The organism is Bacterioplanes sp. CLAM21 (genome assembly GCF_059641015.1).
The window spans coordinates 3775391-3830594 of record NZ_CM184929.1 but is presented as its reverse complement, the minus strand read 5'-3'; the positions used below and the strand labels follow the sequence as shown (position 1 = coordinate 3830594).

Below are 55204 nucleotides of genomic sequence, written 5' to 3'. Positions count from 1 at the left end.
TTGCCCTGCACGTAGTCGCTGTACCTCTGGTTATTATCATGCTGGTCGTACTGCACTTGTTGGCGCTGCATGAAGTGGGCTCTAACAACCCAGATGGTGTTGATATCAAGAAACTGGTAGACGAAGAAGGCAAGCCGTTGGACGGCGTACCTTTCCATCCGTATTACACCGTGCACGACATGGTCGGTATTGTGGTGTTCCTGTTTGTTTTCTGCGTGGTGCTGTTCTTCTTCCCAGAAGGCGGCGGTTTCATGCTGGAATACGCCAACTTTGAGCCCGCTAACGGCCTGAAAACACCTGAGCATATTGCCCCGGTTTGGTACTTTGGCGCTTTCTACTCCATCTTGCGTGCCTTCCCGGATAAAGCGGCTGGTGTAATCGCCATGGGTGGCGCTATCGCCATTCTGTTTGTATTGCCATGGTTGGATCGTAGCCCGGTTCGCAGCTGGCGCTATAAAGGCTGGATTAGCAAAATCTCCATTGTTGTGTTTGCCATTGCCTTCGTCATTTTGACTTGGCTGGGTACACAGCCAGCAACGGGTCCGAATACTTTGATGGCGCGTATTGGTACCGTTATCTACTTCGCGTTCTTCATTCTCATGCCGTTCTACACCCGCATGGAGAAGACTAAGCCAGTACCTGAGCGCGTAACCGGAGGCCACTAAGAATGAAGAAGTTATTTGCTTTGCTAGCAGCTGCATTTCCGGCCCTAGCCTTTGCTGCGGGTGGTCATGTTCATTTGGATGAACATCGTACTGACTTGCATGACACAGCGTCGTTGCAGCGCGGTGCAAAAACCTACATGAACTACTGCATGGGTTGTCACTCGCTGGAGCACTCACGTTACAACCGTGTTGCGCGTGATCTGGATATTCCAGAAGAGCTGATGATGGAAAATCTGGTGTTTGCCGATAAGAAAATCGGTGAGCTGATGACTAACGCTATGCGTAAAGACGACGCCAAAGACTGGTTTGGCGCAACGCCTCCAGACCTGACGTTGGTGGCTCGTGTTCGTCGTCCAGATTGGTTGTATACCTATCTGCGCAGCTTCTACGAAGATCCTAAGCGTCCTTGGGGCGTGAATAATGCGGTCTTTAAAGACGTGGGCATGCCACACGTATTGGCGGACTTGCAAGGTCGTCAAGTGATGGGTACTGCGCAAGTAGCGGTTGGTATTGACACTTTAACGGGCCAAGAAATCACCGAAGAACGTGATGGCGTTCTGTATTTGGCGGAAGAAGGCCAGTTGTCTGCAAAAGAGTATGACAAACTGGTGTTCGACCTGGTGAACTTCCTGACCTATGTAGCAGAGCCTATCGCCACTGAGCGTCAAAGCTTAGGCTGGTGGGTTCTGGGCTTCTTGCTGATTTTCTTTGTTCCTGTATATATGTTGAACAAAGAATACTGGCGGGATGTAAAATAACGCTGCTGCCCTGGGTGATGGCTTCACCCAGTGACAGATGTGATCTCAATGCCCGGTACGCACTGCGTCCGGGCTGTCTTCGTTTTTGAAACAAGTGAGGAAACTATGGGGGTTGTAGCTAAACGCTCTTCCATGACGTTTTATTCTGATCCTGCGGATCATTTCAGTCATCGTGTGCGCATCGTATTGGCTGAAAAGGGAGTCGCGGTTGAAATCCACGACACCGATCCAGACAACACACCTGAGGATCTGTCGAGCCTCAACCCGTATAACTCGCTGCCAACTTTGGTAGATCGCGATCTGGTGTTGTATGACCCGAACGTGATGATGGAGTACCTGGATGAGCGTTTTCCACATCCACCATTGCTGCCAGTGTATCCGGTAGCTCGTGCTCAAAGCCGTTTGTGGATCAAGCGCATTGAGCAGGACTGGTGTGGTCTGATCAACACCATCTTGACGGGTAAAGGCAAAGACGTAGACGCTGCACGCAAAGAGCTGACTGACAGCTTGGTAACGGTAGCGCCTATTTTTGCTGAGCTGCCATTCTTTATGAGCGAAGAATTCTCCATCGTTGATTGCTGTGTTGCGCCTATCTTGTGGCGTTTGCCGGCCTTAGGTATTGAATTACCTGAAGCCCAGTGCAAAGGCATGCTGCAATACATGGAGCGTTTGTTTGAGCGCGAAGCTTTCCAGGCCAGTTTGTCGGAAGCAGAACGCGAGATGCGCGACTGATATGCAGCATAAGATGAGCCCCAGTCGCCCCTATCTAGTTAACGCTCTCAACGAGTGGATTCTGGATAACAACTGCACCCCCTACGTACTGGTTGATGCCAGTTTGCCAGGAGTGCAGGTGCCGCAGGACTACATCAATAATGGTCAAATTGTTCTTAACATCAGCCCGACGGCGGTGCAGGGACTGACTATTAATGGTGATGGATTGTCCTTCAGTGCCCGCTTTGGCGGAGTGCCGATGACCATCTACGTGCCTGTGGTGGCTATTTTGGCGATTTATGCGCGTGAAAATGGTCAGGGCATGGTGTTTGGCTCAGAGGCGGGCGCGCCTGATCCGGAAGATCCAACGCCACCACCTCAGCAGCCCGATCCGGAGCCTAGTGGCAGCCGGCCGTCGCTGAAAGTGGTTAAATAAAAAAACGCCCGCAATCGCGGGCGTTTTTTTAGGCGCTTGCAAGTGAGTTCAGCCTATAAGCCGCCATGGGTTAGTTTTTCTGGATTTAACAGCTCTTCAAGCTGCTGGCGGGGTAAGTCAGTATGCTCAACGGCAACGTCGATAACAGGACGCTGTTGCTGGTAAGCCTGTTTAGCAATAGCAGCCGCCTTTTCATAGCCAATAATTGGGTTTAATGCCGTTACCAGAATCGGGTTGCGATCCAGTGTCTGCTGTAACTGATCGGTATTGACGCTAAAGCTGGCAATGGCTTTATCTGCCATGAGTCGACTGATGTTGCTGAGTAATTGGATGCTACTCAGCAAGTTGTCGGCGATGACGGGCAGCATGACATTGAGTTCAAAATTGCCCGACTGGCCTGCTATCGTAATGGTGGTATCGTTGCCCATCACCTGAGCGGCAACCATGGTGCAAGCCTCGGGAATAACCGGATTGACCTTGCCTGGCATTATCGATGAACCGGGTTGCAGTGCTTCCAGCTCGATTTCCCCTAAACCTGCTAGCGGGCCAGAGTTCATCCAGCGCAAATCATTGGCTATTTTCATTAAGCTCACGGCTGTGCTTTTCAGCAAACCGGATAAACGTACCGCGGTATCCTGGCTGGATATGTGACTAAAGCAATTATTGGCTGGATAAAATGCCGCACCGGTTTGCGCATTGAGTGCCTGACAAAACTGATGAGCAAAATCAGGATGAGCGTTCACTCCTGTGCCAACCGCAGTGCCGCCCTGCGCTAGTTGCTGCAATTGTGGCTCTAGCGCTTTTAGCGCCTCAATGTTGCCTTTAATTTGATCCGACCAGGCCGACAGCGATTGATCCATGCGAATTGGCATAGCATCCATTAAATGGGTGCGGCCGGTTTTTACGTATTGATTCAGCTGTGTGGCTTTATTGTCTATGCATTGCTCTAGATGCAGCAATGCAGGCAACAGTTGCTGCTGCAGCTCAACAGTGGCACTGATATGGATTGTCGATGGAATGATATCATTGCTGCTCTGACCATAATTCACATGATCGTTTGCATTGACCGTATGGTTGCAGATTTTACTGGCCAGAGTAGCCAATACTTCATTGGCATTCATGTTGCTGCTGGTGCCAGAGCCGGTCTGAAAAACATCGACAGGAAAGTGCTGCATTAGATCGTCTTGTGACAATAACTGGTCGCAGGCCTGAATAATGGCATCAGAGATCTTTATTGGGACTAGCTGCAATGCCCCGTTGGCCTGAGCAGCGGCTTTTTTAGCTTGTATTAGAGCTGTGATAAAGGATTCGGGCAGAGGGCGGCCGCTGATTGGAAAGTTATTAACGGCACGCTGGGTTTGGGCGCCATACAAAGCATCTTCGGGCACTTGTAGTTCACCCATGCTGTCGTGTTCCAGTCTAACTGTCATATCGGGGCCTCCCTTATTTGATTATTGGGTAATTGGGCGAAATCCGTAGGCTTTGGTGCCCCATAATGGCACAGTAGAAAGAGCGTGCTTATGACTGCCATTTACTTCCTTAGTGGAGTACGACAGATACATTAAGGTTTCAGATTGGGGGTCGTATATACGACGAACCTTCAGTGCTTTAAATAAAATGCTTTTCGATCGTTTAAACACCACTTCGCCAGACTTAGATAAATCGATCGACATCAGCATCTCTGTGGTGATTTCTCCGGTTTGACGACAAGCAATGCTCATATCGCTAGGATCAGCAAAATCCAGGTCTGCCTCAATGCTGGCAATATGACAGGTAATACCGGTAACAACCGGATCTTGCAGTACTGAAATTTTGACATCCTTGGTGGTAAACCAACCCAAGGAAACATCACCCACTTCTTTGTCGTTGCTGCAGCCAGAAATGAGGCTAGTCAAGAGCGTCATTGATACTATCCAGGATGTGCGCATTTTTTCTCCGGTTCTTCTAAGTGGTAGATATGTTAGTTTATTGCTTTATTTTTCATTAAGTATTCGGCCACGGCCTGATAAGCGGGCAATGAGGTAGGGTCATTGACGGAATTTTTAGCTTTGGGGTGAGAGGCAAAGCGTACAATAACCATATTTGCGGTTGGATCGATATACAGAGTTTGCCCATGAACACCGCGCGCAGCATAGGCGTCATGATCATTGTGAAGCACCCACCACATGCTTCGATAGCTGCCGTTTGGAATACTGTTATAGCCTGCTTCGGCAAAGACTGCTTTGTCGCCGCCTTGGCGGATGTTATCAATCACAGATTTATGTATCAGTCGCTTCTTATTCCACACGCCATCATTTAACAAAAGCAACCCCAGCCGAGCCATATCACGCAGGCCCGCAGAGAGTCCGCCGCCAGCAAATGGGGTTCCAATGGCATCTACCGTCATATAGGCGTCTTGTTCCGCACCCAGGTGGCGCCATAAACGTTGTGACAGTAAGCTGGCGATATCTTGCCCGCTGACCTTTGCAAGAATCCATCCAAGAACGTCAGTATTGACGGTTTTATAGCCGAACGCTTTGCCATGTTGCCCCGCTGGTTGGACGGTTTTTAGATATTCGAAATAGCCATTGGGACCTTGGTAATCTTTGCCTTTGGGCAGTGGGCTGGCTGCTTTAGAGTATTTCCAGATGTCGGCATTGGGATCGGCGTAGTTTTCACTGTAAGCCAGAGAGGTCGTCATATCCATCACTTGGCGAACACTAGCCTGGGCAAATGCGCTGTCTTTAAGCTCAGGAACAAGGCTTTCAACCTTAGCATTAGGGTCTAGTTGTTTGTCAGCGATAAGAATCTCTGCCAGTAGTCCAATTAACGACTTTGTCATCGACATCGCTGCATGTTTGCCATCTTGTTGCAGGCAGCCAGAGTACTTTTCGTAAACTATGTGGTTGTTGTGAAGGATTATGAAGCCGTCGGTGTAATTGGTGCTTAATGACGCATCCCAGCGCATTGTTTCTGTGCTGCCTATGGGTGTAAACGTGATGGCATCAATGGCGGGATCTAAAGCGTAAGAGAGTGCCGATGGCGCTGCCAATCCGCGACTGACTTGCTTGGTTGGCATTAGTTCTCGAATATGACAAACGCTCCAACGCATTTTAGGAAAACTAAAAAAATCGCTTTCTGGCTGCTGTATGCGCTTTTCTGCAGTTGGCGGAAAGCCCTGCATCCAACCCAGGTGGGTAGGGTCCGATTGCTTTGCAGATAATGATGCAGCGGCATGAGCAAAAATAGGTAAGATCAGCAAGCCGTTAAGCAGAAGGCATTTAATCATCGATAAGTACATTGAAAACGCTCCATGTTTTGCTCCAGCGATGGATGGGTACATCTACTGACAGATGTTGGGCTCAATTATTGTCTCGGCCTACTACTGTAGCCTTTGCTAAGGTTTGCTGGCAATGCATGACGCGAGTACTGCTGATAGCCTTAGTTAAATAGCTGGCCAGTGCCAACTAGGAGCATCGAGCAGGCCTTGATCCTTGATACAGGTCTGTCCCAGCTCTTTGCTTAAATGAATGGCGTTGCAATGGGCATTGTCATTTAACTCGTTAATCATTAGGCGGGCATGGGACACCACCCACACTTGAGTACGCTGCGCGGCTCGCTTTATTAGGCGACCTAATGCTGGCAATAAATCTGGATGCAAACTGGTTTCGGGCTCATTTAATACCATTAAGGTCGGTGGGCGTGGTGTTAATAACGCGGCCACCCACAGCAGATAACGTAATGTTCCATCTGATAGCTCTGCTGCACTGAGCGGCCGTAAAAGACCGTGTTGATGGAAGTGCAGTATAAAGCGGCCGTCTTGTTGCACTGCAATGCTGATATGTGCGCCTGGAAATGCATCGCTGATGGAATCTTGCAAGGCTTGGCGATCACCGATTTCAATAATGGTTTGCAGCGCTGCAGCTAAATCATGGCCATCCTGACTGAGTACTGGCGTACGAGTTCCCAGATTGGGTTGGCGTGCTGGTGCGTTATTATCGCTGCGAAAGTGATCGTAGAATCGCCAGCCGCGAATGCAGTCGCGAATATGATAAATTTCCGGCGCGCGCTGTAGATCAGCCACTTCGCTCAGCATGCTATCAAAGCTGTTTACATGCTGCGCTATCACCTGCCAGCGTCGGCCTTCTTTGACTTTGACCATTGGGCCTTTGCGTTCAACCAGCACACTGGCAGGGCGGTAACTCGGGCCAGCCCAAATGCACTCGCGCTTGATTTCTGGATCTAATGCAAAAGCGGATGTTGACGGTGTGGGTAAACCTAAATCAATGCAATATCCAAAGTCTTCACCTGAAAAGCCTAGGCGTAACCGATAGGCTTGCTGACGCGGTCCTCCCTGTACCTCAACGTCACCGTTTAGCATGCGTGAGGACAGCTTTTCTGGCCCGGCCCAAAAGGCAGATTCTAAACCGCCTTCGCGGGCTAAAGCATTGACGACGCCGCCATTGGCTGTTTCAGCTAGCAGACGCAAAGATTTGTACAGGTTGGATTTGCCACTGCCATTTAATCCGGTAACCAGGTTTAACGGCTCAAGTGGCATCACCAGGTTAATCAGTGAACGGTAATTGGCAATGGCAACGGTGGTCAGCATGATGTATTGGGCTCAGCGAATAAGACTGTGTTGGAGTGTGGCAAGTTGATACCTTACGTTGAGCGGAGGGCGGTGCCAAGCAGTGGAGAAAATGGATTGGAGAGCAGAGTGACGTAGGGCAGAACTGAGCGGATATAAATCCGCTCTGACGAGATTATTGCGGCTGCAATAGCTCGGCGATGGTTTCCTGTAAGGTCAGTTTACCCGAGCGGCGTTCAATTCTGGCGTCGTTTTTAAAGGCAATGTGACCGGAATTTAGGCCGTGCGTCATTTCAGTAAAGCCTTTGATTGCTGCTGTAGAAAAGCCTTGCCCTGCAATGGCGGCTGGCCAGTCTTTTTCTGGAATTTCAGCGACACTAATCTCTTTGTTAAGCAACTTGGATGCGTATTGAGCAACATCGTTAGGGGAATATGGCTGTGGGCCATCCAGGTCCAAAATGCGGATGCCTTGCCAGTCTTCACATAATGTCTCGGCGGCTATGCGCCCAATATCTGCCGTTGCGATCATGGGTAATGTTCGCTCAGCTGGGGTTAAAAAACTGGCCAAGCTTTGTTGATCTTGTGCCCGTTTGAGCATCGGCGACCAGTTCTCCATAAAGTAGGCGGCGCGCAAAAAAGTAACCGCAATATCTGTGTTAGCCAGCCTTGTTTCAAGCATGCGGTTCATCCTTATCCAACCCGTTGCGTGTTGTTGCTCTGCACCCACTGATGACAGCACCACCAGTTTCTCCAGCTGCGCGCTGTGCGCAGCGTGTGCGATGTTGTCTGCCATGGTTTGTGCTTGTTCAAACAACTGCTCAGAGTGATATTGCGGTGGGCTTACAATATAGGCGCCGTGGGCACCTTTAAATGCGAGCGCCAGTGCGTTTGGGTCGCAGTAGTCGGCAATAGCCACCTCAGCACCCAGAGCTTGCCAGTAGTCACTGTGTTGCTGGTTACGCAGCACAACACGTACCTGTAGGCCTTGTTGTAAAAGTGTTTGTGCGGCCACTTTTCCGGTGCGGCCGCTGGCGCCGGTGACGATATAGAGCTTGGTATTTTCCATCTGGTTTCTCCGCTATTTGAGGTTTTGATTCAACAGCCGAGATGCTATAGCCTCGATATCCATATTAAAAATGCATGAAGTTAGTAATGAGTATGCAAAAAGTGGATGTGTCTAAGGTGGATCTTAATCTATTGAAGCTGTTTGATGCCTTATTGAAAGAGGGCAGTGTCACCGCCGCTGGAGCGCGGATAGGACTCAGTCAGCCAGCGGCCAGTCGTGGTTTGGCGCGCTTGCGGCGGCTGTTTAATGATCGCATTCTGGTGCGTAGCGCCAATGGCTGGCAGCTGACACCACGGGCACTGTCACTCTCTGCTGCCGTTGCGCGGTTATTGGACGACGCCAGTGCCATTATGGCCCCCTCCGAGTTTTCACCAGCAACGGCAACAGGGCGTTTTACCCTGGCCTGTGGCGATCATTTGGCCAGCTTATTAGTTCCGGATTTGGTGGCACAGCTGGCACGGCAGGCTCCAGCGCTTGATCTCACTATTGCATCGCCTGCGGGCGATAATGTGGCGTTAATTGCGCAAGGCGGGGCGGATCTGGCGATAGGCGTATACGATAAGTTACCGGCACGTTTTTATTGCAAGCAATTGTACGAAGAAGACTTGGTTTGCATCGTGCGTCAGGGCCATGCCCTGTTAACTGAGCCGTTAACCTTGCAGCGTTTTGTTCATTGGCCCCATATCGCCATATCGATTACTGGCCTGGGAGGCAGCGCCGTTGATAATGCTTTAAAGCAGCACGGGCTCAAGCGCCGTGTGGCGGTCAAGGTGCCTTATTTTTTATTGGCGTCTTCATTGGTAGTTGAGAGCGACATGATATTAACCTTGCCACGGCGCCTTGCCCAAAAGCTGTCTGCTTCCTTACCGATAACCTTATGTGAATTGCCATTATCCGTGGCTTCCTTTGCGCCTTCCATTATTTGGCATGAGCGCCAGCACTATGATCCTGCCCATGTGTGGCTGCGGCAGCAAATAGTGGGTCTCGCCGCTGTGTGACTGGAAACGCCAATAATGCCTTAGCCAAAGTGTCTGGCTGGGCTGTCGTGATATCGGCTAATCAGCAAATGTCGATGGTCGAAATTATCAACTAGGTTGTCAGTATTTGTTTCGATGAGTATTTACACAATTATGACGTGGCATTACCATCTGGCGGGAAGTCAATAATTCTTAATCAGAGGATCTGATATGAAAATGCAATTGCTGATGACTCTGCCTTTTTTATCGGCAGCGGTATGGGCGAACACTAACCCACATCTGGAAATTTACAATAAGCCAGTTGGCTTAACGATTTATAAAGGTCAAAGGGTCAATATCCCGGTTAACTTTGCTTTGCCAGCGGACCGTCGTCACTTGGTGACTCTGGGTTTTGATAATAATCAACCGCGCTCGATGGATTGCAAAATCAATATCTATGATAGTGCCAATACCTTAAAACATCGCATCGACTGCCGAGCTGGCATTGGTTTGCACACCTTTGCAACACCAATTGACTATTGGCAGGATGGCTATCGTGCGCAGATTTCTTTGTACAACGGCGACTTTTCTCAATCGAGTCAACGTTTTGAAGGTAACTTCCGCTTTAACTATGGCGAGAGCACTCGAATCGACAACGACCATCTGCCAACCTGGTGGAAAAAGACCTACGACCTTGTTGGGCTGGATGCCAATACCGACTACGACGGTGATAACTTTAGCCTGATTCAAGAATACTATGGCAATAGCAAGCCCAATGATGCCGACAGCTATCCGGCTCATCCTCCTGTTATCGACTTTGATGAGACACATTCCGCGGGCGCTACATTGAGTGTTGGCTTTGGCCAGGCAGTTACTCAGTGGGTTGAAATCACCCCCACCTACAATAAAAAAGTGAAGTCTCTAGAGTTAATTGTTGAAAACGACAAAAATGGTCGAAACCAGTCTGTGGTGGCATTTATACACGATGAAAACAACGAACGGGTCTATCCAAGCTACCTAAAATGGCCTGGCAAGCTGTCAGTTGCCCTAGAGGAGCCGGTAGAAGTTGAAAAGTTGCGTATCCAGTTAACCGGGCGTCAGTATTCTTCCAATGTGAAGCCAACCTATAAGGTAAAGGTGAACGCCACCTTTACTGAATAATTTCCTTTAAAAGATGTAAGCGCCCTATGGCGCTTATATCTCTTACTCTGACTTGGGCGAATTATTGCAGCGTCAGCTGGATGGAATCTTGATTGATATTGCCAATTTGGATGGGGTGTCCAAGTTCTGAGTGCTTGACCAGCACCGACGTTGTGACTTCAGTACTGGATTGATCACTGGTATTTTTCATGGATACGTCAATACTTACGATATAACCTTGTTGATCTGCTTCTAGTTTGCCCTGGATGTGGGCTTGTTGGTGATGATCGTTGGCGGATCGAGAAAACTCCTGTTTATCGTTAATATCCGCTTTAATAGAGCTCTGCTCACCTGTTTCTCTGTCCTGGAAGCTCACTACCACCGCGGATGGCTGTTGCTCGGCAAGGCATAACTGAGAGACTGTGATAGCAGTGATAAAAGATAGTAGGGTGATGGTGTGCGAAATAAATGTTTTCATGTGACTCTTAGCTGGTTTATGGTTGAAATGAGATATGTGTTAGAGTTTTAGCGATCGCTAGCCAGCGTCATACTATATTCCGGATGGCCGGTATGAGGGTCTGCTTTCTCATTCACAATTGTAAATCCATTGGCTAAATAAAACGCTACACTGCGTTGGTTTTCTTTATACACAGTTAAGCTTAGTGTTTTTCTTTGAGATATCGCATGTGCCAATAGCTGTCGCCCTATGCCCTGACCTTGGTGTTCCGGTGCAACGAACAGCGCGGCTAAATTATCTTGGTGCAGTGAATAGAAGCCCAGTACCTGATTTGATTGTTCGAAAATATGAGTCTCTGCCGATGGCAGATAAATAGTTCTCATGTTATCTAACTGAGACCGCCAGTAGCCTTCCTCGATGAAATTATGGGCTTTAATGGAGGCATGGAGCCAGATGGCTAATAAGGCTTCAGTGTCGCTTTGCAGGTATTCCTTTATCATAAATACTCCTTTTTTCGGTAAGAATAAAGTTTTTGGTTGCAGAGGCCTGGCAGTGGCTAACTTTTTTTTAGGACTGTTTTTATTTCAACGCGACGGGTACAACTTATAGGCAGTTGTTCTTGGATGCGTCTCTGAGCATTGCCGGAGCACTTGGACTGATTTCTATTTGACAATAAATATCAAGAGCTTCCGGGTAGCCAAGTATTGCAAATCGGAACGGCCAATAAAACGATGATTGTTTATTGCCGACAGATCTCCATGCTTCAAGTGATTGCTTATCACTGCTTCTTGCATCTGGGTCATGGTTTTTGTGTAATTCCCATAGTTCGAACATGGCAATAGGGTCGCCTTTATCCGCAGAGGCTCTGAGGTTGATACCTTGTTCGAGAGGACTTAAAGGAGAATATGGGGCAGTATTTTGGGGAGATGCACAGCCGCTTAAAGCAATAACTAAATGCAAGGTCAATGTACGACTTAACATGGTGTTTACTTGTACTTGTCTGACAAGGAATGTTGGAATGTTGGAGTGATGGGCTGCGTTCAATAGAACTAGATAAGTTAAGACCAGTTTTGGGCGTTTACGGATGGTCGCGGGGCTCATAGAGCCCCGAACCGAATTAACCCAGCTCGCTGAGTTTTTTCTTTAGTACATCCATCACCACCTGCGGGTTTACCCCTTTGGCGGCTTTGCGCGTTAGGCCAATAAATGGGCCAATGGCTTTGGCGCGCTTATCTTCAGGCGTGTTGAGATAGCCTTCAACCAGTTTAGGATTGTCTGCCAGCACCTGGGCGACAATGGCTTCAATAGCACCGGTATCAGATACTTGTTTTAAGCCTAAGCTGTCTACAAGGGCATCAACCCCTTCAGCGGTGTTATCGCCTTTACCTTCCAGCAATGCATTAAAGACTTCTTTGGCACCGCCATTGTTTAGGGTGTTGTCTTTAATCAGCTGTAAGATACGGCCCAACTGCTCCGCGCTGACGGGCAGTTGAGTAATGGTGATTTCCAGTCGGTTTAATGCGGCAGACACATCACCTTGTACCCAGTTGGCGGCCAGCTTGTAATCATTAGCAGCATGGGCGGCGGTTTCAAAATAATCCGCCAGGTTGCGATCTGAGGCCAGTACCGCGGCATCCACGGTGCTGAGGCCGTGGTCTTTTACAAAACGCGCCCGCTTGGCATCGGGCAGCTCTGGCAAGGTGCCACGCACGGCTTCGATGTAGTTATCATCAATAATAACGGGTAACAAATCCGGGCAAGGGAAGTAGCGGTAGTCATTGGCCACTTCTTTCGAGCGCATGCCACGAGTTTCGTTTTTATCGGCGTCGTACAGGCGGGTTTCTTGTTCGATGCTACCGCCGTCTTCCAGAATGTCCATTTGACGGGCAATTTCCGCTTCAATGGCACGCTCAACGTTGCGGAACGAGTTAACGTTTTTAATTTCGGTGCGAGTACCGAACTCTTCTTGGCCTTTCGGGCGCAAAGAAACGTTACAGTCACAGCGCATGGAACCTTGAGACAGATCGCCGTCACAAATACCCAGGTAGGTTACGATGCTGTGCATTTTACGGAAATACGCGGCAGCTTCTTTTGCGCTGCGCATTTCTGGCTCAGATACGATTTCAATTAATGGTGTGCCGGCACGGTTTAAGTCGATGCCGGACATGCCATCAAAGCCTTCGTGCACTGATTTACCGGCGTCTTCTTCCAGGTGGGCGCGGGTAACGTTAATGCGCTTAGTAGTGCCGTCGTCGAGCTCAATATCAATATGACCAATGCCAACAATTGGGTGGTGCAGCTGGGTGGTCTGATAGCCTTTTGGCAGATCTGGATAAAAATAGTTTTTACGATCAAAAACTGATTTCTTGCCAATTTCGGCATCGATGGCCAAGCCAAATTTGACCGCCATGCGCAGCGCTTCTTCGTTAAACACTGGCAACACGCCAGGCAGACCTAAGTCAACGGCACAGGCTTGAGTATTGGCGTCGGCACCGTAAGCGGTTGAGGCGCCAGAAAAGATTTTTGATTGGGTGGCCAGCTGAGCGTGAATCTCCAGGCCAATTACCACTTCCCATTCCATGTTGTGTCCTCTTAAGCGATATCAGCAGGAGCGTGCAGGTGCCAGTCGGTTACTTGCTGGTACTGGTGCGCGGCATTAAGCAAACGGGCTTCATCAAAGTAGTTGCCGATTAATTGCAAGCCCACGGGCAGGTTGTTGACCTTGCCACAAGGAATGGACATGCCCGGTAAACCAGCCAAGTTTAGGGCGATGGTGAAAATATCTTCCAGGTACATGGCAACCGGATCAGAGGTTTTTTCACCGCGCTTAAAGGCTGGCGTTGGCGTGGTCGGGCTCATGATGATGTCGACTTCTTTAAAGGCTTCAACAAAATCATTTTTAATCAAACGGCGTACTTGCTGGGCTTTTTTGTAGTAAGCGTCGTAGAAACCGGCTGATAGGGCATAGGCACCTACCATGATTCGGCGTTTTACTTCAATGCCAAAGCCTTCACCACGCGAGCGCTTGTACAGATCATTGATATCTTTTGGATCGTCACAGCGATGACCAAAGCGCACGCCGTCCATACGTGACAGGTTGGCAGAACATTCTGCCGGCGCAATGATGTAATAAGCTGGAATAGCCAGATGGGTATTCGGCAAAGAAATTTCTTTGACCTTAGCGCCGAGCTTTTCGTACTCGGTAATGGCAGCCTGTATTTGCTGCTGCATGTCGGCGCTTAAATCATCGCGGAAATATTCTTTGGGCAGACCAATGGTTAAACCTTCCAGGCTGTCATTTAGTCCGGCGCGATAATCCGGCACCGGTTGATCTACACAGGTGGAGTCTTTGGCGTCAAAGCCAGCCATGACGTTCATCATCAGCGCGGCGTCTTCGGCGTTGCGCGTTAATGTACCGGCCTGATCCAGGCTTGATGCGTAAGCAATCATGCCCCAGCGAGATACCCGACCATAGGTTGGCTTTAAACCGGTTAAACCACAAAAGGCTGCTGGCTGGCGGATAGAGCCGCCAGTATCGGTAGCCGTGGCTCCTGGCACTAAGCGAGCGGCGACTGCGGCAGCAGAGCCACCGGATGAACCGCCTGGCACGCGGTCGGTATCCCAAGGGTTGGCAACGGCACCATAAAATGAATTTTCGTTAGATGAGCCCATGGCAAACTCATCCATATTCAGTTTGCCCAGAGAAACGGTACCGGCTTGATTAAAATGCTCAATCACTGTGGCGTCGTAAGGGGCGACAAAATTGCTGAGCATTTTTGAGCCACAGCTGGTTAATACGCCGTTGGTGCAAAAAATATCTTTGTGGGCAATGGGTATACCGGTCCACAGCTCGGCGTTGCCGGCGGCACGGCGAGCATCAGCGGCTTGGGCTTGTGCCAGCGCTTGCTCTTTGGTGACGGTAATAAAACTGTTGTAGTTGGCATCAAGCTGCTCGATGCGTTGCAACAGTTGTTGGGTCAGTTCAACGCTGGAATAAGTGCCGGCGTCCAGATCGCGAGCGATCTCAGCGATGGTTTTGTTGTGCATGCAATAATCCTCGAATCGACGCTGTTATTCCACTACTCGTGGAACCAGGAAATAGCCATCGGCAGTGGCTGGTGCCACTTGTTGAAAATGTTCGCGCTGATTGCTTTCAGTGACGACGTCCGCTCGCAGGCGCTGCACTGCGTCTAGCGGATGGGCCAGTGGTTCAACGTTGGCGGTATCGACCGCAGCCAGCTGATCAACCAGGTCGAGGATGCTGCTCAGATTTTTCTGGTATTCGTCGATTTGTGATTCATCTATTTGCAGGCGCGCCAGTTCAGCAATATCGCGCACCTGTGTCTGATCCAGAGCCATGTGGTACCCCAGTGTGATGCCTGTAATAAAGCGCAGCAGAGTAGCACAAATGCGCCTTGCTCTGAATCCCCACCGTTGCTAGTCTTAGAGCCAATTTTTGCGACCTGCAAACGGGAATTGAGTGGATGTTTAAAAAACTACGCAGCCTGTTTTCCAGTGATTTGTCTATCGACCTGGGAACGGCCAACACACTGATCTACATGCGAGAAAAAGGAATTGTCCTGAACGAGCCGTCTGTGGTTGCGATTCGCTTGCAAGGACACCAGAAAAGTGTGGCGGCCGTGGGCACCGATGCGAAACGTATGCTGGGTCGAACGCCGGGAAATATTCAAGCCATCCGGCCAATGAAAGACGGTGTGATTGCCGACTTTGAAGTTACCGAAAAGATGCTGCAGCACTTTATCAAAAAAGTGCATGAAACCAGCTTTGTCGCGCCTAGCCCAAGGGTGGTGGTGTGTGTGCCCTATCTGGCGACTAAGGTGGAGCGCAAGGCTATTCGCGATTCCGTCATGGGAGCGGGTGCCAGCCGTGCCTATTTGATTCATGAGCCCATGGCTGCTGCCATCGGTGCTGGTTTACCGGTCGATGAAGCACGTGGTTCTATGGTGGTAGATATTGGTGGTGGTACCACTGAAATTGCCATTATCTCATTGAGTGGTGTGGTGTACGCCGAATCGGTGAAAGTCGGTGGTGACCGTTTTGATGAAGCCATCGTTGCTTACATCCGTCGCAACTACGGCAGCTTGATTGGTGAAGCCACCGCAGAACGTATTAAGCAGGAAATCGGCACCGCGTATCCAGGCGGCGAAGTGCGTGAAATTGATGTGCGCGGTCGCAACCTTGCAGAAGGTATTCCACGCAGCTTTACCCTCAATTCCAACGAAATTCTCGAAGCATTGCAGGAGTCTTTGGCGCAGATCGTTCAGGCCGTGAAAGGCGCGCTGGAGCAATCTCCTCCTGAATTGGCCTCTGATGTGGCCGAGCGTGGCATGGTACTGACCGGTGGTGGTGCCCTGCTGCGTGACCTGGATAAATTGTTGGCTGAAGAAACCGGCTTGCCGGTGATTGTGGCTGATGATCCTCTCACCTGTGTGGCCCGAGGTGGCGGTCGTTTCCTCGAAAATGCCTCTGACCAGCAGCTGGAAATGCTGGCACTGGATTAATAGCAAAAACCAGCCTAGTACACGCTAGCGCTGGTTCCCTCTGCAAGCTATAGGTATAGTTCTAACGCTTAGCCACGAGCGTCTGTGTGTTTGCTGGTATTGGCTGGCAAGCAGAGCTGTGCTTGCACTGCTGTAAACCACGGTCTTGTGAGCCGAACGATGGCAAACAGGCGTCTAGGCTCAGGGTTCGTTGTCGCTTGTTAACAAGTTTACTTTCGAGCCGATGGTTTTCAATTGCGCAGGCTTTAGGAGAATATCGCTATCAAGTCGCAATTTCAGATTCCTCCCTTACAAGGGCAGAAGGTTACTCTGCTGGTGGCGTTAGCGCTGGCTCTTATTTGGGTGGATCATCAATACTCCTGGCTGCAACCGGCACGTTATGTCACAGGCTATGTATTAGAGCCGGCGCAAACAGCGGCCATGATGCCGTCGGTGCTGGCCGATTGGTTTGGTGAATCGGCGGCGACGCGCCAGCAGCTACTGCATGATAATAAGCAACTCAGTGCCCGCAATTTGATTTTAGAAACCCGGGTACAACGGCTAGCCGCACTAGAAGCAGAAAATATAGAGCTGCGCGAGCTGCTGAATGCGTCGGAAAAACTCGGCGGCCGTGTGTTGGTCAGTTCTGTGCTGGCGGTTGATCCTGACCCCTATAGCCAGCAGATTCTGATTAACAAAGGCCAAACCGACGGTGTCTTTGTGGGTCAGCCGGTATTAGACGCCTATGGCTTGCTCGGGCAAGTTATCGATGTCTTACCAAATCGCTCGCGGGTATTAATGATTGCCGACTCTAACCATGCGATTCCTGTGCAGGTCAATCGCAATGGGGTGCGTGCCATTGCCGCTGGCACCGGTGCCATCGATTCACTGGAATTAATTTATGTGCCCAGCACCGCTGATATTAAAGTTGGTGATTTATTGATCAGTTCCGGTTTGGGTGGGCGTTATCCTAAGGGCTATCCGGTCGCAACCGTGACTCAAGTAGAAAACATTGCGGGCAAGCCGTTTGCCAGCGTGCGTGCGGCGCCGAATGCCCATCTCGATCGCAGTCGTCACTTGTTGTTGCTGTTTAGTGCCGATGGTGCGGATATCCGTGCAGTGGATTTATGGCCGGAGTCTGCCAAATGACCGTGCGTCATACCTTACTAGTGCTCGTCGCCGTATTTGCTGCGTTTATGCTAGAGCATTTACCCATGCCAGAATTATTGAGCTGGTTGCAGCCCAGTTGGATCAGCCTGCTGACCATGGTGTTGGTGCTGCATCAGCCGCGAATTTTTGGTTTATGGCTGGCTTGGCCGCTAGGACTGTTACTGGATACTGAGCAAGCGGTGCCGCTGGGACTGCACGTCAGTATTTTTCTAGTACAAATTTATTTGCTGCAGCTGACCTATCGGCGAGTGGTGTTATTTCATTTTATTCAGCAAATGGCAGTGGTGTTTTTGTTGGTGGCGTTAGGGCAGGTCATCCATTACTGGGCCTTGTTATTGATGACAGGCGCCGCGCAACCCGTGCTGTTATGGCAGCCGGCCTTGGTCTCAGCAGCTCTGTGGCCATGGGTATACGGCTTAGCGCATTTGCTGCTCATCAGGATGCGTAGTCAATGATATGTTTGGCCTCGCGCTCGCCTCGGCGGGCGCAATTGTTGTCTCAGATCGGTGTCGAATACTGGATTTCCGCTGCCGATATCGACGAAACGCCGGCACCGCAAGAACTCCCTTACGATTACGTTAAGCGTATGGCCCTCGAAAAAGCCCTAGCGTTGGTATCGTCTACCGAGGACGTCGTGTTAGGCGCTGATACGTGTGTGGTGATTGATCAGGATATTCTTGGCAAGCCTGCTGATGATGCCGACGCTGTGGCCATGCTGCAGCGCTTATCAGGACGTTCACATCAGGTAATGAGTGGCGTGGCGCTGGCGCAGCAAGGAAGGGATGACACGCTACGCAGCGAGGTTTTGGTGATCAGCACCCAGGTTAGCTTTGCGACTTTGAGTGACGAGCAAATACGTGCCTACGTTGCGACTCAAGAGCCGGCCGATAAAGCCGGTGCATACGGTATTCAGGGACTGGGCGCGGTGCTGGTAGAATCTCTACAGGGCAGTCATAGCAATGTTGTTGGCTTGCCATTGCATGAAACCGCGCAGTTGCTGCAGCGCTGGCATGTTGATATCTGGCAGTGCAAGTAAGGAGACAGCATGAATGCAGAAATTTTGATGAATATTACCCCCACGGAAACACGTGTTGGGGTGGTCGAAAATGGTGTGCTGCAGGAAATCGTTATCGAGCGCACCAATCATCGAGGGCTTGTCGGTAATATTTATAAAGGCAAGGTGGTACGGGTACTGCCCGGCATGCAGGCGGCGTTTGTCGATATCGGCTTGGAGCGCGCGGCCTTTATTCATGCGGGCGAAATCAGCAATGATGGCTCAGCCCCTATTAACCAACTGGTGCATGAAGGTCAGTCTTTGGTGGTACAAGTGACCAAAGATCCGATTGGCACCAAGGGCGCAAGGCTGACCACACAGTTAGCCATTCCAGCGCGCTATTTGGTGTTTATGCCGGCGGCGGAGCATGTCGGTGTGTCGCAGCGCATCGATGACGAGGAAGAGCGTGAGCGTCTGCGTGAGCTGGTCAATCAGTGCATGGCCGTGGAAGAGATGACGGGGGAAGCCGGCTTTATCTTGCGTACCGCCGCGGAAGGTGTGGGCGAGGATGAAATCCTGGCGGATATCCGTTATTTGCGGCGCTTGTGGCGCAAACTGCAAGAGCGTATCAAGGCCTATAAACCGTCACGCATTGTTTACGATGAGCTGCCGTTGTCGTCGCGTACACTGCGCGATTATGCCCGGCCTGAAATCGACAAGATTCTGATTGATTCGCGTGAGACCTTTGCCAACCTGAAGCAGTTTGCCTCCCAGTACGTGCCCGAAGTAGAAGCCAAGCTGGAATGTTACCCAGGCCCTAGGCCGCTGTTTGAACTTTACAGCGTTGAAGATGAAATTCAGCGTGCATTGGATCGTAAGGTGCCATTGAAATCGGGCGGTTATCTGGTCATCGATCAAACCGAAGCCATGGCCACCATTGATGTGAATACCGGCGGTTTTGTCGGCCGTCGCAATCTTGAAGAAACCATCTTTAAAACCAACCTAGAAGCAGCGACTGCCATTGGCCGGCAATTAAGGCTACGCAACCTGGGTGGCATCATCATCCTCGACTTTATCGATATGGTTGATCCCGAGCATCAGCGCCAAGTACTGCGCATGTTGGAAAAGGTGCTGGAAAAGGACCACGCCAAAACCAAAATCAGCGGCGTATCCGAGCTTGGGCTGGTGGAAATGACGCGTAAGCGCACCCGCGAAAGCCTTGAGCAAATGCTGATGGAGCCTTGTCATACTTGCGAAGGTCGCGGCACGGTCAAAACTGCCGAAACTATCTGCTACGAGATATTTCGCGAAATTCTACGCGAAGAACGGGCCTATGATGCTGGTACCTATTTGGTGTTGGCCAGTCAGGGTGTGGTTGATCGTTTGCTGGATGAAGACAGCAACAGCCTCGCCGATTTAGAAGGCTTTATTGGCAAAGCAATTAAGCTTCAGGTCGAAAATCACTATGCTCAGGACGAATATGACATCGTACTGCAGTAACGTGGGGCTGAGCTGATGCGCTGGATGCGCGAACTTTGGCTGCAGCTGTGGATAACTATTGTCGTCGCGTTGGTATTGCTGGCTTTATACGTCAGTTTGGGACGCCAGTTAATTCCACTGTTAGAGACCTATCAACCGCAAGCTGAGCAATGGTTATCGCAGCAGTTGGGCCAGCCGGTCACTATGGCCAGCATGCAGGGTGGCTGGAGCGGCTTGTCGCCACTTGTTCGAGTCTCTGATCTGCGTGTCGGTGCTGGCGGTGCTGGGCTGCAGGTGGGTCATATTGAAGCCCAATTAGATATCAGTGCCAGCGCCTTTTACCGTCAACCTGTGTTTCGCCGTATTGAAGTCAATGGTGTGCGTGTCGATGCCCAAGAGGTGTCAGACAATGTCTGGCAATTCAGCGACGGCTGGCAGCTGGACTTAACCGCACTCACGCAAGGCCGTGACTCCACGGAGCAAACCTCTGGCGGCTTTAGCGATCGCCCGGCTTGGCTTGAGTGGTTGGAACTTCAGCACAGTATATTGCTACGTGATTGGCAGCTGCAGGGCCGGGGGCTGAAGTTTTCAGAAGAGCTGCGGTTGGAATCCGTATTGTGGCGAAACCGTGGCGACAGCCGGGTAGCGTCGGGTCGAATTGCTTGGGGCACCGATGGCGAGCTGGCCAACATTCGCATCAATGGTCAGTTGCAAGGTGCCTTATGGCCTTGGCGACAGCAGCAAGGTCAGCTGTTTTTGCAAGTCGATGAGCAAAACTGGCTTCGCTGGATTCCCGATGAGTTACCACAGCAGTTGAAGGTTAATAGCGCCCGGGCAGGATTGATGGCTTGGCTTAACCTCGAGCAAGGGCAATTGCAGCAAGTCCATGGCGTCTTGACCTTGCCTGAGCTAAGTATGTCTACCTCTGCCGATCCGCTGTTATTGCAGCGTGGTGTGATCAAGCTTGATGGCAAAAAAAGCAGCGATGGTTGGCAGGCGCGTATGCGTTTGTCGTTTGCTGATGACTTTCCCATCAGCGAGCTGTATCTCAGTACCCTCAATATGAGTGCCGATGACGGCCTGGAAAATAAGGGCTGGCAACTGCAGATTCCTGGCTTGGATTTACAGCAAGGCGCAGATTTTATTAGCCGTCATGGTTTGCTACCTGACTTATGGCAGCGTTACATCACAGGCCTTAACCCCCGTGGTCGGGCCGAGCAAACCCGTCTGTCGTGGCTGATACAGCAGCAACAATTGCAGTTTGAGCTACGCGCCCAGTTGCAGGAAGTCAGCGTCGATGCGTATCAGGGCATACCTGCCCTCACTGACGCATCGGCAAGCCTGCAGCTATTACCTGAGCAAGGGCGGTTGCGCATTCGAGATGATGAACTGTCAGTATGGCTGGCCGATGTTTATGACCAGCCTTGGCAGCTGCAGCAGGCTTCGGCTGATTTTGTTTGGGCAATTCACCCTTTGTATTACCAGCTGCAGTTACAACAACTCAAGGCACGACTACAGGATGTGCCAGTCACGGCAGAGGTTGGCCTCAGTATTGCCAGCGATGAAAACAGCATTACAGACAACTTATCAGTGTTGGTCGGTGTGGAACAGGCGCCGATTAGCTTACAGCAACAGCTGGTGCCTTCGTTACTGGATGACGAGCTGCGGCAATGGCTGAATCAAGCTTTGCTGGATGGTCAGCTAGAGCAGGGCATGTTGGCGCTGAATGGGTTTCTTGATGAAGACAGCAACGAACACAACAGCAGTCTTGAACTGTATCTACAGGCCCATGATATGCAGTTGCGCTACCTGCCCGATTGGCCAGTACTGAAAAAAATGGATGGCCGCCTACTACTGTCTTCGTCGGATTTGGATGTTTGGGTCGATAGTGCAGAAACCCTCGGCGGACGTTTTCGTCCGCACAGTGCAAGGCTGAAATTACGTGAGCAAAATCAGCAAACCTGGCTGAATGTTGTTGGTCAGTTGGATGGCGATAGCTCCGAGGCGTTGCGTTATTTTACCGACACACCCTTACGCCAATTAATAGGCGGAGCGGCAGACCAGTGGCAAGGTGGAGGTCCGTTGTCGGCTGGATTGGTGTTGGATATGCCGCTGGGCAACGAAGCCGAACCCCAAGTGCAATTAGATGTTGTTATTAGCAACAATCGCCTGCATTTAGGCGAGCTGGATATCACCTTTGAGGGTCTTGGTGGGCGATTGCATTTTGATAATGACAGTGGCTTGTCGAGCGAACAACTCAGCGGTCGTATATTTGGCGGTGATTTTCAAGCCACAATAGCATCGACACCAGTGGCAGCAGGCTATGACATGAGTTTGCAGGCCGAAGGCCAAGCCCAGTGGCCACCTTTTAAACAATGGTTACCGGTATTTTTATTGGACCCCATTAGTGGTGAACTCAATTACCAAGCGCAATTGAACTTGACTGCTAGCCAATCTGAAGTGGTACGATTTGAGCTGCAATCCGACCTGTTAGGTACTGATATTGCGCTGCCTGATCCGTTGGGGAAAACTGCCGAGCAAGCAAGGCCGCTAACACTGTCGGTGGTGCCAGCTGAAGATACCCGCATTCATCTTCGTTATGATGATGAGCTCAACACAGTGGTGGCCCTGCGTGATGGCGAGTTGCATCGTGGCCAGGTGTATTTAGGTGGTAGTGATGCATTTTTGCCGAGTGATCCTGGCGTTGAGGTTCGTGGGCGTATTCACCAACCTATCAATGCTCAGCAGTGGTTTGCCGTTTGGCAGCATATGCAAACCTTGCTGGTAGAGACGGATCACCCAGACTCTGTTCAGAGTCTGCCGCAAGACACGCTATCGGAATATGACCAGGCAAAGCCCAGCGATAACGCAGCGGTAGAGTCTGGCCCGTTACGGTTAATCGATCTGCAGTTGCAGGACGTTGATGTGTGGGGCAATGCCAGTGGCGAAGCTAGGGTGCAAGGTCAGCAGCAATTTGGCGAATGGCAGTTCCAAATCGATAGCCAATTGCTGGCGGGTAAGGTGCAGTTGGCGGCTGATTCATCGTTGCCAATGGAGTTAACGCTGGATCATATTCATATGCCAGCGAGCGACGAAGAAGGCGAAAAACAGAGCAATCCTGCCTCAGTCGCGCCCATTGATCCTCTGCAAGGGATGAATCCGGCAGATGTTCCAGCCTTTAATATGCAGTTGGCTGAGCTGTATATTGGCAGTCGCAACCTTGGCCGTTGGCATCTGAACAGTCGACCGCAGCCACAAGGGTTACGCATCGACGTGGAAGATAGCGACCTCAAAGGCATGAAGGTGTTGGGAAAGCTGGACTGGACACTCACGCCGACGGGTCATCAAACACGCTTATCTGATATCAGTATGACCAGCGGCGATATTGGCAAGGTTCAGCGCGCATTTCGCCAGCAAGAAATTGTCAGCGCCGAAGACACTCGGGTGTTGGCTCAGCTTGGTTGGAATGGCTCACCTCTGGGATACGACACGCGCTCATTAAATGGCGTGGTAGCGCTTCGCATGCGCAACGGTAATATGGCAGCCAAAGGCACGGAGGCATTGAAAGCCTTTGGGATATTGAACTTCAACACCATCAGCCGCCGCTTGCAGCTCGATTTTTCCGATTTGTATCAGTCCGGTGTGACCTTCGATGTACTGAAAGCAAAAGCCGAACTGAACGACGGCATCATGACCTTGTCTGAGCCTTTGATTATGGATGGCCCGGGCAGTAAATTTTGGCTGTCTGGCAGCAGTAATTTGAATTACCAAACGTTAGACATGAAATTAGCGGTGACTTTTCCGGTGACAGGTTCATTACCGATTGTGGCAGTATTGGCGGGCCTAGCACCGCCGGTGGCGGCATCCATCTATGTCACCGAACGTTTAATTGGTGACGAGCTAGAGCGTTTTACCAGTGCCAGTTATACCGTGCGTGGCACCTGGTCAGAGCCACAGTTAACCATCAACCAGGCATTTGATAATGAAGTGGACGGCAAGACCAGCCGTAGCCTGGGAGATAGAATTCGCAGCATCTTTGGTTTGGGAGGTGACGAATGAGTACGCAACAAGTGGCAGTTGTGCAAATGTGCTCAGGTTCGAATGTGGAAATGAATCTGGCCGCGGCCCATGCGCTGGTGGCTGAAGCAGCCAGGCAAGGTGCTCGCTTGGTGGTGGTGCCGGAAATGTTTTTGACCTTGGACGGCGAACAATTTCAATTGCTGGCTGCACAACAGGACATAGCACAACAGCTGGCGGGGTGGGCCAAGCAGTTAAATATCTGGCTGGTAGCGGGCGCGATTCCTATGGCTAGCCCGGATGATGATCCGCGTCTGCGCTCGGCCAGTTGTGTCTGGAATGACGACGGTGAGCTGGTGGCCCGCTACGACAAAATCCATTTATTTGATGTCGATGTCGGCGACGCCCAGGGCAGCTATCGCGAATCGGATCGCTTTTCACCGGGCGATCAGGTGGTGGTGATTGAGACGCCGGTCGGACGTTTAGGCTTGGCCATCTGCTACGATCTGCGCTTTGCTGAACTGTTTGCCCAGCTGGCTGAAAAGGGTGCTGAACTCATTTCGCTGCCGGCAGCTTTTACTTACCGCACCGGTGAAGCCCATTGGCAGCCACTGCTGCAGGCCAGAGCAATTGAGCAACAGTGTTACTTATTGGCGGCCAATCAGTGTGGCTGGCACGATGACAAACGTCAGACCTGGGGGCACTCACAAATTGTTGACCCATGGGGGCAGGTGCTAACACAGCTGGGCCATGAGTCTGGTGTGGCGCTGGCGGACATTGATCTACAGTGGCTGCAGCAGGTTCGTGAGCGTATGCCCGTGCAACAACACCGACGTTTGTAAGTTAAGGCGCCGCTATGCGGCGCTGCCGTGCCTGATTTTTTTGGTGATAGGTCGGGCTAGTCACGACATGGATGACAACGACGGTTAGTCATCCAGCATTTGCGCTTTGATCAGCTGAAACAGCTGTTTGTAGCTTTTGCCCGTTTTACCACTGCTGTGCTCTTTACGGGCGTTTCTCACTAGGTTGCGCAGATGTTGGCGATCTAGGCTAGGGTATTCATCCATAAATTCGGCTAGAGCGTCGTCACTCTCCACTAGGCGCGTGCGCCAAAGCTCTTGCTGGCGCTGCAGTCGACCATACAGCTCGCTGGACGGGTCCAATAGATCGAGCTGGTGCTGAATGGCATCAATGTCTTCGCTGCGCATCAGTTTGCCGATGTACTGCAGGTGGCGACGTTTGGCTTCATGTTGCTTTAGACGTTTGCTTTCCTGCAGTGCCGACAACAAGGTTTCCGTTAGCGGAAAAGCCTGCCACTGCTGCGGGGTTAAATCGGTCAGCTGACGGCCGATGTCTTGCAAGCGCTCCATTTCGCGCTTCATTTCCGACTTACTAATAAAGTCGTCGTCTTCGTAGTCGTGGTGCTCAGTCATAATTCTCTACAAATAGAACAGGGTCGCCAGGCCTAAAAAAGATAAAAAACCAACCACATCGGTGACTGTGGTCAGCACCACCGATCCTGCCAGTGCCGGGTCAATGCCGCGTGCTTTCATAATGAGCGGTAGTGCGGCACCACTGATGGCGGCAACCAGTAAATTAATAATGATGGCTGCGGCAATGATAACAGCTATGGCGGGATCACCGAACCACAGCAGAGTAATGCCGGCGATGACAGTTGCCCACAGTACCCCATTAATGCCAGCGACAATCAGTTCGCGGTTAAACAACCAGCGAAAGTTGGCACTGCTGAGGTGCCCCAATGCCTGCCCTCGAATAACCAGCGTCAATACCTGGCTGCCAGCAATGCCACCCATGCTGGCAACGATGGGCATTAGCACGGCCAAGGCCACGACTTTTTCTATGGTGGCATCAAATAAACCAATGACGGCTGAGGCCATAAACGCAGTAATCAGGTTGATGCCCAGCCACACCGCACGTCGGCGACTGGTTTTTAACGCCGGTGCAAAGGTGTCTTCTTCATCATCGAGACCGGCCATGCTCATCAGCGAATGGTCGGCGGTTTCTCGAATAACGTCGACCACATCGTCAATGGTGATGCGGCCGAGCAGAACGCCATTGGCATCGACCACAGGTGCCGAGACTAAATCGTGACGTTCGAACAGCTTGGCGACGTCGGTTTCGTGCTGAGTGGCATGAATAATTCGGGTATCGGTGGACATCACCTCGCGCACTGTTTGCTGCGGGTCGCCGACCAGCAGTTTGCGCAGTGGCAATGAGCCGATAAATTCGTTATTGCGGTTCACCACCAACAGCGCATCGGTCATATCCGGCAGGGCTTTATGGCGGCGTAGATACCGCAGCACCACTTCCAGGGTAATGTCGGCCCGGATGGTGATGGTGTCGGTGTTCATCAGACCACCGGCGCTGTCTTCCGGATAGCCGAGTACTGCCTCCAATCGGGCGCGGTCCTGCTGATCCATAACATCCAGCACTTCCTGAGTAACACGCTCAGGTAGCTGCTGCAGTATGTCGGCAACGTCATCGATATCGAGATCGGAGGTGACGCTGGCGACTTGCTCAGCGGTCATATCACTGAGGAAGTGCGCTTGCAGCTCTTCACTCAGATGCTGAAGGATTTCACCTTCCAGCTCAGCGTCGACCAGCTCCCACAAGACTTCACGTACTTTGGGCGGTGATGATTCAATCAGGTGGGCAACGTCTTGAGGAGCAAGGCCTGAATTGATAATACGCTGCACTGTCGCCAGTGAGCCGCTTTCTAGCGCGGCGTTAAGGCTATGTAATCTGGCTTTGGCTTTTTCGCTGTGGTGGGCCATAGACAGTGCTCAGGTCATGGGGTGAAAACGTTACCGGAAAGATGTCGGCGAATAGACTAGATTCTAGCTCGAAAGCCAGCAACAGACTACGAAACTGCTCGCAAATGTTAGCGTAGGGAATTGATTTTTAGCGAAAAATTATTTTTCCGAAAGTCATTCGCCTTCGTCGAAGCGGCGATTGATCAGGTCTTCCAATGCCGCGATGGCTTGCTCGGCATCTTCGCCTTCGGCTTGTAGAACAATTTGTGTGCCTTTGCTGGCGGCCAGCATCATGACGGCCATGATGCTTTTGCCATCGACCAGCCGGTCTGGGTAACCGACGCGTATCTGTGCGGAATGGGCCGCTGCCGTCGATACCAGCTTGGCGGCAGCACGGGCGTGCAGGCCGAGTTTATTGATGATGGTAATTTCAGTTTCAATCATGGGATGGCAGGCAGCTCAGTTCACGGTGTCTGACCTGAACATTAGCGAATTGCTGGCGAAACTGTCCAGCCAGTTGCTCAGCGACATAAACAGATCTGTGTTGACCTCCGGTGCAGCCGATGGCAATGGTCATATAGCTGCGGTTGTTATCGATAAAACCTGGCAGCCAACGTTCAATAAACTGTTGAATATCGCTTTGCATAGAGTTCACTTCAGGCTGCGCGGCTAAAAAGGCCTGTACCGGTGGCTGCAAACCAGTGAAGTGGCGCAATTCCGGCTGCCAGAAGGGGTTTGGCAGGTTGCGTACGTCAAACACATAATCGGCATCGATCGGGATGCCACGTTTAAAGCCGAAGGATTCAAACAGGATGGCGATGTCGTCACTGTTACGTTCAGCGACGCGTAACTTGATCAGACTGCGCAGTTCGTGCACTGACATACTGGTGGTATCTAGCGTGAGATCCGCCATATAGGCCAGCGGCTCCAATAATTGCTGCTCGGCCTGAATGGCTTCTGCTAATGACAACTCTGCACTGGTCAGCGGATGCTTGCGACGCGTTGCGCTAAAGCGTTGCAACAAGGTTGATTCGTTGGCGTCGAGATACACCACTTCAAGCTGGTGTTTCTCTAATTGCAGCTGCTGCAGTACTTCTGCAATGCCATCACTGGTTTGCGACAGATTGCGGGCATCGATGCTCACCGCCACCTGCGATAGGCGTGGATCGTGTTGCGTTTCCGCCGTGAGCGCCGGTAACAATGGAATAGGCAGATTATCGATGCAATAAAAGCCCAAGTCTTCCAGCACATGCAAGGCACTGGATTTGCCCGATCCAGAACGACCACTGATAACGACTAATCGCATAATGTGTCTCCTCTGCTCTTGGCTAGCTGGCGACTGGTGTTGCGAGCTGCCAGCAATCCGTCTCGCTGTTGTCGAGACTCAGTAGCGCCATTTATTCAACTGCGCTCAGCGCCCGTTGAAATAACTGCTGTTCATTGGGAGCATTGCGCAGTGCACTGCGAAAGTCTTCGGTGCTGAAGTTACGTGCCAGGGTGGCCAGAATTTGCAGGTGTTCTTCGGTCGCTTCTTCTGGAACCAATAAGGCAAACACCAGGTCGACCGGTTGCTGGTCGATGGCGTCGTAATCAATTGGGCTTTGCAGGCGCAGCAAGATGCCAAGTGCCTGCTCACACTCTTTTAGTCGGCAGTGCGGTATGGCGATACCTTCGCCAATGCCGGTACTGCCGAGTCGTTCCCGGGTTAATAATCGCTCGTAGATATCGTCGTCGGAGCTGCCGGGCAGGCGCTGACCAATAAAGCTGGCCAGATACTGCAGCAGCTTTTTCTTGCTGGAGGCCGGAACGTCAATTTGTGCACGGTCGGCGGTGAGGATATCTTCAATGCGCATGCTAGAACTCAGTGGCCTTGTTTACGGGCAACAATTTTTTCTTTGTGTTTAATGATTTGACGATCGAGCTTATCGATCATGGAATCGATGGCGGCGTACATATCGTCCTGCTCGCAGCTGGCGTTGAGGTCGGCGCCACTGACGTGGATACGAGCTTCGGCCTTATGACCGCTTTTTTCCACCGTCAAAGTGACCTGTCCGGTGGTGATGTTATCGAAATGACGCTCCAGCTTGGCCATTTTTTCTTCCACATAGGCCTGCAGTGAATCAGTTATCTCAACATGGTGACCACTGACGTTTATTTGCATATCCAGACTCCTTTGGCTGTTGGATGTCGCTGTTTTAAACCAGTTGTTTGCGCTCATTAGAGGGCGGAATCAACATGGCTTCGCGATACTTCGCCACGGTTCGGCGGGCTACCTTAATGCCTTTGTCTCCCAATAGCGTAGCGATTTTATTGTCGCTCAGCGGTTTACGGGCATTTTCTTCGGCAATCAACTTCTTGATCATGGCACGGATTGCGGTGGATGAACATTCGCCGCCGGTATCGGTGCTGACATGGCTGGAAAAGAAGTATTTAAGCTCAAATACCCCTCTGGGGGTATGCATGTATTTTTGTGTAGTCACCCTGGAAATAGTCGATTCATGCATGCCAACAGCTTCGGCGATATCATGCAGCACCAAAGGTTTCATGGCTTCTTCGCCCTGCTCAAAGAAGTCGATTTGATATTCAACAATTTTGGTGGCGACACGCAGTAAGGTGTCATTTCGACTTTGCAGACTTTTGATAAACCAGCGTGCTTCTTGCAGGTGATCTTTTAAAAAGGTGTTGTCGGCACTGTTGTCTGAGCGCTTCACCAGTGAGGCGTAATCGGCATTGACGCGCAGTTTGGGGGCGATATCAGGATTCAATTCGACTCGCCACTCACCACGCAGTTGACGCACCAGAACATCGGGCACCACATATTCGGCCTGCTCCGGGCTGACGCTGGCGCCAGGCTTGGGGTTGAGCTCTTTGATCAATCGCAACACGGCTTTCAGGTCGTCTTCCTTCAGCCGGGTTTTGCGCATTAAGGTGGCATAATCGCGACTGCCTAGCAGTTCGATATGAAGCTCAATCACCTGAATGGCTTGCTCTAACCAGGGGGTGTCGTTGGGCAACTGGCGCAGTTGCAACAACAGACATTCGCGCAGATCGCGTGCAAACACGCCAGCCGGCTCAAATTGCTGTAAGCGATGCAACACCGCCATGACTTCTTCTTGCTCAATTTCGTGCTCGGCATCAAAGCTGGCAACGACATCCTCAACGCTGGTGTGCAAATAACCATCGCTGTCAGTACCATCGATCAGCATGATGGCAATGTCGCGATCCAGTTCCGACATAGGAGTCAGATTCAGTTGCCACAGCAAATGATCTTGCAAGTCATCTGTGCTGGCATGGCGCGAGTCGTAGTCGAAATCGTCGTCGCCAACGGGGGCGTTGCTCGATACGCCGGCGCTGGCCTGATAAGTGTCTTCCCATTGGCTGTCTACCGGTAGATCATCAGGCAGCTGCTCATTCGACCACTGCTCGTCTACTTCTGCACTATCCGCTTCCTGGCTGCTGCTTTCGCTGCTGGTTTCAGCTTGGGGTTCGCTTTGCGGGGCATCGTCTTGCTCTTCCGTTTCCAGCATAGGATTAGAGTCGAGGGCTTCCTGGATTTCTTGCTGAAGGTCCAGGGTCGACAGCTGAAGCAAGCGGATGGCCTGTTGCAGCTGCGGCGTCATGGTCAGCTGCTGGCCCATCTTGAGCTGGAGAGAAGCTTTCATAGAAGTCTAAAATTCACCCGATCGGCATACTATATGCTTGGCATTATAGGCCAGGCGCCCCGGCGAGGAATACAGATTTTGTACCTTTCCTTGCCACCGGTCAGGCATCATAGCCTTTTGCCGGGGGCAGAATCAAAGGCGGAAATCGTCGCCTAAATAGACTTTTCTTACTTGCTCGTTTGCTAATACGTCGTCGGCTGTGCCTTCTGCAATGATATGTCCGCCACCAACAATGTAGGCTTTTTCGCAGATGGCCAGGGTTTCACGAACGTTGTGGTCGGTAATTAATACACCGATGCCGCGATGCTTAAGTTGGCGAATAATATCCATGATGTCAGACACCGAAATGGGGTCGACACCAGCGAATGGCTCATCAAGTAAAATAAAAGCAGGTTCAGCGGCGAGGGCGCGGGCAATTTCCACTCGTCTGCGTTCACCACCCGACAACGCCATGCCCAAGCTGTCGCGAATATGTTGAATATGAAATTCGTCCAGCAGTTGTTCAAGGGCTTGTTTGCGTTGCTTGCGATTAAGGTCTTTGCGTGTCTCTAAAATGGCCATGATATTGTCGGCCACTGTGAGCTTTCGAAAGATTGATGCTTCTTGCGGCAAATAGCCAATGCCGCGACGGGCGCGACCATGCATCGGCAAGTGACTGATGTCGTCATCATCGATTCGGATACGGCCTTTGTCGGCCTGTACCAAATTGACGATCATATAAAAGCAGGTAGTTTTACCGGCGCCATTAGGGCCTAAAAGGCCAACGATCTGGCCACTGTCAACGGACAGAGAAACGTCTTTTACTACCTCACGGCCGTTGTAACTTTTGGCCAGGTGTTCAGCTTTCAGGGTTTTCATCGCTGTCTTCAGTGGTGGCATTATCAGAAGGAAGGGCATCAGTCCCCGTCGTCGCTGCGTCACTGGCCGTATCGTCCGTGGCGCTGTTTTCTTGGGCGCTGTCAGCAGCTGGCGGGCTGTCGCTAACGCCCAGCTCTTGGCTGGTCTGCGGTTGCAGTATCACCTTGATGCGTTGCTTGCCTTCTTCACCAGGTTTGCTTTCGCCACCTTGGGCAGAAATGGTATCACGCAGCATATCGAAGCGAATTTGCTCGCCGCTAAACTGGTTGCCATCCTGCTCTAAGCGAGCATTGCCTTCGATCAGAATTTCACGTTGCACCGCCATATAGTCAATGCGTTTACCATGGGCTCGGGTCAGACTATCGCCGTCACTAATAATTTGCTCGTAACGTGCAGGCGTGCCGCGAGCAGTGACCCGTTCTAGCTGATCGCCATTGCGGAACAACAACAGCTGCTCAGCTTCGATGCGCAGACTGCCTTGGGTTAGAGTGACGTTGCCCTCGTACATCACCATGCCTGTTTTGCGATCTAATTCGGCGTGATCTGACAAGATGGTCACGGCTTGTTGCCAGTCTTGCTCTAAAGCCAGGCTGGAATGAGCCAGCAGTAGCATCAATATGCTACTGAATAGACGGATCATACTGAGTATTAACCTCCCGGTGAAAGCGCATACGTTGGCGCTTTAGATCCAATGTCATGCCGATGGCGGTGATCTGTATACGTTGATTGTCGATACGTACAGGCCGTTCGGTCGATGCTATCTGTTGTTCAATATCGTAGTGCAGTTCATCTGTGCGGATACGCACAGCTTCTTGGCTATCTAATGTGCGAACTTCAACATCCTGCTGCAGTGTCAGTCGCTGCTCGCCATCTGACAGTCGCCCAGACTGAGCACGAATTTGCCAGTGTGTGGACTGTTGATCCAGCGCTACGATAAATGGCTGCTGGAATTCTGTGTGACGACTATCGGGATAATGTGCTGACGACGCAGCTTTCAGCGTTTGAATGGCCATGCCTTGCTCGTCAAAACGGCGGCTAATTAGACCGTCGCCATAATAGTCTGGTTCATTGGCACTGCGTTCACTGCTGCTGTATTCCCAGCTGTCACTGTAGCGGTCAACCGCCAGCAAGGCGGCACCGAAAATCAAGGTCAGTAGCAGTAGCAGGTAACGCTTGCGCATTAAATAACACCAGCTCGCAACAGATCATGCATGCTGAGTACACCAACCAGCTGCTGATCCTGCATGACCACCAGAGCGTTGATCTTGTTATCTTCCATCAGTTTCAACGCTTCGGCTGCCAATGCACCTGGCGGAGTAGTTTTGCATTGACGCGTCATAACATCGGCTATCTGCGTTTGCTGAATGTCGACGCCTTGGTCTATTGCACGACGTAAATCGCCGTCGGTGAAAATGCCCTGCAGTCGTCCCTGTTGGTCTTGCACTGTAGTCATCCCCAGGCCTTTCGACGTTACCACCAGCAGCGCTTGCGCCAGCAAGGTATCCGGGCTGACCGAAGGAATTTCTACGCCACTGTGCATAATGTCTTCGACTTTAAGCAGTAAGCGTCGGCCCAATGCGCCGCCTGGATGTGAGAATGCAAAATCCTCGGCAGTAAAACCGCGGGCTTCAAGCAGCGCAATTGCCAGCGCATCGCCCATCACGAGTGCGGTGGTGGTCGATGAGGTAGGGGCAAGATCGAGTGGGCAGGCTTCTTGCTCAACGCCGGTATTAAGATGTGCTGTGGCGGCTTTGGCCAACGTCGACGCGGGGTTGCCCGTCATACTAATCAATGCCGTGCCTTGACGACTGAGCAGAGGCAACAAGCTGGTTACTTCCGCCGTTTCACCAGAATTCGATAAGGCAATGACGACATCATCGGGGGTGATCATGCCCATATCGCCATGGCTAGCTTCGCCGGGGTGAACAAAAAAGGCCGGGGTGCCAGTGCTGGCCAGGGTAGCCGCCATTTTTTTGCCAATATGGCCCGATTTTCCCATGCCGGTAACGACCACTCGGCCACGACAGGTCAGTAAGGTTTTGCAGGCCAGGGAAAAAGCATCGTCAATACGTTCGGTAAGAGCGGCAATCGCTTGCTGCTCCAATTCGATGGTCCGTTTGGCTGATTGAATAAAATCGAAAGAAGTTGCTTGTGTCATGCTTGTGCCATAAAAAATAACAGTGCTAGGTAGCCGGCATAACCGCCGGTTAACACTAAGCCAAAGGGACGAGCGACGCGGCCCGAGCGATAGCTAACAATTAACATAATGGCTAGCGCCAATGTCGCCACCATCATGACGCTAAAGTCTCGATAGAGTGCCATAGGCTCTACTGCGGTGGTGGCCAACATACCGGGGATGGGCATCACAGCCAATAAGTTGAACACATTGGAGCCGATGACATTGCCAATGGCAATGTCATGATGGCCTTTTAGTGCGCTGGCTACGGACGCCGCCAGTTCAGGCAGACTGGTGCCGATGGCAACAATAGTAAGACCAATGATCAGATCGCTGACGCCAAAAGCGACGGCAATTTCAGTGGCGCCCCATACCAGCATGCGTGAGCTAAGCATTAATGCCAAAAGGCCCACGACTAACCAAAACAGTGCTTGTCCGGTGGACGTGTGCTCAATGGCCTCTGCCTCTTCCTCGTCGACCAAGGGTTCACCTGACTCGCTCGAATCCTGGAACATCAGGTACAAAGCAAATGCCAGGGAGGCGAGGAGAATGGCAGCATCGATCCAGTTCAGTTCCAGATCCGCCAGAGTGAGTCCACCAATAATGCTGATCAACAACAGTAATGGCAGCTCTTTGCGCACCAGTTTCTTTTGGATCGGAATGGGTGACACCAATGCGGTCACCCCAAGCACTAATAAAATATTAGTAATATTGGATCCGATGGCATTACCAATAGCCAGGTTACCTGCACCATCGATGGAGGCCATGGCAGACACGAACATCTCAGGAGCTGAGGTTCCAATAGAGACTATGGTCAGTCCCACCAATAATGGTGACATGCCCAGTTTGCGGGCGCTAGCGGCAGCGCCAATAACAAACTTATCTGCACTCCAGACTAAGACGATTAACCCTGCCAGAACGGCCAGGTACGCGGTCAGCATAGTGATTGGTTATCCAAATTAAATAAGGGCGCCATTGTACCTGAGGTGGGAGGCGGCGCAATTGCAGGACTGTCAGCGATGGTAGAAAGAATGCCTTGGGTGCGGAACAGTGAGTTGTGTGAATCGTGCCCCAAGCACTGAAGGTGTGCTTGGTTTGCTCAGCGACATTCCGCTATGCTTGCCCGCAGTTTGCTGCCCAGGCTAACGAGGCAAATGTAATCGAGGTGACATGGACCCCTACATATCTATTAAAGAGCTGAGTTTTCGGCGCGGAGATCGTCTGATATACGATCGTCTCAGCGTTGATTTTCCGCGTGGCAAGGTGACAGCCATTATGGGCCCCAGTGGCACTGGGAAAACCACCTTGTTACGCCTAATCGGCGGCCAATTAAAGCCGGAGCAGGGCAGTATAGATGTAGATGGTCATCGCATTGGACAGCTCAATCGTCGCCAGTTATTTGAACTGCGCCGAGAAAAAATGGGCATGTTGTTTCAAACCGGTGCCTTGTTTACCGATTTGTCGGTGTATGACAACGTGGCTTTTCCGCTGCGCACCCATACCGATCTGCCAGAAAGCATGATTCGTGATCTGGTGTTAATGAAGCTTGAGGCCGTTGGTCTCCGTGGTGCTCATCCATTAATGCCAAGTGAGCTGTCTGGTGGCATGGCTAGGCGTGTCGCTCTGGCGCGATCGATCGCCATGGATCCTGAATTAATGCTGTACGACGAGCCCTTCACTGGGTTAGACCCCATTTCTATGGGCATGATCGTCAAACTCATTCGTGCCCTAAGTCAGGCGCTGGGGTTGACCAGCTTGCTGGTATCTCATGATGTTGAGGAGTCTTGCAGCATTGCTGATTATTTGTGTCTGGTGTCAGATGGCCGGGTGATCGGTTTTGGTACTCCCGACGAGCTATTGAACGGTGACAATGCTGAAGTCAGGCAGTTTTTACGTGGTGATCCCGACGGCCCTGTGCCGTTCCATTATCCTGCACCCGATTACCGACAGGAGTTGTTGTCCTCATGATGCTGCAGTCGTTGGGTAAAAATGGTGTCAGCGCCATGCAGGCCATGGGACGCGCGGCCATGTTGCTGTGGCGCTCGGTTGCTTGGGGTGGGCCTGGCAGTGCGGGCTGGCGCGAGCTAATTCAGCAAATTCATGCCGTCGGTGTGCGCTCGCTGTCCATTATTGTGGTGGCCGGTTTTTTTGTTGGCATGGTGCTAGGCCTGCAAGGCTATACCATCCTGATTGACTTTGGCTCAGAGGCGGCTCTCGGCACTATGGTGTCCTTGACTCTGTTACGTGAACTGGGGCCGGTGATGACGGCGCTGCTGTTTGCTGGCCGGGCAGGTTCCGCGCTGACCGCTGAAATCGGTTTGATGAAAACCACTGAGCAGCTATCGGCCATGGAAATGATGGGGGTTGACCCATTAAAACGTGTAATAACGCCGCGTTTGTGGGCCGGCCTGATTTCAATGCCAGTGTTGGCACTGTTATTCAGCACCGTTGGTATTTGGGGCGGTGCTTTTGTTGCCGTTGATCTACTTGGCATCGATGAGGGCGCTTATTGGGGCAATATGCAGGCCTCGGTCGAGTTTTATGAGGATGTCATCAAAGGCATGATCAAATCCGTGGTGTTTGGTGTGGTGGTTACCTGGATTGCCGTTTTTCAGGGCTATGACTCAGCGCCGACGTCAGAAGGTATTGGTAAAGCAACAACACAAACCGTGGTGATATCGTCATTGGCAGTGCTGGGGCTGGATTTTGTATTAACCGCGGTCATGCTGGGAGGCGTGTAATATGCAAATGCGGTATGTAGAACTCACCGTGGGTGCGTTTATGGTAATGGGGATATTTGCCCTGGTGTTGATGGCCTTTCGTGTTAGCGGTCTGACGCAGCAGGCAACCAATGATACCTACACCATTAAAGCGCGCTTTGAAAATCTGGCTGGCCTAAATGAACGAGCCAAAGTGTCTATGTCGGGTGTAACCATAGGTCGGGTAACCAAAGTTTACCTCGATCAAGAATGGTACTCGGCTGTGGTGGAGATGGAAATTAACGCCGATGTTGCGACTTTGACTCGTGACACCTCGGCTTCCATTCTTACCGCCGGCTTGCTGGGTGAAAAGTACATAGGTTTAACCGTTGGGGCTGACCCAGAATACTTGGAAGATGGTGATTGGATTGAAGACACTCAGTCAGCCTTGGTGCTGGAAGAGTTGATCGGTCGTTTCCTGTTTAACAAGGCAGAGGAAGGCTGATGACAGCGCCTACCCTGCACGCTGACGGCACCAATAAGGCGATATTAAGCGGTGATTTAACCTTGATGACGGTTACACCGCTGGCTCGGCGTGGCCGTTGCTTGATTGGCGCTGCGGAACAAAGCTGGTGTGTGGATATGCAGGCAGTTGAGCTTGTTTCCAGTGCGGCGGTGGCTTTAATACTGGATTGGTTGCGCTACTGCGAACAGCGCGGTGTGGCGCTAAAACTGGCCAATGTGCCATCTCGGCTGCAGCCCATCATTGCCATCAGCGATTTACAGTCGCTGTTTGATCCGTTGGTTGCTGACACAGACTGACCCCTTGCCAGTGTTCTCCTTGGGCATTATCCGCTATGATTGGCCGCCCATAGTAAGCTGAAAACGAGTGGTAAAGCGGTTATGTCGCCGGCTGAAATCCTGCAAATCTTGCAATCTGAAGCACCTGAAGTGAACTGGACCGTTGATGGCGACGGTTACAAGTACGAGGTGCAGGCAGTGGGCGAAGTGTTCGATGGCCTCAATGCTGTTAAACGCCAGCAATTCGTCTACAAGCTACTGAATCCCTACATTGCTGATGGCCGTATTCACGCCGTCACTATTCGTGCGTTAACGCCCGCCGAGCAAACGAACGCCTGAGACCAAATCATGGATAAGCTGAGTATTCGTGGCGGCCGTCGTCTGGACGGCGAGATCCGCATTTCCGGAGCAAAGAACTCCGCCCTACCGATTCTGGCCGCCACCTTATTGGCTGATGGTGTTATGCATGTCGGCAATCTGCCACATTTGCATGACATCACCACCATGTTAGAGCTGTTGGGCTGCATGGGAGTGCAGGTGGCGGTCAATGAAGACATGTCGGTTGAAACCGACTGTGGTCAGATGACCAGCTACGTAGCGCCTTACGATCTGGTGCGCACCATGCGCGCATCGATTTTGGTGCTGGGGCCGCTACTGGCGCGTCACGGCAAAGCTGAAGTGTCGTTGCCTGGTGGCTGTGCCATCGGCAGCCGGCCAGTGGATTTGCACATTCGTGGTATGGAAGCGCTGGGCGCTGAGGTGAATGTGGTCGATGGCTACATTCAAGCCCATGTGCCGGGTGGCCGGTTGAAAGGTGCACACATCTTTTTTGATACCGTGACCGTTGGCGGTACTGAAAATGTGATGATGGCTGCCGTGCTGGCGGATGGCGAAACCGTTATCGAAAATGCCGCGCGTGAGCCTGAGATCGTTGATTTGGCCAACTGCCTGATCGCTATGGGCGCCAAGATTGAAGGCGTTGGTAGCGACACCCTAACCATTCAGGGGGTTGAGCGTTTGCATGGCTGTCACTTTGACGTCTTGCCTGACCGCATTGAAACCGGTACCTATTTAGTGGCTGCTGCGGTGACCGGTGGTCGGGTCAAGTGCAAAGACACAGATCCGCTGATTCTGGATGCGGTTTTGCACAAGCTGGAAGAAGCCGGTGCCAAAATCACCACAGGCCCAGATTGGATTGAGCTCGATATGCAAGGTCGTCGGCCCAAAGCTGTCAATATTCGCACCGCGCCACATCCTGCTTTCCCGACCGATATGCAAGCGCAGTTTGTGGTACTGAATGCCGTGGCTGAAGGCACGGCCACCGTTATAGAAACGGTTTTTGAAAATCGCTTTGTACACGCACAAGAGCTGATGCGAATGGGCGCTGACATTCACGTGGAAGGCAATACCGCCATTGTTACCGGCAAATCCGGCCTCAATGCTGCGCCTGTGATGGCAACAGACTTGCGCGCGTCGGCGTCGCTGGTATTGGCTGCCTTGGTGGCGGAAGGTGAAACCGACGTTAATCGCATTTATCACATTGATCGTGGTTACGAGTGCATTGAAGAAAAATTCCAACAACTAGGAGCCGATATCCGCCGGGTGTCGGCTTAATGCCAGAGGATCAGCAAGCGCATGACTCAACCGTTGACTATTGCCCTATCTAAGGGCCGCATACTGGACGATACCCTGCCGTTATTAGCAGAAGCCGGTATTCATCCAGCGGAAGACATCAAAAAGAGCCGCAAGCTGATCTTCGATACCAATCATGAGCATATTAAGTTGGTGGTGATTCGCGCCACGGACGTGCCGACCTATGTCGAGTACGGTGCCGCTGATTTGGGTGTGGCGGGCAAAGATGTGCTGATGGAATACAACAGCGACAACTTGTGCGAACCGCTGGATCTGAATATTGCCACTTGTCGGCTAATGACAGCGGCGTTAAAAGATGCCGAGATGCCGCAAGGGCGCTTAAAAGTCGCGACCAAATTCGTCAATGTGGCTAAGCGCTATTTTGCTGAGCAAGGCCGCCAGGTCGACATCATTAAGCTGTATGGCGGCATGGAACTGGCGCCGATCATGAATTTGGCCGATATGATTGTCGACATCGTTGATACCGGCAATACCCTCAAGGCCAATGGTCTGGAAGCGCGTGATTTAATTGCTCCCATTAGCTCTCGCTTGGTGGCGGGCCGGGCAGCAATGAAGGTCAAGCATGCCCAGATCCAACCCATCATCGATCAAATGGCAGCAGCCGTTGAACGCCAGCGTTCTGAACAAGCATAAACGGAGGCCGTATGACTATTGCAGTGCGTCGTTTAAATTCCGCCCAGGAAGACTTTAACGAGCAATTAGATGCGTTATTGGCTTGGGAATCGGTGTCCGATGTCCAGGTTCAGTCAACCGTCGCCAGTATTCTGGCCGATGTAAGGCATCGTGGTGATGCCGCCGTGGTGGAATACAGCAATCGTTTTGACCATGTGCATGCCTTGTCGATAGCAGAGCTGGAGTTACCGCAGGCACGTTTGCAGCAGGCGCTGGATGGTTTGCCAGATGAGCAACGCCAGGCGTTGGAGCTGGCAGCAGAGCGTGTACGTCGTTACCACCAGCATCAAAAACAAGAATCCTGGAACTACCAAGAAGCCGATGGCACCTTGCTGGGGCAAAAGGTCACTGCGATGGATCGAGTCGGCATTTATGTGCCGGGCGGCAAAGCGGCGTATCCTTCGTCGGTGTTGATGAATGCCATTCCCGCGCATGTTGCTGGGGTGGAAGACATTATCATGGTGGTGCCGACCCCCGGTGGTGAACTCAATGAGCTGGTATTAGCCGCGGCAGCCGTCGCTGGTGTCAGTCGGGTGTTTACCATTGGTGGTGCCCAAGCGGTAGCGGCACTGGCCTATGGCACCGAGACAGTACCGCCTGTGGATAAAATTGTTGGCCCTGGCAATATCTTTGTTGCCACCGCCAAGCGTCAGGTGTTTGGCACCGTCGGTATCGATATGATTGCCGGCCCATCGGAAATTTTGGTGGTGTGCGACGGCGACACCGATCCTGACTGGATTGCCATGGATCTGTTTTCCCAGGCTGAGCATGATGAAGATGCCCAGGCCATTTTGGTGTCACCAGATGGCGATTTTTTGAATCGGGTGCAGCGCAGCATCGAGCGTTTATTACCAGATATGCAGCGCCAGGAAATTATTCAGGCGTCTTTAACCGCGCGAGCAGCGCTGATTGAAGTAGGCGATATCGACGAAGCCTGTCAGGTCAGTAATCGCATTGCACCGGAGCATTTGGAGTTGTCGGTCGCAGATCCACAAGCCCTGCTGCCGCAGATACGCCATGCCGGCGCCATCTTTATGGGCCGCCATACCTCAGAGTCGTTAGGGGATTATTGTGCGGGTCCTAATCACGTGTTGCCGACGTCTGGCACCGCACGCTTTTCATCTCCTTTAGGCGTGTATGATTTTCAAAAACGCTCGTCTTTGATTATGTGCTCGCCACAAGGTGCGTCTGAATTGGGTAAAACGGCTTCTATATTGGCTCGGGGTGAGCGCTTGGAGGCGCACGCCCGTTCGGCCGAGTATCGGATACTGTCAGATTGACGTTAGAGTGCTGGAGTTGTGCTCCAGCATCTTAATTCATGGGGCGCTGGTTTGCGACTGGCGCTGGCCGGCAATGGCTTCCACTCGAATGGATTGGCCAGCACGTAATAAATCGATAGTAATGCGATCTCCCGGGCGCAGCGCGCCAATTTGATTCATAGCGGCCCTGGCATCGGCCGCCGAGCGATCGTTCAAATGAGTCACAATATCTCCCACTTCAAGCCCGGCCAGTTCAGCCGGTCCGCCAGAATACAATCCAGTCACTATTAATCCGGTCAGGGCATTGGGGAGTTGCAAAGATTGCAGCAGAGCCGGCGTCGCTTCGCGCACTTCGATCCCGAGCCAACCGCGAATAGCCTGACCATGGCGAGCAAGATCCGCCAGCGTGCGGGTAGCAACCTCGTTGGGAATGGCAAAGCCGATGCCTTCACTACCGCCTGATTTGGAAAAGATGGCGGTATTGATACCCACCAGCTCGCCATAAGCGTTGACCAAAGCGCCGCCAGAATTTCCTGGGTTAATCGCCGCATCGGTCTGAATGTAATTTTCGTAGGTATTGATGCCCAGCTGATTACGACCGGTGGCGGAGACGATACCCATAGTGACGGTTTGGCCCACGCCAAAGGGATTGCCAATGGCCAGTACCACGTCGCCAATATTAAGGGGCTGATTGTCGGCGACAGGAATTACCGGAAGCGGCTGCATATCGATTTGCAGTAACGCCAAATCGGCTTCTGGATCTGTACCAATCAGTTGTGCAGTGGCTTCACGCCCGTCGCGCAAGGCCACCACGATTTCATCGGCGCCACTGATGACATGGTGGTTGGTCAGCACATGTCCTTGCTCTGACATAATCACACCAGAGCCAAGGCTGGATTGAATTCGGGCGCTGGGCTCACGGGTGGCGGGGAAAAACTGACGAAAAAACGGATCATCAAATAACGGATGACGTTTACGTTCCACCCGTTTACGGGTAAACACATTAACCACTGCTGGAGCGGCGCGCTCAACCGCGCTGGCATAACTGACCGGGCCCGATGCTTGTGGTGTACTGGCAGCAGGCGCTGTGGTGGGTACGGAATTTGAGGTCTGGGGCAAGACCCAATCGGGCACCCACAGCAAAATACTTTGCGCCACAATCAAGCCAATTAAGGCGGGTAACACGATACGTTGCAGTAGCAGCCCTGGGGTGCTGGCCATGGAGGAACCTCGTTATACTGTCGATTTTGCCAACGGCTGCACTAACACTAACCGTTTACTACAGGAGTGAACTATGACTGATCGTCGCCAGATTCTGAAGCATCTGAATGACTTGTTGCAGAGCCAGCGAATTCGCGATTATTGCCCCAACGGCCTGCAAGTGCAGGGACGTGACGATATTCAGTACATCATTACCGGGGTGACCGCTAATCAGGCGCTAATAGATGCTGCCATCGAGCGCGGTGCAGACGCTATTTTGGTGCATCACGGTTATTTCTGGAAGGGCGAAGACGCCACCATCACCGGCATTAAGCGTGAGCGTTTAAAGGCGCTGCTGCAGCACGATATTAACTTGCTGGCCTACCATTTACCGTTGGATGTGCATCCTGATCTGGGCAATAACGCCCAGCTGGCCAAAGTTCTGCAGTTATCGGTAGAAGGCCCTATCGATGCCAATGACTTGAGTAAGCCTGGCAATGTTGGTCGTTTGCCAAAGCCCATGACAGGGCGGGAGTTCAGTACTTGGATTGAGCAACAATTGCAGCGCCAGCCATTGCACATCGGTGAAGACAACGACGTCATTGAGACCGTCGCCTGGTGCACCGGTGGTGCACAAGGGTATTTGCAAACGGCCATCGACGCCGGTGTTGATGCTTATATCACAGGTGAAATTAATGAACCGGCGGTGCACCTTGCTCGAGAGACAGGCACCCACTTTTACAGCGCCGGGCATCATGCCACGGAGCGCTATGGCGCCTTGGCGTTAGGTGAGCATTTGGCTCAGCAGTTTGGCGTTAAAGTCGAGTTTATTGATATCGATAACCCGGTGTGATGGCAGCTACAGCTGCCAGTGATGGTCATCATGGAGCGATGAAATAAGCTAGCCTTAGTGACGTCTTTCAATCCAGTAGGAGCGACTATGCGTCATGTGTTTGGTATGAGTTTATGGCTGTTGACGGTGATGCCCGCAACGGCTGAGACCGTAACTATGAGTGTCGGTCTGGCCTTGCCTCCGTATGTCATTGCCGACGATGACCGCGGCATGGAGCTCGATATTGTTCGTGCGGCACTGAGCGAAAAAGGACATGAGCTTAAGGTCAAATACGTGCCTTTTATGCGGGTAAAAACCTCGCTTGAAGACGGCAAGGTTGATGCCGCTATGACGGTGAATGAATCCTCGGGCCTTAGCGGGGTGCATTATTCTGACGTTCATATGACGTATCAGAATGTGGCCATCGGCTTGCAAGCAAAAGGGCATTCGGTGAGCAGTGTGCCTGATTTAGCCAACTTCTCCATCGTTGCTTTTCAGGATGCCACCAAGTATTTAGGTGATGCCTTTGCCAGCATGGCGGCAGCCAATAGCGGTTATAAAGAAATGGCCCGCCAGGAGGCGCAAATAAAGCTGCTGTTCACTGGCCGTACCGATTTGGTGGTTATGGACAGAAACATCTTCACTTTTTACCGAGGCGCCGAGCAGAGCGTTGATGTGTCTGCCCCGGTGACGCTGTTTGAAGTGTTTCCACCGACCGACTATAAGGTCGCGTTTAGCAATGCCAGTGTGCGTGATGACTTTAACGCAGGCTTGGCGCAGCTAAAGAGTAGCGGGCGTTATCAGCAAATTATGGACAGCTACCTGAAGTAGACTCAGGGAGTATCGCGCACGATGACGGTTTGTTTCAGGGTGTACACTGACTGACCGTCATCCACCTCTAACACCACTTCCACTGGCTGATCTGCAGAGACATCAGCTACTTTAAAACGGGCCAAGACCTGATCGCTGTGAATCAAGGTCAGGATATCTGGCTGACTACTGCTCCAACGTTGATGCAAAGGACGACCTGCGTTGGAGCCGACGCTGGCACTTAATACCAGAGTCCCACCTTCTTTGATTTCGTCTGGGCCATGAATGGTGGCGCTGATATCGCTGCTGGGTTGCAGCAGGCTACAGGCACTTAGGGAAATGGCCATCAGGGCCAGCAGTAATCGGGTCATAGGAGATCTCTGTTGATTGGCTGGGCTTTCACCCAGCCGGGCTCAGATTAACGACGATCGGTCAAATCGTAGTCCGCCGGTACATTAAAGCGACTATCGCGCTGCTGTGAAACCTCAATGCTGGTAACGTCATAAATGTACGTCAGCACAGGGGCATTCGGATCTGGAGTAAAGTAGTCGGTGGCTTTTTCACTGGCTTTTTGTTGCAAGAAACTGCCGGCAATGCTGCTGATGGAACCCATTGGGTCTCCGCCATCAAAACCTGGCTGGTCGTCCTGCTGTTGCGCCTTGGCTTGCTGACGACGTTCTTCCGGACAGGTGTTAGATTCTACATACCACTCAAATTTAAGCGATACCGGATAACCTTCAATAGCGTTCAGTTTTTTCACTACGGGAGACTGGCTGGTCAGCTTGCTCTTGTCGGTATCGCCAGTAATTCCAGAAATAACCTTGTAGACATCGTCACTGAGGAACTTGGCCATAGGATTGTCACCGGCGACCTTGGCTAGGTAACGCTGCTGAAACTGACCGTTGATTTCCCAGCTGCGCTGCATCTTGCTGGTGACGTCGACCATCCATAAATCGAGGGTGAACAGGTTCTTATCAACATTGCCGTATTGATCTTTGACTCCAATTTCCCAGGAGGCAACATATTGATCAGCATTAAAGCCGTTAACGACGCGCCCTTTGGCTTTAGGAGTGACTTTAAAGGTGGTCTTCAGCGGTGTCAGCTTACAGCTACCGCCGGCAGTGGGATCGTAGCCTTCCTCTTCTTCTTGCTGCATTTCGCCACTGTCCATTTTCTCTTGCATGGTTTCCCATAAAGAGCCGCCACAGCCCGTCAGCGGACACTCTTTATAGGTTTCATCCTCATTATCTAATAACCACAACAGGTTGTTGTCGAGGCGGGCAATATCACTGGTGTCAGAGCCGCCAAACATGGAGTTCATAAACCAGTTATCGAACTTCAGGGTATAGTCGATGCGACGGCGATCAGCGCGGGTGTAAACCGTTTGTGTGCCGCGTGAGTCGGGCAGCATATTGGCCGCCAACGAGTATTTGCTTTTCAGGACCGCAGTTTCACGCAGGGGCGTGGTGTCCTTGGGAGTGCTGGCACAGCCGGCTGTCATGACAGCCACAGCTGAAGCGGTCAGCAAAGAAGGAAAGGTCTTCACGATGGCATCCTTACTCTGATGTTATTAGTTGGAGCTTGAGCATAACCAGCCCCAGATTCTAAGTCCACGGCCCACAAGGGCTTGACATTTAGGCTGTGAGCAAGCTCGCATTGAACGCCTCTTTTGTAGGACTTAGCTGGCAGTGAAACGTCGAAAGCAATTTACCCGCAGGGCCATTTCTGCTAATCTGCCCTCCCATCTTGAGTGAAGGTTCCCAGCCTTCCAGCTAACACCTTATCTATAATTCGCGGACCCTCTATGACACGATTTATCTTCGTCACAGGTGGTGTTGTTTCTTCGTTGGGGAAGGGCATCGCCTCGGCGTCTCTGGCTGCTATTTTGGAAGCCAGGGGCTTGAAAGTCACCATGTTAAAACTGGATCCGTACATCAACGTCGATCCCGGCACCATGAGCCCGTTCCAGCACGGCGAGGTGTTTGTAACGGAAGATGGCGCTGAAACCGATCTCGATTTGGGCCATTACGAGCGTTTCATTCGCACTACCATGTCGCGCCGTAACAACTTCACCACCGGTCGTATTTACACCGACGTGCTGGCCAAAGAGCGCCGCGGCGACTATCTCGGCGGTACCGTGCAGGTGATTCCTCACATTACCGACGAAATCAAACGTCGTGTGGTCGAAGGCGCTGAAGGTGCCGATGTGGCACTGGTGGAAATCGGTGGCACTGTGGGTGATATCGAATCCCAGCCGTTCCTAGAAGCGGTGCGTCAAATGAAGGTCGAACTGGGCAGCAAGCGTGCACTGTCATTGCACCTGACCTTAGTTCCATATATTGCTACTGCTGGCGAAACCAAAACCAAGCCGACTCAGCATTCTGTTAAGGAAATGCGCACCATCGGTTTGCAGCCAGATGTACTGATTTGCCGTTCGGATCATAAAATTGACGCTTCGGCGCTGCGCAAAATTGCCCTCTTTACCAATGTTGAAGAGCGTGCTGTGGTGCCATTGGAAGATGCCGATACCATTTACAAAATTCCACGCATGCTGTCAGAAGCCGGCCTGGATGATTTAATCGTTGAAAAATTTGACCTCGCCTGCGGCGAAGCCAATCTCAGTGAATGGGATGCTGTGGCTGATGCCAAACTAAATCCAGACAAAGAAATCACCATCGCCATGGTGGGCAAGTACATGGACTTGCTGGATGCCTATAAATCTTTGATCGAAGCTATTGATCATGCCGGTATTCAGCATCGCGCCAAGGTCAAAATTCGTTACATCGACGCTGAAGACATCGAGCGCAAAGGCGTTGAACTGTTGGCCGGTGTGGCAGCCATTTTGGTGCCAGGTGGTTTTGGTAACCGCGGGGTAGACGGTAAAATTCGCACCGTGCAATACGCCCGTGAAAACAAGATTCCATTCCTGGGCATTTGCTTAGGCATGCAGTCAGCAGTGATCGAATTTGCCCGTAACGTTGTCGGCTGGAAAGACGCCAACTCAACGGAATTTGATCCGAGCAGTCAGCATCCTGTGGTCGGTTTGATCACTGAGTGGACCGACGCCTCTGGCCAGACCGAAGTGCGCGATGAAAACTCAGATCTGGGCGGTACCATGCGTTTGGGCGGTCAAGAGTGTCGTTTGACTCCTGAGTCCAACACCGCTAAGGCGTATGGCCAGGAAATTATTGTCGAGCGTCATCGTCACCGCTACGAAGTGAATGCCACCATTATTGCCGAGCTAGAAAAGCACGGTCTGCGTATTGCTGGTCGTTCTATTGATGGTGATCTGGTTGAAGTCGTAGAAGTGGCTGATCACCCTTGGTTTGTTGGCTGCCAGTTCCACCCGGAGTTTACCTCGACGCCGCGGGACGGACATGGCCTGTTTAAAGCATTTATCGCCGCTGCTATTGAGCAGAGTGCGAACTAATTGACTGCCGCTGGCACAGCGAATTTATCGACGGAGAAATAATGAGCATGGCTAACATTATCGACATCAAAGCACGTGAAGTTCTGGATTCTCGTGGTAACCCAACAGTTGAAGCCGACGTGACCTTAGAAGGCGGTTTCTTCGGTACTGCCTGTGCGCCCAGTGGCGCCTCGACGGGTACGCGTGAAGCGCTGGAACTGCGTGATGGCGATAAAAGCCGCTATCTGGGCAAAGGTGTCCTGAAAGCAGTAGACAATGTGAATACTCGCATTAAAGACGCTTTGTTGGGTATGGACGGTACTGACCAGCGTGCATTGGACAATAAAATGCTTGAGTTGGATGGTACCGATAACAAAGCCAACTTAGGCGCCAATGCTATTTTGGCGGTCTCGCTGGCGGCGGCTAAAGCAGCAGCGGCGGCCAAAGGTGTGGAGCTGTATCAACACATTGCTGACATAAACGGCACCTCGGGCCAGTACTCTATGCCTGTACCTATGATGAATATCATCAACGGTGGTGAGCACGCCGATAACAACGTCGATATTCAAGAATTTATGGTGCAGCCGGTTGGCGCTGCTAGCTTTGCCGAGGCCTTACGTGCCGGTGCTGAAATTTTCCACAGCCTGAAAAAAGTGTTGTCGGCTCAAGGCCTGAACACGGCGGTGGGTGATGAAGGTGGTTTTGCTCCTAACTTGGCGTCTAACGCTGATGCCCTGGCGGCGATTAAAGAAGCTTGTGCTGGCGCTGGCTATGAGCTGGGTAAAGACATTACCTTGGCGCTGGATTGTGCGTCATCTGAGTTCTACAAAGATGGCAACTACGATCTGCAAGGCGAAGGCAAAGTCTTTTCTGCCGAACAATTTTCAGATTACCTAGCTGAGCTGTGTGACCAGTACCCGATTGTTTCGATCGAAGACGGTCAGGACGAATCTGACTGGGCTGGTTGGAAATATCAAACGGAAAAACTGGGTAGCAAAGTACAGCTGGTGGGTGATGACTTGTTTGTTACCAACACCAAAATCCTGGCCGAAGGCATTGAGAAAAACATTGCCAATTCCATTTTGATTAAGTTCAACCAGATTGGCTCTTTGAGTGAAACTTTGGACGCCATTAAAATGGCAAAAGACGCAGGTTACACTGCAGTGATCTCGCACCGCAGTGGTGAAACCGAAGACACTACCATTGCCGATCTGGCAGTGGGTACGTGCGCGGGCCAGATCAAAACCGGCTCTTTGTGCCGCAGTGATCGAGTGGCTAAGTATAATCGTCTGCTGCGTATTGAAGAGCAGCTGGGAGGCCAAGCGCCTTACCATGGCCTGAAAGAAATTAAAGGTCAGGCGTAAAATGAAAGCGGGCTGCGGCCCGCTTTTTTGTGTTATTGGGGGAAGGGCATGTCTTTGTCGTTACGCCGCTGGTTATGGCTGGCGTTAATATCTGGCAGCCTGTTGCTCAGCATTCTGCAATACCGTTTGTGGTGGGACGACAGTGGTATTTTTGCCAGTCAGGCGCTGCAGCAGAATATTGAGCAGCTGCGCCAGCAAAATATCATGCAGCAACAGCAAAACGACGAATTGCTGGCCATGGTACGGGATTTAAAAACCGGCAGTGATTTGCTGGAGGAATATGCACGGGAAGATCTGAATCTGGTGCGTGAAGGCGAGACCTTTGTTTTGTTTGCCGAACCGGAGCAGCGCTGATGGCACGTATTTGGCCGATTGTTCCAGCCGCGGGGGTGGGCAGCCGCATGCAAGCCGATCGTCCGAAACAGTATTTAACGCTGGCGGGCAGGCTGCTGATTGATCACACCTTAGATGCTTTATTATCTCACCCACAGATTGATCAGCTGGTGCTGGCATTGTCTGAGCAGGATCCTTATTGGCAGCACAGCGATTATTACCAGCATGCTGACATAGTGTGTGTCAGTGGTGGTCAAGAACGCTGTCATTCGGTACTGAATGCTTTGCAATCTGTGAGCGATCAGGCCGCGGATGACGACTGGGCTTTAGTACACGATGTGGCCCGTCCTTGTGTGCGCCACAGCGATATTGATGCCTTGCTGGCAGCGGCACAAAAGCACCCTCAGGGTGCCTTATTGGCGACGCCTGTGCGCGATACCATGAAGCGTTGCAATGATGAACAATGCGTTGATCACACGGTTGAACGCCAGCATCTATGGCATGCCCTCACTCCGCAATTATTTCCATTTCATGCTTTGCAACGGGCGTTGCAGCAATGCCTAGAGCAGCAGCGGTTGGTGACCGATGAGTGTTCGGCAATGGAACATATGGGCTTAAAGCCGCGCCTGGTCGAAGGGCGCAGCGATAATATAAAAGTGACCCGACCGGCAGACTTAGCCCTTGCCGAGTGGTTTTTACAACAGCGGACATTGTCATGCGAATAGGACACGGTTTTGATGTTCACGCCTTTGAGGCCGGTGATCATGTGATGTTGGGAGGGGTAAAAATCCCTCACCATCAGGGCCTTAAAGCCCATTCTGATGGCGATGTGGTGCTGCATGCGCTCGCCGATGCCTTGTTAGGAGCGGCTGCACTCGGGGATATTGGCCAGCATTTTCCCGATACCGACCCCAAATGGCGCGGTGCCGACTCGCGCGCGCTACTGCGCCATGTTATGACACTGGTGAACCAGCGGGGCTATCAGCTGGCCAACGCCGATATCACGATTGTTGCCCAAGCGCCGAAAATGGCACCCTTTATCGACTCGATGCGAGCAGCGATTGCTGCCGATTTAAACGTTGCACTGAGCGACATTAACGTCAAAGCCACCACCACAGAAAAACTGGGGTACGTTGGCCGACAAGAGGGCATTGCTGTGCATGCCGTGGTATTGATACAACATGACTGATTTTTTATTACCGGACTGGCCTCGGGCCTACCAAACACCCGACGTGCAGGGTTTATTTCGCAGTCACAATGCTGATTTTCGTGTGACAGAATTGGCGCTAGAAGCGCCTATGGGTGAGGGCGAACATGTCTGGCTGGAAGTGGAAAAAAATGGCGCCAATACCGCTTGGGTCGCCAAACGACTGGCACAGCGAGCCGGTGTTCGTGAAATGGATGTCGGTTATGCCGGCCTTAAAGATCGCCATGCCATTACCCGTCAATGGTTCAGTATTTATTTGCCGCGTGTTGAAGAACCAGATTTCTCCGACTTAAACGATGAAGAAATGCAGGTGCTGAGCCAGCAACGTCATGTGCGTAAATTGCGTCGCGGTGATCTGGCTGGCAATCAATTTGAGCTGCACTTGCGCGGTCTTAATGGTGAGCTGGAGCAGCTGGAACCTGTACTAGAGCAAATTCGTCAGCAGGGTGTTCCTAACTATTTTGGCGAGCAGCGTTTTGGCCATGACGGTCACAATGTCAGCTCGGGATTGGCTATGTTGCGTGGTGAGTTTAAGGTCAAAAATCGCACCAAGCGCAGTTTATATTTATCGGCAGTGCGCTCGTTACTGTTTAATCAGGTGCTGGCACGTCGTATCGATGAGCATGGCTGGCCGGCATCCTTGACTGGTGATGTACTGGATGAGCAAGGTCTGGCAACCGCACCGTTATGGGGCCGTGGCCGCTTAACCACAACTGATGATGCATTAGCGTTAGAAACCCTGGTGGCCGAAGGTTACGCCGAGGCCTGTGATGGTTTGGAGCATGCCGGCTTGAAACAAGAGCGCAGGGCGGTGGTCGCACAACCAATGCAACTGCAATGGCAGCAGCCACAGGCGGATGAATTAACACTCAGCTTTTTGCTGGCACCTGGGTATTATGCCACTTCAATACTCAGGGAACTGGGACAGCTTGCAAGTGCCGCTCCCAGCTTTGACCGCCACTCTACAGCAACGGATCAGCCATGACGTTACTCTTGTCGAATGATGACGGTGTGCATGCACCGGGTTTGAAAGCATTGAATAGTGCACTGCAACAAGCGGGCTACGACACGCATATTGTTGCGCCAGATCGCGATCGCAGCGGTGCCAGTAATTCCCTAACGCTTGATCGACCATTGCATCCGATTCATCTCGACAACGGTGCCATTAGCGTTAATGGCACCCCCACCGATTGTGTTCATCTGGCGGTGAATGCCTTTTATTTAGATCAGTGCCAACGGGTAGTGTCCGGCATTAATGCCGGCGCAAACTTGGGCGACGACGTACTCTATTCAGGCACTGTGGCCGCGGCGATGGAAGGGCGGTTTTTGCCGCTGACCCCCATTGCTGTGTCGTTGACCGGCAAGCAGCACTTTGCAACGGCCGCACGAGTACTGGTGGAATGGCTACCGCGCTTGAGCGATGTGCAGTTGGGGCCTAACAGTGTGCTGAATATTAACGTGCCCGATTTACCCTATGAGCAACTGAGCGGTGTTGAAGTTACACGCTTGGGTCATCGCCAGCGCTCTGATAATCCGGTGCAAACGGTGAACCCCCGGGGGAAAGAATGTTATTGGATTTCCGCAGCGGGGGCAGTCGCTGACGCTGGCCCAGGCACGGATTTTTACGCCATTGAGCAAGGTCGGGTATCGATTACCCCCATTCAAATGGACATGACCTTGCACAGTGCTTTGGACTCGGTTAAAGCGATCGTAGGGCGAGATTAACAGCGTGAACGAACAACTGTTGACGGGCATTGGCATGACGTCCCAGAGAACCCGCAACCGATTGATTCAGCGGTTGCGTGAAGCCGGCATTAGCAATGAGCAGCTGCTTAGTGTGATGGCTAACACTCCCAGGCATATGTTTGTTGATGAAGCGCTGGGACATCGTGCCTATGAAGATACCGCGTTACCCATTGGCCATGGCCAGACCATTAGCCAGCCTTACACCGTCGCTCGTATGACCGAAGTGTTGCTGCAGCAACCGTGTCAAAAAGTGTTGGAAATCGGTACCGGCTCTGGTTATCAGACCGCTATTCTCAGCCCTCTGGTTGGCAAGCTGTACAGCGTTGAGCGCATCGCACCGCTGCAAAAGAAAGCCCAACAGCGCATTCGCCAGCTGAAGCTGAATAACGTCAGCATGAAGTTGTCAGATGGCGGCTGGGGATGGCCTGAAGCCGGCCCATTTGATGGCATTTTGGCCGCCGCTGCGCCAGAGGTAGTGCCCCCCGCGTTACTGGAACAGCTAGCCGATGGTGGGCGTTTGGTGATTCCTATTGGCGGTGAGCAGCAAACGCTGATGTTAATTAGCCGCCATGGCAATGATTTTCACCATCAGGCGTTAGATGCGGTGAATTTTGTCCCCTTTTTACCTGGCGTGCTGCGCTAACCAGCGCTGCAACATTGACCATTTCTGCCTTGCAATGCCGCTGTGATAGGGCACACTTCCGCGCACTTAAAATAAAAGCGGATAGTCTGATGTCGCATATTTGGTTGTTTCTTAAAGGCCTGGCCATGGGCGCTGCGGACGTTGTTCCTGGGGTCTCTGGCGGCACCATTGCCTTTATTACCGGTATCTACACAGAACTACTGGACTCCATTAAAAGCATTAACTTGACGGCGTTGCAAACCTGGCGACAGCAAGGTTTTAAAGCTGCATGGCAGTCTATTAATGGCAACTTTTTGCTAACCCTAGGCGCAGGAATTCTGACCGCCTTGTTGAGCCTGGCGCAGCTGTTACATCACTGGCTGATCAGTTACCCAGAGTATTTATGGTCGTTCTTCTTTGGTTTGATTGTGATTTCCAGCTGGCATATTGCCCGTGATATTCGTCGCTGGCATATGGATACTGGCGTATTGCTGCTAACTGGGGCCATGGTTGCGGCAGGTATCAGCTTGATGACGCCGACCGCCGTTGCGCCGACTCCGCTGATGTTATTCGTTGCAGGCTCAATTGCCATCTGCGCCATGATCCTGCCAGGTATTTCCGGTAGCTTCATCTTGTTATTAATGGGCCTGTATCCAACGGTGTTAGCGGCCATCAAGGATCTGCAGCTATCTGTGCTGGGCATATTTGCGGTGGGGGCTGGCTGTGGTTTGCTGGTGTTTTCACGCTTATTGAGCTGGCTGCTGCATCATCATAAAGAGCGCATGTTTGCTCTGTTAACGGGCTTTATGCTCGGGTCTTTAGTGAAGGTATGGCCGTGGAAAACCACCATCAGTACCCGTATCAATAGTCAGGGCGAGGTGGTGCCCTTGCTTCAAAGTAACCAATGGCCACCAGTAAATGATACCCATATGCTGCTGGTATGTTTGGGATTGATGCTGTTGGGCGTTGTTAGTGTGCTGGTGATTGAGAAAATTGCTGGTCTTTCAGCTCTAGCAGCTGCTGATGAAAATACCAATAAAGATAAGAAATTGACCGGGATCAACGAGTAACAAATTGTAACTTTGCGCACGTTACGCCACTGCAACGCAAAACAAGAGGCATTTTTAGAATTTGTTAGAATTAAAATCTATTTTTTTATTTGATTGATGAATTGTGGTTCGTTGCCGGACTGTCCTACAAAAACTTGTCACATTAGAGTGTCAAAAAACAACCATCAGCGTGGAACGATGAAGAAATCGGTCACTGTCGTATTAGTCACAATAATAACTTTGACGACTGGGTGTACAGCCAGCCGAGAATTTGTCTCAGTTGAAGAAAAGTTCAGTGATCGACAAAAAGCGTCGGGTTTCCATGTGGTCGAGGCCGGTGACACTTTGTACTCCATCGCCTGGCGCCATGGTATCGATTTCCGTGAGTTAGCGAATGCTAACTCTATAAATCCGCCCTATACTATATTCCCCGGTCAAAAAATTGACCTTCATGCCAAATCCTTATCCACGCCGTCCATAAAAAAGCCTGATGTCGGAAAACCGTCATCTAGCTCCGAGACCAAACCTGTCAAAAAGCCCAGTCCTACTCAAATCGGTCATAACCCGACAAAAATTGTCGTCAAAAGTGGCCAAATTGAATGGCAATGGCCGTTGAACGGTCGTTTAATTCGACGCTTTTCGACTCAAAAGCCCATCAACAAGGGGATTGATATCACCGCGCCGTTGGGGGACTCTGTTCTTGCAGCAGCGGCGGGCACCGTGGTGTACGCGGGTCGAGGGCTGCGAGGTTACGGAAATTTGGTGATCATTAAACACGACGACACCTACTTAAGTGCCTATGCCCATGCCAGCCGCATTCTGGTCAAAGAACAGCAAACTGTTAAAGCTGGCCAGAAGATTGCCGAGATAGGTTCTACCGGTACCGATAGTGTGAAGCTGCACTTTGAAGTCCGAAAGAATGGCAAGCCAGTTGATCCGCTCAAGTTTCTACCGCCCCGGTAGAGCGATCGACACATATTAAGGCTCCCCCCGTAGACCTGATGGGGAAGGTTGGGGGCAAGCATATAAGGCGGGATGATCATGGCATTACAACAAAGAGAACTGCGTGAAGAAGAAGTATTCGAGGATGTGGAGTCTCTGATACTGGTCGATAACTCCGACACGGATAGCAGTGGGGACGACGAGCGCTTTGCCGCCGACACCTCCCATAAAGCATTGGATGCCACCCAGTTGTATTTGAATGAAATCGGTTTCTCACCGTTATTGTCGGCCGAAGAAGAAGTGCACTATGCACGTTTGGCACGCAAAGGTGATGAAATGGGACGCCGGCGTATGATTGAAAGTAATCTGCGGCTGGTGGTAAAAATCTCCCGACGTTATGTCAATCGTGGCCTATCTCTACTGGACCTGATCGAAGAGGGCAACCTGGGTCTGATTCGCGCGGTTGAAAAGTTTGATCCTGAGCGCGGATTTCGCTTTTCCACTTACGCCACTTGGTGGATTCGCCAGACCATCGAACGCGCCATAATGAACCAAACCCGCACCATTCGCTTGCCGATACATGTGGTCAAAGAACTCAATGTATACTTGCGTGCAGCGCGCGAGCTGGCGCAAAAGCTGGACCATGAACCCAGCGCAGAAGAAATTGCAGAACTGCTCGATAAGCCCGTCGATGACGTCAAACGTATGCTCAAACTGAATGAGCGTGTGACCTCGGTGGACACCCCTCTGGGACCAAGTTCTGACAAATCCATTCTTGATACCATCGCTGATGACGGCGTATCTGACCCAGGTGATGAACTGCAGCAGCAGGACATTCACTGCAACTTGGATCGCTGGATCTCCGAGTTGCCTGAAAAACAGTGCGAAGTGCTGTCTCGTCGCTTTGGATTGCGTGGCTACGAAACCAGTACCTTGGAAGAGGTGGGTCGTGAAATAGGCCTGACACGCGAACGAGTGCGCCAGATTCAGGTAGAAGCCTTGCGCAGACTGCGTGAAATCATGGAAAAGCAAGGCTTGAACGCCTCGACCTTATTTAGTGAGCTGTAGCGAAGCAGCAATAAAAAAGGCCGCTTAGCGGCCTTTTTTTTAGCGTTGCAAATGCTGCAGTTTGTCTGGCACTCCGTCCCATTCCGCCGCATCTGGCAGTGGGTCTTTCTGTTCGGTAATGTTGTTATCGGCCCATTCTTCCGCTAATTCA

At 51.7% G+C, this 55204-nt stretch carries 61 protein-coding genes (2 of these 61 cut by a window edge); 34 read left to right on the top strand and 27 right to left on the bottom strand.

The genetic code is table 11. From position 1 onward, the window contains the following. The 4 genes from AC55FS_RS17545 to AC55FS_RS17530 form a co-directional block, all read left to right on the top strand. Window positions 1-665, top strand: the 3' portion of a protein-coding gene (locus AC55FS_RS17545) for a cytochrome b (RefSeq protein WP_496933588.1). The gene continues 568 nt to the left of window position 1, outside the view; only the last 665 of its 1233 coding nucleotides appear in the window; its start codon lies off the left edge, out of view; the stop codon is at window positions 663-665. Window positions 666-667: 2 nt separating this feature from the next. Beyond that, on the top strand, window positions 668-1423 hold the full coding sequence (locus AC55FS_RS17540) for a cytochrome c1 (protein WP_496933587.1): 756 nt from the start codon (window positions 668-670) through the stop codon (window positions 1421-1423). 105 nt (window positions 1424-1528) lie between these two features. Next, a complete protein-coding gene (gene sspA / locus AC55FS_RS17535) occupies window positions 1529-2155 on the top strand; it encodes a stringent starvation protein SspA (RefSeq protein ID WP_496933586.1) in 627 nt (208 codons plus the stop codon). Between the two features lie 13 nt (window positions 2156-2168). Beyond that, entirely contained in the window at window positions 2169-2570 is a 402-nt protein-coding gene (locus tag AC55FS_RS17530) for a ClpXP protease specificity-enhancing factor (RefSeq protein WP_496933585.1), read from the top strand. A gap of 53 nt (window positions 2571-2623) precedes the next feature. On the opposite strand, the gene AC55FS_RS17525 is transcribed toward AC55FS_RS17530, so the two are convergent. From AC55FS_RS17525 to AC55FS_RS17505, 5 genes are all read right to left on the bottom strand, one after another. Continuing rightward, complete coding sequence (locus AC55FS_RS17525) at window positions 2624-4000, bottom strand: class II fumarate hydratase (RefSeq protein ID WP_496933584.1); 1377 nt, start codon at window positions 3998-4000, stop codon at window positions 2624-2626. A 21-nt stretch (window positions 4001-4021) separates the two neighbouring features. Then, window positions 4022-4474 carry a CreA family protein gene (locus tag AC55FS_RS17520; RefSeq protein ID WP_496933583.1) on the bottom strand — a complete coding sequence of 151 codons (453 nt, stop codon included), beginning with the start codon at window positions 4472-4474 and terminating at the stop codon, window positions 4022-4024. 56 nt (window positions 4475-4530) lie between these two features. Beyond that, window positions 4531-5838: a serine hydrolase domain-containing protein gene (locus AC55FS_RS17515; protein ID WP_496933582.1), complete on the bottom strand. Its 1308-nt coding sequence runs from the start codon at window positions 5836-5838 to the stop codon at window positions 4531-4533. 156 nt (window positions 5839-5994) lie between these two features. Then, window positions 5995-7158: an AAA family ATPase gene (locus AC55FS_RS17510; RefSeq protein WP_496933581.1), complete on the bottom strand. Its 1164-nt coding sequence runs from the start codon at window positions 7156-7158 to the stop codon at window positions 5995-5997. A 154-nt stretch (window positions 7159-7312) separates the two neighbouring features. Continuing rightward, a complete protein-coding gene (locus AC55FS_RS17505) occupies window positions 7313-8203 on the bottom strand; it encodes an NmrA family NAD(P)-binding protein (protein ID WP_496933580.1) in 891 nt (296 codons plus the stop codon). Between the two features lie 86 nt (window positions 8204-8289). Here AC55FS_RS17505 and AC55FS_RS17500 point away from each other — a divergent pair, with 86 nt between their 5' ends. After that, a complete protein-coding gene (locus AC55FS_RS17500; protein WP_496933579.1) occupies window positions 8290-9201 on the top strand; it encodes a LysR family transcriptional regulator in 912 nt (303 codons plus the stop codon). 189 nt (window positions 9202-9390) lie between these two features. Continuing rightward, window positions 9391-10320 (top strand): hypothetical protein, encoded by a 930-nt coding sequence (locus AC55FS_RS17495; RefSeq protein WP_496933578.1) that lies wholly within the window; start codon window positions 9391-9393, stop codon window positions 10318-10320. Window positions 10321-10381: 61 nt separating this feature from the next. Here AC55FS_RS17495 and AC55FS_RS17490 read toward each other — a convergent pair whose 3' ends face one another. The 6 genes from AC55FS_RS17490 to gatC all read right to left on the bottom strand — a co-directional run bounded on the left by AC55FS_RS17490 (window position 10382) and on the right by gatC (window position 15115). After that, on the bottom strand, window positions 10382-10777 hold the full coding sequence (locus AC55FS_RS17490; protein WP_496933577.1) for a hypothetical protein: 396 nt from the start codon (window positions 10775-10777) through the stop codon (window positions 10382-10384). A 47-nt stretch (window positions 10778-10824) separates the two neighbouring features. Beyond that, window positions 10825-11256, bottom strand: a complete 432-nt coding sequence (locus AC55FS_RS17485; RefSeq protein ID WP_496933576.1) for an N-acetyltransferase — start codon at window positions 11254-11256, stop codon at window positions 10825-10827. 103 nt (window positions 11257-11359) lie between these two features. Then, on the bottom strand, window positions 11360-11737 hold the full coding sequence (locus AC55FS_RS17480; protein WP_496933575.1) for a hypothetical protein: 378 nt from the start codon (window positions 11735-11737) through the stop codon (window positions 11360-11362). Window positions 11738-11873: 136 nt separating this feature from the next. Next, window positions 11874-13337: an Asp-tRNA(Asn)/Glu-tRNA(Gln) amidotransferase subunit GatB gene (gatB, locus tag AC55FS_RS17475; RefSeq protein WP_496933574.1), complete on the bottom strand. Its 1464-nt coding sequence runs from the start codon at window positions 13335-13337 to the stop codon at window positions 11874-11876. Between the two features lie 11 nt (window positions 13338-13348). Next, complete coding sequence (gatA, locus tag AC55FS_RS17470; protein ID WP_496933573.1) at window positions 13349-14803, bottom strand: Asp-tRNA(Asn)/Glu-tRNA(Gln) amidotransferase subunit GatA; 1455 nt, start codon at window positions 14801-14803, stop codon at window positions 13349-13351. A gap of 24 nt (window positions 14804-14827) precedes the next feature. Next, entirely contained in the window at window positions 14828-15115 is a 288-nt protein-coding gene (gatC, locus tag AC55FS_RS17465; protein ID WP_496933572.1) for an Asp-tRNA(Asn)/Glu-tRNA(Gln) amidotransferase subunit GatC, read from the bottom strand. Window positions 15116-15240: 125 nt separating this feature from the next. On the opposite strand from gatC, the gene AC55FS_RS17460 reads away from it, so the two are divergent. From AC55FS_RS17460 to AC55FS_RS17430, 7 genes are all read left to right on the top strand, one after another. Further along, a complete protein-coding gene (locus AC55FS_RS17460; protein ID WP_094059916.1) occupies window positions 15241-16278 on the top strand; it encodes a rod shape-determining protein in 1038 nt (345 codons plus the stop codon). Window positions 16279-16593: 315 nt separating this feature from the next. Beyond that, the gene (mreC, locus tag AC55FS_RS17455) at window positions 16594-17406 is read left to right on the top strand and encodes a rod shape-determining protein MreC (protein ID WP_496933571.1); all 813 of its coding nucleotides are present in this window, start codon (window positions 16594-16596) and stop codon (window positions 17404-17406) included. Continuing rightward, window positions 17403-17882, top strand: a complete 480-nt coding sequence (gene mreD / locus AC55FS_RS17450; protein ID WP_496933570.1) for a rod shape-determining protein MreD — start codon at window positions 17403-17405, stop codon at window positions 17880-17882. Before mreC ends, mreD begins: the two co-directional genes overlap by 4 nt. Then, window positions 17879-18463: a Maf family protein gene (locus AC55FS_RS17445; RefSeq protein WP_496933569.1), complete on the top strand. Its 585-nt coding sequence runs from the start codon at window positions 17879-17881 to the stop codon at window positions 18461-18463. Before mreD ends, AC55FS_RS17445 begins: the two co-directional genes overlap by 4 nt. Before the next feature lie 9 nt (window positions 18464-18472). Then, window positions 18473-19921: a ribonuclease G gene (gene rng / locus AC55FS_RS17440; protein ID WP_496933568.1), complete on the top strand. Its 1449-nt coding sequence runs from the start codon at window positions 18473-18475 to the stop codon at window positions 19919-19921. 24 nt (window positions 19922-19945) lie between these two features. Continuing rightward, window positions 19946-23959 carry a YhdP family protein gene (locus tag AC55FS_RS17435; protein WP_496933567.1) on the top strand — a complete coding sequence of 1338 codons (4014 nt, stop codon included), beginning with the start codon at window positions 19946-19948 and terminating at the stop codon, window positions 23957-23959. Continuing rightward, window positions 23956-24759 carry a carbon-nitrogen hydrolase family protein gene (locus tag AC55FS_RS17430; RefSeq protein WP_496933566.1) on the top strand — a complete coding sequence of 268 codons (804 nt, stop codon included), beginning with the start codon at window positions 23956-23958 and terminating at the stop codon, window positions 24757-24759. The genes AC55FS_RS17435 and AC55FS_RS17430 overlap by 4 nt, the downstream gene beginning before the upstream one ends. Window positions 24760-24843: 84 nt before the next feature. Here the strand turns inward: AC55FS_RS17430 and yjgA are convergent, their stop codons facing one another. The 12 genes from yjgA to AC55FS_RS17370 form a co-directional block, all read right to left on the bottom strand. After that, window positions 24844-25350, bottom strand: a complete 507-nt coding sequence (gene yjgA / locus AC55FS_RS17425; RefSeq protein ID WP_496933565.1) for a ribosome biogenesis factor YjgA — start codon at window positions 25348-25350, stop codon at window positions 24844-24846. 6 nt (window positions 25351-25356) lie between these two features. Continuing rightward, window positions 25357-26712: a magnesium transporter gene (gene mgtE, locus AC55FS_RS17420; protein ID WP_496933564.1), complete on the bottom strand. Its 1356-nt coding sequence runs from the start codon at window positions 26710-26712 to the stop codon at window positions 25357-25359. Between the two features lie 153 nt (window positions 26713-26865). After that, entirely contained in the window at window positions 26866-27135 is a 270-nt protein-coding gene (locus tag AC55FS_RS17415; protein ID WP_496933563.1) for an HPr family phosphocarrier protein, read from the bottom strand. Further along, window positions 27128-27997, bottom strand: coding sequence for an RNase adapter RapZ (gene rapZ, locus AC55FS_RS17410; protein WP_496933562.1), 870 nt, complete (start codon window positions 27995-27997; stop codon window positions 27128-27130). The genes AC55FS_RS17415 and rapZ overlap by 8 nt, the downstream gene beginning before the upstream one ends. Before the next feature lie 91 nt (window positions 27998-28088). Next, the gene (ptsN, locus tag AC55FS_RS17405) at window positions 28089-28544 is read right to left on the bottom strand and encodes a PTS IIA-like nitrogen regulatory protein PtsN (protein WP_496933561.1); all 456 of its coding nucleotides are present in this window, start codon (window positions 28542-28544) and stop codon (window positions 28089-28091) included. Window positions 28545-28552: 8 nt separating this feature from the next. Next, window positions 28553-28852: a ribosome hibernation-promoting factor, HPF/YfiA family gene (gene hpf / locus AC55FS_RS17400; protein WP_496933560.1), complete on the bottom strand. Its 300-nt coding sequence runs from the start codon at window positions 28850-28852 to the stop codon at window positions 28553-28555. 34 nt (window positions 28853-28886) lie between these two features. Beyond that, complete coding sequence (locus tag AC55FS_RS17395) at window positions 28887-30353, bottom strand: RNA polymerase factor sigma-54 (RefSeq protein WP_496933559.1); 1467 nt, start codon at window positions 30351-30353, stop codon at window positions 28887-28889. Between the two features lie 132 nt (window positions 30354-30485). Continuing rightward, window positions 30486-31211 (bottom strand): LPS export ABC transporter ATP-binding protein, encoded by a 726-nt coding sequence (gene lptB, locus AC55FS_RS17390; RefSeq protein WP_496933558.1) that lies wholly within the window; start codon window positions 31209-31211, stop codon window positions 30486-30488. Then, entirely contained in the window at window positions 31192-31851 is a 660-nt protein-coding gene (gene lptA / locus AC55FS_RS17385; RefSeq protein WP_496933557.1) for a lipopolysaccharide transport periplasmic protein LptA, read from the bottom strand. The genes lptB and lptA overlap by 20 nt, the downstream gene beginning before the upstream one ends. Next, on the bottom strand, window positions 31832-32392 hold the full coding sequence (gene lptC, locus AC55FS_RS17380) for an LPS export ABC transporter periplasmic protein LptC (protein ID WP_496933556.1): 561 nt from the start codon (window positions 32390-32392) through the stop codon (window positions 31832-31834). The genes lptA and lptC overlap by 20 nt, the downstream gene beginning before the upstream one ends. Beyond that, window positions 32392-33369 carry a KpsF/GutQ family sugar-phosphate isomerase gene (locus tag AC55FS_RS17375; protein WP_496933555.1) on the bottom strand — a complete coding sequence of 326 codons (978 nt, stop codon included), beginning with the start codon at window positions 33367-33369 and terminating at the stop codon, window positions 32392-32394. Before AC55FS_RS17375 ends, lptC begins: the two co-directional genes overlap by 1 nt. Then, window positions 33366-34328, bottom strand: a complete 963-nt coding sequence (locus tag AC55FS_RS17370; RefSeq protein ID WP_496933554.1) for a calcium/sodium antiporter — start codon at window positions 34326-34328, stop codon at window positions 33366-33368. Before AC55FS_RS17370 ends, AC55FS_RS17375 begins: the two co-directional genes overlap by 4 nt. 229 nt (window positions 34329-34557) lie before the next feature. Between AC55FS_RS17370 and AC55FS_RS17365 the strand changes: the two genes are divergently transcribed. From AC55FS_RS17365 to hisD, 8 genes are all read left to right on the top strand, one after another. After that, window positions 34558-35355, top strand: coding sequence for an ABC transporter ATP-binding protein (locus AC55FS_RS17365; protein ID WP_496933553.1), 798 nt, complete (start codon window positions 34558-34560; stop codon window positions 35353-35355). Then, on the top strand, window positions 35352-36128 hold the full coding sequence (mlaE, locus tag AC55FS_RS17360; protein WP_496933552.1) for a lipid asymmetry maintenance ABC transporter permease subunit MlaE: 777 nt from the start codon (window positions 35352-35354) through the stop codon (window positions 36126-36128). Before AC55FS_RS17365 ends, mlaE begins: the two co-directional genes overlap by 4 nt. Window position 36129: 1 nt before the next feature. Next, complete coding sequence (mlaD, locus tag AC55FS_RS17355) at window positions 36130-36591, top strand: outer membrane lipid asymmetry maintenance protein MlaD (protein WP_496933551.1); 462 nt, start codon at window positions 36130-36132, stop codon at window positions 36589-36591. Further along, window positions 36591-36908: an STAS domain-containing protein gene (locus AC55FS_RS17350; RefSeq protein WP_496933550.1), complete on the top strand. Its 318-nt coding sequence runs from the start codon at window positions 36591-36593 to the stop codon at window positions 36906-36908. Before mlaD ends, AC55FS_RS17350 begins: the two co-directional genes overlap by 1 nt. Window positions 36909-36989: 81 nt before the next feature. Further along, window positions 36990-37226 carry a BolA family protein gene (locus tag AC55FS_RS17345; protein ID WP_496933549.1) on the top strand — a complete coding sequence of 79 codons (237 nt, stop codon included), beginning with the start codon at window positions 36990-36992 and terminating at the stop codon, window positions 37224-37226. A gap of 9 nt (window positions 37227-37235) precedes the next feature. Continuing rightward, window positions 37236-38501, top strand: a complete 1266-nt coding sequence (gene murA / locus AC55FS_RS17340) for a UDP-N-acetylglucosamine 1-carboxyvinyltransferase (RefSeq protein ID WP_496933548.1) — start codon at window positions 37236-37238, stop codon at window positions 38499-38501. A gap of 21 nt (window positions 38502-38522) precedes the next feature. Continuing rightward, window positions 38523-39173: an ATP phosphoribosyltransferase gene (gene hisG, locus AC55FS_RS17335; protein ID WP_496933547.1), complete on the top strand. Its 651-nt coding sequence runs from the start codon at window positions 38523-38525 to the stop codon at window positions 39171-39173. An 11-nt stretch (window positions 39174-39184) separates the two neighbouring features. Next, window positions 39185-40492 (top strand): histidinol dehydrogenase, encoded by a 1308-nt coding sequence (hisD, locus tag AC55FS_RS17330; protein ID WP_496933546.1) that lies wholly within the window; start codon window positions 39185-39187, stop codon window positions 40490-40492. A gap of 36 nt (window positions 40493-40528) precedes the next feature. On the opposite strand, the gene AC55FS_RS17325 is transcribed toward hisD, so the two are convergent. Then, window positions 40529-41692, bottom strand: a complete 1164-nt coding sequence (locus tag AC55FS_RS17325; RefSeq protein ID WP_496933545.1) for a trypsin-like peptidase domain-containing protein — start codon at window positions 41690-41692, stop codon at window positions 40529-40531. A gap of 73 nt (window positions 41693-41765) precedes the next feature. Here AC55FS_RS17325 and AC55FS_RS17320 point away from each other — a divergent pair, with 73 nt between their 5' ends. Both AC55FS_RS17320 and AC55FS_RS17315 read left to right on the top strand, forming a co-directional pair. Further along, entirely contained in the window at window positions 41766-42524 is a 759-nt protein-coding gene (locus AC55FS_RS17320) for a Nif3-like dinuclear metal center hexameric protein (protein ID WP_496933544.1), read from the top strand. An 87-nt stretch (window positions 42525-42611) separates the two neighbouring features. Beyond that, window positions 42612-43334: a substrate-binding periplasmic protein gene (locus AC55FS_RS17315; RefSeq protein ID WP_496933543.1), complete on the top strand. Its 723-nt coding sequence runs from the start codon at window positions 42612-42614 to the stop codon at window positions 43332-43334. A gap of 2 nt (window positions 43335-43336) precedes the next feature. On the opposite strand, the gene AC55FS_RS17310 is transcribed toward AC55FS_RS17315, so the two are convergent. Both AC55FS_RS17310 and AC55FS_RS17305 read right to left on the bottom strand, forming a co-directional pair. Continuing rightward, window positions 43337-43684, bottom strand: a complete 348-nt coding sequence (locus tag AC55FS_RS17310) for a hypothetical protein (protein ID WP_496933542.1) — start codon at window positions 43682-43684, stop codon at window positions 43337-43339. 47 nt (window positions 43685-43731) lie between these two features. Next, window positions 43732-44859, bottom strand: coding sequence for a hypothetical protein (locus tag AC55FS_RS17305; protein ID WP_496933541.1), 1128 nt, complete (start codon window positions 44857-44859; stop codon window positions 43732-43734). 258 nt (window positions 44860-45117) lie between these two features. Here AC55FS_RS17305 and pyrG point away from each other — a divergent pair, with 258 nt between their 5' ends. The 11 genes from pyrG (at window position 45118) to rpoS (ending at window position 55053) form a co-directional block, all read left to right on the top strand. Beyond that, window positions 45118-46743 (top strand): CTP synthase, encoded by a 1626-nt coding sequence (gene pyrG, locus AC55FS_RS17300; protein ID WP_496933540.1) that lies wholly within the window; start codon window positions 45118-45120, stop codon window positions 46741-46743. A gap of 47 nt (window positions 46744-46790) precedes the next feature. Next, window positions 46791-48086 (top strand): phosphopyruvate hydratase, encoded by a 1296-nt coding sequence (gene eno / locus AC55FS_RS17295; RefSeq protein WP_496935988.1) that lies wholly within the window; start codon window positions 46791-46793, stop codon window positions 48084-48086. Between the two features lie 48 nt (window positions 48087-48134). Further along, window positions 48135-48440, top strand: a complete 306-nt coding sequence (locus tag AC55FS_RS17290) for an FtsB family cell division protein (protein ID WP_496933539.1) — start codon at window positions 48135-48137, stop codon at window positions 48438-48440. Further along, complete coding sequence (gene ispD, locus AC55FS_RS17285; protein WP_496933538.1) at window positions 48440-49144, top strand: 2-C-methyl-D-erythritol 4-phosphate cytidylyltransferase; 705 nt, start codon at window positions 48440-48442, stop codon at window positions 49142-49144. Before AC55FS_RS17290 ends, ispD begins: the two co-directional genes overlap by 1 nt. Then, window positions 49135-49608, top strand: coding sequence for a 2-C-methyl-D-erythritol 2,4-cyclodiphosphate synthase (ispF, locus tag AC55FS_RS17280; RefSeq protein ID WP_496933537.1), 474 nt, complete (start codon window positions 49135-49137; stop codon window positions 49606-49608). The genes ispD and ispF overlap by 10 nt, the downstream gene beginning before the upstream one ends. Then, window positions 49601-50611 carry a tRNA pseudouridine(13) synthase TruD gene (gene truD, locus AC55FS_RS17275; protein ID WP_496933536.1) on the top strand — a complete coding sequence of 337 codons (1011 nt, stop codon included), beginning with the start codon at window positions 49601-49603 and terminating at the stop codon, window positions 50609-50611. The genes ispF and truD overlap by 8 nt, the downstream gene beginning before the upstream one ends. Beyond that, the gene (gene surE, locus AC55FS_RS17270; RefSeq protein ID WP_496933534.1) at window positions 50608-51351 is read left to right on the top strand and encodes a 5'/3'-nucleotidase SurE; all 744 of its coding nucleotides are present in this window, start codon (window positions 50608-50610) and stop codon (window positions 51349-51351) included. The genes truD and surE overlap by 4 nt, the downstream gene beginning before the upstream one ends. Before the next feature lie 34 nt (window positions 51352-51385). Continuing rightward, window positions 51386-52015, top strand: a complete 630-nt coding sequence (locus AC55FS_RS17265; protein WP_496935987.1) for a protein-L-isoaspartate(D-aspartate) O-methyltransferase — start codon at window positions 51386-51388, stop codon at window positions 52013-52015. An 89-nt stretch (window positions 52016-52104) separates the two neighbouring features. Then, window positions 52105-53064 carry a DUF368 domain-containing protein gene (locus AC55FS_RS17260; RefSeq protein WP_496933532.1) on the top strand — a complete coding sequence of 320 codons (960 nt, stop codon included), beginning with the start codon at window positions 52105-52107 and terminating at the stop codon, window positions 53062-53064. Window positions 53065-53241: 177 nt separating this feature from the next. Beyond that, a complete protein-coding gene (locus AC55FS_RS17255; protein ID WP_496933531.1) occupies window positions 53242-54006 on the top strand; it encodes a peptidoglycan DD-metalloendopeptidase family protein in 765 nt (254 codons plus the stop codon). A gap of 78 nt (window positions 54007-54084) precedes the next feature. Next, window positions 54085-55053 carry an RNA polymerase sigma factor RpoS gene (gene rpoS, locus AC55FS_RS17250; protein ID WP_496933529.1) on the top strand — a complete coding sequence of 323 codons (969 nt, stop codon included), beginning with the start codon at window positions 54085-54087 and terminating at the stop codon, window positions 55051-55053. Window positions 55054-55092: 39 nt separating this feature from the next. Here rpoS and fdxA read toward each other — a convergent pair whose 3' ends face one another. Further along, window positions 55093-55204 carry the end of a ferredoxin FdxA gene (fdxA, locus tag AC55FS_RS17245; protein ID WP_496933528.1) on the bottom strand. 218 nt of this gene lie beyond the right edge of the window, so only the last 112 of its 330 coding nucleotides appear in the window; the start codon falls outside the window, past its right edge; the stop codon is at window positions 55093-55095.

Excerpts from the sequence above, each read along its gene's own strand:
- AC55FS_RS17540 (WP_496933587.1), top strand. The coding sequence starts at position 668 with ATGAAGAAGTTATTTGCTTTGCTAGCAGCTGCATTTCCGGCCCTAGCC.
- sspA (WP_496933586.1), top strand. The coding sequence starts at position 1,529 with ATGGGGGTTGTAGCTAAACGCTCTTCCATGACGTTTTATTCTGATCCT.
- AC55FS_RS17530 (WP_496933585.1), top strand. The coding sequence starts at position 2,169 with ATGAGCCCCAGTCGCCCCTATCTAGTTAACGCTCTCAACGAGTGGATT.
- AC55FS_RS17525 (WP_496933584.1), bottom strand. The coding sequence starts at position 4,000 with ATGACAGTTAGACTGGAACACGACAGCATGGGTGAACTACAAGTGCCC.
- AC55FS_RS17520 (WP_496933583.1), bottom strand. The coding sequence starts at position 4,474 with ATGACGCTCTTGACTAGCCTCATTTCTGGCTGCAGCAACGACAAAGAA.
- AC55FS_RS17515 (WP_496933582.1), bottom strand. The coding sequence starts at position 5,838 with ATGATTAAATGCCTTCTGCTTAACGGCTTGCTGATCTTACCTATTTTT.
- AC55FS_RS17510 (WP_496933581.1), bottom strand. The coding sequence starts at position 7,158 with ATGCTGACCACCGTTGCCATTGCCAATTACCGTTCACTGATTAACCTG.
- AC55FS_RS17505 (WP_496933580.1), bottom strand. The coding sequence starts at position 8,203 with ATGGAAAATACCAAGCTCTATATCGTCACCGGCGCCAGCGGCCGCACC.
- AC55FS_RS17500 (WP_496933579.1), top strand. The coding sequence starts at position 8,290 with ATGAGTATGCAAAAAGTGGATGTGTCTAAGGTGGATCTTAATCTATTG.
- AC55FS_RS17495 (WP_496933578.1), top strand. The coding sequence starts at position 9,391 with ATGAAAATGCAATTGCTGATGACTCTGCCTTTTTTATCGGCAGCGGTA.
- AC55FS_RS17490 (WP_496933577.1), bottom strand. The coding sequence starts at position 10,777 with ATGAAAACATTTATTTCGCACACCATCACCCTACTATCTTTTATCACT.
- AC55FS_RS17485 (WP_496933576.1), bottom strand. The coding sequence starts at position 11,256 with ATGATAAAGGAATACCTGCAAAGCGACACTGAAGCCTTATTAGCCATC.
- AC55FS_RS17480 (WP_496933575.1), bottom strand. The coding sequence starts at position 11,737 with ATGTTAAGTCGTACATTGACCTTGCATTTAGTTATTGCTTTAAGCGGC.
- gatB (WP_496933574.1), bottom strand. The coding sequence starts at position 13,337 with ATGGAATGGGAAGTGGTAATTGGCCTGGAGATTCACGCTCAGCTGGCC.
- gatA (WP_496933573.1), bottom strand. The coding sequence starts at position 14,803 with ATGCACAACAAAACCATCGCTGAGATCGCTCGCGATCTGGACGCCGGC.
- gatC (WP_496933572.1), bottom strand. The coding sequence starts at position 15,115 with ATGGCTCTGGATCAGACACAGGTGCGCGATATTGCTGAACTGGCGCGC.
- AC55FS_RS17460 (WP_094059916.1), top strand. The coding sequence starts at position 15,241 with ATGTTTAAAAAACTACGCAGCCTGTTTTCCAGTGATTTGTCTATCGAC.
- mreD (WP_496933570.1), top strand. The coding sequence starts at position 17,403 with ATGACCGTGCGTCATACCTTACTAGTGCTCGTCGCCGTATTTGCTGCG.
- AC55FS_RS17445 (WP_496933569.1), top strand. The coding sequence starts at position 17,879 with ATGATATGTTTGGCCTCGCGCTCGCCTCGGCGGGCGCAATTGTTGTCT.
- rng (WP_496933568.1), top strand. The coding sequence starts at position 18,473 with ATGAATGCAGAAATTTTGATGAATATTACCCCCACGGAAACACGTGTT.
- AC55FS_RS17435 (WP_496933567.1), top strand. The coding sequence starts at position 19,946 with ATGCGCGAACTTTGGCTGCAGCTGTGGATAACTATTGTCGTCGCGTTG.
- AC55FS_RS17430 (WP_496933566.1), top strand. The coding sequence starts at position 23,956 with ATGAGTACGCAACAAGTGGCAGTTGTGCAAATGTGCTCAGGTTCGAAT.
- yjgA (WP_496933565.1), bottom strand. The coding sequence starts at position 25,350 with ATGACTGAGCACCACGACTACGAAGACGACGACTTTATTAGTAAGTCG.
- mgtE (WP_496933564.1), bottom strand. The coding sequence starts at position 26,712 with ATGGCCCACCACAGCGAAAAAGCCAAAGCCAGATTACATAGCCTTAAC.
- AC55FS_RS17415 (WP_496933563.1), bottom strand. The coding sequence starts at position 27,135 with ATGATTGAAACTGAAATTACCATCATCAATAAACTCGGCCTGCACGCC.
- rapZ (WP_496933562.1), bottom strand. The coding sequence starts at position 27,997 with ATGCGATTAGTCGTTATCAGTGGTCGTTCTGGATCGGGCAAATCCAGT.
- ptsN (WP_496933561.1), bottom strand. The coding sequence starts at position 28,544 with ATGCGCATTGAAGATATCCTCACCGCCGACCGTGCACAAATTGACGTT.
- hpf (WP_496933560.1), bottom strand. The coding sequence starts at position 28,852 with ATGCAAATAAACGTCAGTGGTCACCATGTTGAGATAACTGATTCACTG.
- AC55FS_RS17395 (WP_496933559.1), bottom strand. The coding sequence starts at position 30,353 with ATGAAAGCTTCTCTCCAGCTCAAGATGGGCCAGCAGCTGACCATGACG.
- lptB (WP_496933558.1), bottom strand. The coding sequence starts at position 31,211 with ATGAAAACCCTGAAAGCTGAACACCTGGCCAAAAGTTACAACGGCCGT.
- lptA (WP_496933557.1), bottom strand. The coding sequence starts at position 31,851 with ATGATCCGTCTATTCAGTAGCATATTGATGCTACTGCTGGCTCATTCC.
- lptC (WP_496933556.1), bottom strand. The coding sequence starts at position 32,392 with ATGCGCAAGCGTTACCTGCTACTGCTACTGACCTTGATTTTCGGTGCC.
- AC55FS_RS17375 (WP_496933555.1), bottom strand. The coding sequence starts at position 33,369 with ATGACACAAGCAACTTCTTTCGATTTTATTCAATCAGCCAAACGGACC.
- AC55FS_RS17370 (WP_496933554.1), bottom strand. The coding sequence starts at position 34,328 with ATGCTGACCGCGTACCTGGCCGTTCTGGCAGGGTTAATCGTCTTAGTC.
- AC55FS_RS17365 (WP_496933553.1), top strand. The coding sequence starts at position 34,558 with ATGGACCCCTACATATCTATTAAAGAGCTGAGTTTTCGGCGCGGAGAT.
- mlaE (WP_496933552.1), top strand. The coding sequence starts at position 35,352 with ATGATGCTGCAGTCGTTGGGTAAAAATGGTGTCAGCGCCATGCAGGCC.
- mlaD (WP_496933551.1), top strand. The coding sequence starts at position 36,130 with ATGCAAATGCGGTATGTAGAACTCACCGTGGGTGCGTTTATGGTAATG.
- AC55FS_RS17350 (WP_496933550.1), top strand. The coding sequence starts at position 36,591 with ATGACAGCGCCTACCCTGCACGCTGACGGCACCAATAAGGCGATATTA.
- AC55FS_RS17345 (WP_496933549.1), top strand. The coding sequence starts at position 36,990 with ATGTCGCCGGCTGAAATCCTGCAAATCTTGCAATCTGAAGCACCTGAA.
- murA (WP_496933548.1), top strand. The coding sequence starts at position 37,236 with ATGGATAAGCTGAGTATTCGTGGCGGCCGTCGTCTGGACGGCGAGATC.
- hisG (WP_496933547.1), top strand. The coding sequence starts at position 38,523 with ATGACTCAACCGTTGACTATTGCCCTATCTAAGGGCCGCATACTGGAC.
- hisD (WP_496933546.1), top strand. The coding sequence starts at position 39,185 with ATGACTATTGCAGTGCGTCGTTTAAATTCCGCCCAGGAAGACTTTAAC.
- AC55FS_RS17325 (WP_496933545.1), bottom strand. The coding sequence starts at position 41,692 with ATGGCCAGCACCCCAGGGCTGCTACTGCAACGTATCGTGTTACCCGCC.
- AC55FS_RS17320 (WP_496933544.1), top strand. The coding sequence starts at position 41,766 with ATGACTGATCGTCGCCAGATTCTGAAGCATCTGAATGACTTGTTGCAG.
- AC55FS_RS17315 (WP_496933543.1), top strand. The coding sequence starts at position 42,612 with ATGCGTCATGTGTTTGGTATGAGTTTATGGCTGTTGACGGTGATGCCC.
- AC55FS_RS17310 (WP_496933542.1), bottom strand. The coding sequence starts at position 43,684 with ATGACCCGATTACTGCTGGCCCTGATGGCCATTTCCCTAAGTGCCTGT.
- pyrG (WP_496933540.1), top strand. The coding sequence starts at position 45,118 with ATGACACGATTTATCTTCGTCACAGGTGGTGTTGTTTCTTCGTTGGGG.
- eno (WP_496935988.1), top strand. The coding sequence starts at position 46,791 with ATGGCTAACATTATCGACATCAAAGCACGTGAAGTTCTGGATTCTCGT.
- AC55FS_RS17290 (WP_496933539.1), top strand. The coding sequence starts at position 48,135 with ATGTCTTTGTCGTTACGCCGCTGGTTATGGCTGGCGTTAATATCTGGC.
- ispD (WP_496933538.1), top strand. The coding sequence starts at position 48,440 with ATGGCACGTATTTGGCCGATTGTTCCAGCCGCGGGGGTGGGCAGCCGC.
- ispF (WP_496933537.1), top strand. The coding sequence starts at position 49,135 with ATGCGAATAGGACACGGTTTTGATGTTCACGCCTTTGAGGCCGGTGAT.
- truD (WP_496933536.1), top strand. The coding sequence starts at position 49,601 with ATGACTGATTTTTTATTACCGGACTGGCCTCGGGCCTACCAAACACCC.
- surE (WP_496933534.1), top strand. The coding sequence starts at position 50,608 with ATGACGTTACTCTTGTCGAATGATGACGGTGTGCATGCACCGGGTTTG.
- AC55FS_RS17265 (WP_496935987.1), top strand. The coding sequence starts at position 51,386 with ATGACGTCCCAGAGAACCCGCAACCGATTGATTCAGCGGTTGCGTGAA.
- AC55FS_RS17260 (WP_496933532.1), top strand. The coding sequence starts at position 52,105 with ATGTCGCATATTTGGTTGTTTCTTAAAGGCCTGGCCATGGGCGCTGCG.
- AC55FS_RS17255 (WP_496933531.1), top strand. The coding sequence starts at position 53,242 with ATGAAGAAATCGGTCACTGTCGTATTAGTCACAATAATAACTTTGACG.
- rpoS (WP_496933529.1), top strand. The coding sequence starts at position 54,085 with ATGGCATTACAACAAAGAGAACTGCGTGAAGAAGAAGTATTCGAGGAT.